A 57,671-nucleotide genomic window follows, 5' to 3' on the forward strand; every position below is an offset into this window, starting at 1 on the left:
GCCGAGCTTGATATAGAGCTGCACGGCCCTCATGCGGTCTTCGTACGAATACATGAACTATCTCCCTGTTAGTCCAAGTTTTCGTCCGCACCTCCTAAGTGCCGAAGTAAAATTCCCCATTTATGCCGATGGGGGCGCCAAGGAGAATTGCGGATTTTTCGGCGGCCGACCGCGTGGCTTTTGTGGCGGCGCGAATGCGGGCGGAGCTATGAGGGCTTTGGAGCGGACGTGCTCTGGCATGAGTTCGGCGTGCTGCCGTAGCCGGTAGCTGGATCCTTCGATCTGCACGACAACGGCATGGTGAAGCAGTCTGTCGAGCAGCGCAGTGGCGACAACAGGATCGCCGAACACATCGCCCCATTCGGCGAAGCCGCGGTTTGACGTCAGGATCATGGCGCCGCGTTCATAGCGGGCATTGACGAGCTGGAAGAACAGATTGCCGCCACCCTGGATGACAGGCAGGTAGCCGATCTCGTCGACGATCAGCAGACTCGGCCTGCAGAAGAAGCGAATGCGCTCCTGAAGCCTGCCTTCGCGTTCGGAACGGGCCAGCGAACCGATGAGGTCGGCAAGCGTGGTAAAGTAGACACTCTTTCCAGCTTTGACGGCTTCGACGCCGAGCGCCGTGGCGAGATGGCTCTTTCCGGTTCCGGGTGGGCCAAGGAAATGCACGGCCTCGTGTCGATCGACGAAGCCGAGCTGCGCCAAGGTAAAGATGCGATCGCGGTCGAGCGAAGGCTGGAAGGTAAAATCGAAGCCAGAGAGTGTCTTGATCGTTGCAAGCCTGCCCATTCGCAGCGCCGTCTTGATCCGGCTGTTCTCGCGCAGCGTCAGTTCCTCGGACAGGAGGATATCGATCGCTTCGAGGGCCGACAGCTCACCGTGTTCGAGGCGGCGCACGACGTGGTCAAGCGCTTCCAATGCGCGCGGCATCTTCAGGCCCACGAGATCATGTCGGATGCGATCGATCATGGACGGGATTGCGTCGAGGGTTGCACTCACGGGCGGCTCTCCTTCGCGAGGACCTTGCCGACGGCGTCATAGAAGGCGAGAGACCGCTGCAGCACGGTATCGCCGGCGGGTTTGACGACAATGGCTTCGCCTCGTGTTCGTGGCCGGTGTTGCGGTGTGAGTGTTCGTCGGTGGTCAGGATGAACCCGGCGTTGTTTACGGCCCTCGAGGACCGGATGAGCGGCGATCAGGGTGCCGTTCTCGAAGATGCGGACCTCGTCAGCAAGCGAATGTACCTCCACCGCCCGACTGCGGGTCGCATCAGGAACGCTGTAGGTATTGCCGCCGACGCTGACCATGCCTTCCCGCGATACGCGGCGCTCCAGCTTCAGGACGGATTTGCACGGTGCCAGCGGCAACGGTCGCAGATGCGGCCGTTCTTCGGCGAAAGCCTCGTTGACGACGCGTTGGGTGGTGGCATGCTTCCGTGGATTGGCGACGGTATCGAGCCAGTGCCGGAGCTGTGCGTTCATGTCGTCGAGATTGCGAAAGGAGCGGGCTAGGAAGAAGTCTTCGCGGATATAACGGAACGGCCGCTCGACCTTGCCCTTTGTCTTGGCACGATAAGGTTTGCACGCCTTCGGATGAAATCCATAGTGGCGGGCCAGGTCGATCAGGGCACGATTATAGATGATGCCCTCCGTCTGACCTTCACCGATGACAGCGGTCTTCATCCGATCGTACAGCACCTCCCGTGGAGCCCCACCAATCGCCTCAAACGCGGCGATGTGGCAACGTAGGACGGTCGGCAGGTTCTGATGCATGACGAAACGCGCCCAGATGAGGCGGCTGTGACCCAATACCATCGAGAATAACCAGACGATCCTTGGCGTCATCGGCTCGTCGGTGAAAACGACATGGAACTGGGCAAAATCGACCTGAGCTTGGTCGCCAGGCGGCGTCTCGAAACGAACTTCGAAGCCTTGGTTGGCCGGTGGTCGCACATCGCGGAGAAAATCTGTGACGGTGGTGTAGCCGCCGGTGTAGCCTCGATCCCGGAGTTCTCGGAGCAACCGACTGCCAGTGAGGCCGGGATAGGTCTTCACCCGCTCCCGCAGGTATGAAGCGAACGGGTCGATAACCGTCACCCGTGGCTTTCTCGGTCCATAGGCTGGGGCCTCGAGGCCTCGCTCGATATATTTGCGCACCGTCTTGCGGATCGATACCCGTTTCTCTGGAAATAGCCGACACCGTCAGCCCCTGCTGATGCAGATCCAGGATCATGATCGTCTCCCTCAGATTGATCACCAACATCCCCCTTCCGACCATCGGAAGGAGTATCGGCGATGTCGCGCCGCTGGTCTTCCGGGGCGCGCCCCGGAAGACCAGCGGCCGCAGCACCTGGGGAAGATTCAAACGGCACTATTGGGGAGTATTGCTCCGGTACTGACAGCCGTATTTGGCTTTCCAGTTGTAAAACGTCGCCTCTGAAATCCCGTGCTTACGGCAGAGATCGGCTGCCTTCGCACCAGCCTCCTGCTCCTTCAGCACCGCAATAATCTGCTCTTCCGTAAATCGCTGCTTCTTCATTCGTCCGTCCTTTAATAGGCCGGACTCTAATCCATTCTGGAGGAAATTCTCAGTGGCAGGTCAACAGGCATGGCTTGCCGACGTTCTCGCCCGCATCGCCGACACGCCGATCACCAAGCTGCAGCAATTGCTTCCGTGGAACTGGCAGCCAGACGCGCTGAACGCTCAAGCGGCGTAACCTGCGGTCTCCACCGGAGGCTTACGGATCGAACGCATCATGGCAGACGAGCCAAAATCATAAATCCCGCGGCCCTGACCGGATGGATACGACCGGATGGATACGTCCAAGCCCTCATTCGGGCTCAACATCGTCAATCACGCCGTGATCCGGAGGTGGGTGCAAAACACCGCTTACGTCGATAGATTCTCTTCGGGTTGACGGCCCAACCATGACGCCTGATCAGAACGTGAACGCGGCGATAGCCATAATTGGCATCGTCCGCACGGCGGCTTAAAATCAAAAACACCCATCAGTCGCCTCAGTCTGAACAGCGACAACGTGTTGAGGCTCCACAGCTAGGACGTCACTAACCGCTTCGTATCCGTGATTACGTTCGGCAAAATATAGTCAGATCTGTCATCGTGGCGGTAAGCTATACAAAGCTGCGTCGCCTGGGGAAGGTTACTAATTGAGTGTGAGATGATCTTCAGATGTCGGCCCACCAGGTCCGCGAATTCCCTCGTGGACCATTCGTATATATGCGTCGGATTGGTGGGGGGGCCTCCGCGGTTGGATTTCCCTCTATCCGCGAGTAACTCTAGAGCCGGTGTTGATAAAATGAAGATTCGACCTTTAGAAGCAGCGAATGCGCTCAGGAGACGGTCAGGCTCCATAAGATGCTCCAATACATCGGAGCAGATGACTAAATCCACGTTAAAAATCTCGGGTCTAAGAAAACTCCCGTCAATCCAAGCTCTCTCAGGATAAATTTGCTTCAGTTCAGATAGTGTGGGTTCAATCTCGACGCCCGTAGTTTGAAGACCTCCGAAGTTGTTAATGAGCTTAAAGCCGGACCCACAACCATAGTCAACGACACTAGTGAAGTTATTTGCTTCTGCAATACGAGCTGCGTTCTCGTAGACACCTCGCTGCCACTCATCCTTCATGCCGCGGTCGTCATAGGCAGTGGGTTCCGGTTGATGAACATAAGTGGGAGCAACTCCTTGTCGATCCCGCCATGATACCCTTGCTCTGACAGGCTCGTGACCAGCTCTCTCTGCGTACGTAAAAATAAATTCCGAATTTTCAATTCTAGATCCTTCCTCCGCATCGCGCATAGGTTGACTTCGTCGGTTCAGTTCCCGTTTGATTGCCTCGTCTGAAAGACCAATTACTTGGCCATCACTCACTAATCTACGCTCGTCAGCGGAACGGTCATGAATTTCGGGTTCAATTGGGGATAATGTCTTTTCCGCTTTTAGCCCTGTCACCGACGGAGAGAGTTTTAGACCGTTCTTCAACAAGAAAGCCCACATCCGCTCTTTCTTCATAGGCAGTGTCTTCAAAAATAGGGAAGGATCTGCTGCGTCCCACAGTGTTTTTGGATCAGTCCTTTCGTCAAAATCAGTGAGACGCATGTGGGGCATGTTGAAATAGCGCGCCAATTCTTCTGTTCTCACATCAATTGTGAGCAGCAAAACGCGTGCTCCCGCCGCGGCCGCAGCTATATTCCCATGAAAACGAGAGCCAATCGACAAGTCGACTTGCCTCATAGCGGAATTCCAGGATTTGGAATCTAAATAGTAATGGGCTCGTCTGGACAGCCAATCGAGTAGCTTCCAGGAGTCGGCATCGTTGTCCGAGTAATATCTGATTCTAAATTGTGAATCCGAATCTAGAGCTTTCGTTTGCAACAGCCTCATAATTGAAGTTTCTGCCTGCTCAACGAACAGAGCGTCATACTTGATTCCGAACCTCAGCAATTCAGCAATCGCATCTCGGTAGTGCCCATGCCAAGTGGTATGCGTTGCTATACGCAATGTGCTTTCCGTCTCGATGGCGCGAAAATTACCATCAATTAAGAAAATTGACGGACAGCCGACTACGTCAACGTTCTTTATACCGAGCTTTGACAAGACTTCTGCGGTGAAATCCCCACGGACACCGATGGATTTTGATCGTTCTGATATAAGATCAAGAAACCGTCGCGTCCCGGGGCTGAGGACGATTTCTTCTTCCCGCCGTTGGACTTGCACGCCGGCACCAATGACAACCACATTTTCCACATTCGATCGCTCTATCTCATCGACGTACCACCCCATGTCTGTCGAAGAAGAAATCCAGTTCCCCATACTTAATACCAGTGTCTTAATGTCAGCGGGTATGGGACCTATTTGCGTGAGGCGGGTTCCGAATTGTATAATGGGCGCCATCGACTCCCAAAAGTAAATATTGCCAGTATTCCCTGCCATCGCGTGGAGAATGGCTTCGACTGGCTCACCAGGCCCAAAGGAAAATTCAGGATAGAAGAAGGCGGTGTCTTTTGCCGACTGCTGCTTTTGATTCGGTAAGGTGCTATCCGCCATGTTTTTCTCCAACTACGCACAACTCAGCCTATTGCTTATTTCGTTCCAGCGCACTCGCCTTCGCAAGTTATGGCACCTCCGGCGGTCTAGGCTTGACCTATTTGGCAAAAGGCAAGAAGCGGCGCATCCGAGACAGCTTCCTAGTGGAGGTGCTACACATGCGATCCAAGTCTTCCGACAGGTGCAAGTAGTTTACCTCTGCGCCTGTCCGAAGCGAGATTGCATCTGCCACTTTTCGTAGGACGGTAAAACCCTCCCGTCCTTCGTCCTTGCCGTAGCGCTGGAAATGCTTAAAGCCTTGGATAGCAGGCTTCCTGAGCGCTATTCTGAGATCCGGGTGACGCTGGACATATGCATGTGCCTCTTCCTGAATTAAGCGAGAAAAACGGCTTTTTGCCTTCACAATTTGTCCGGCAGCCGTTTCGAGAGCTATTATAGCACCTTGAAGTTTTACGGCTCGCTCGCCACTTACCCTTGCTTTTGCGCGATCTAGTGACTCTGCAACAGCGGCCGCCCTCGCAATTGAGAGATCCTGAGAAGCCGCAAACAGGAAGGCAAAATCTATGACGAGCTCACTGACATCCGCAGTAAATTCGACGTGCCGAATGAGATCCGCAGCGCCCTCGTCGGCGGGTTTAAGTTTCCACGACGCGATCAACTCGGCAAGTACTCCGATTTCGCCTTCGAGAGATGCAGCTGGGTTGTCGCCAACTGTCCTATAGGTCGCTTCAGTTTCGTCGTCTTGCGCTAAAGCGTTCGCGGTTTTATCCATGGCGCTAACCCACATTGAAGCAGCAGGCGATCCGATAGCTGCGGCATATTCGTGAAGCGCCGACAGATGGAGAGGCAAATCATTTCGAGTAGTTTGGATTTTCTGCAGTTGTTCGCTGAAGGGGGAAATCGACATTCGCCAATTATTGTAGTTCATCTCGTCCACAATGCATTCCTGGCCTGCCGCGAGTGAAATTGCATCATGCCACTGGCTGTGGCTCAGCCGCATTTCAATAGCATCGATGACACGAGCCTTATTTGCAAAGCGAGAGGTACCCGAAATCATACTCGGCTTATTTACTTCATAAAGGTACAAAACTTCAGGAATAATTCGAATGTCTGCATTGTGTTGCGCCGCGCGAACGTATAGTTCGTAGTCTTCGTAACCGACACGTCTTTTTTCAGTGTAGCCTCCAATACTTTCAAAAAAAGAGCGTTTGATAATAGCAGTCGCGGCACCATAGACATTGGACAGATGTGCGATCGACAAGGGGCCGCCTATTGGGACATATGCCACTTTTGCAACCATGCTTTCGGGGGCAACTTCGTACTTAGATCGCTCCGCTGCATCCATGTAGTAGTTGAAGCAGTTTACAATATCTGCGTTGGTACTGGTCGCGACGTGCACGAGTTTTTGCACTGCGTCAGGAAGCAGCAAGTCATCGTCGTCGAGGAATAGCAAAAACTCAGAATTAGTTTGATTGGCTATCGTGTTTCTTGCTGCCCCGAGGTATCCGTTCTCCCGGCGGATCAATCGACCTCCCACGCGTACCAAGAGTTTCTCGATTTGATCGAGTGCATCTAGGGTTTCATTGCTTCGAGAGCCGTCATCAACTACGACGACTTCAATGTTGTCGTATGTTTGACGCAATACTGACAGGATCGCCCCGATCACCTTCCGCGGGCGTTCAAAATGAGTAATGCCCACAACCACTTTGGGATGGGTAACTGGCGAAGCGGCTATCGGGGAGGTATTGTGTTTGGACCGATGAAATTCTACCCATTGATTAATGATGGTATCGGCGCTTTCGGCGGGTCGGGGAGTTTGCACACCATTTCGCGCTAACGAAATTAACCTATCAGCGATCGCTTCCGGCTCGGCATCGACTACCGCCTCCCCATGAAACTCCTTATCGATTAATTCCTTTCCTCCACCTGCGCTCGATGTAAGAATCGGCCTTCCCACGGACATCGCCTCTACCACCGTATAGGGCGAGTTTTCCGCGGAGGACGGAATCACAACAATCGCATTATCTCGCGATGCAAGGTAAGCCATCGCTTCTTCACGATTGAGGTTAACAAGAGCGCGAAGTTTAAACTTCCATTTTAACGCTTTATCAGTCAGGTACACGCCGGATGAGATACCGTTTACCTCGCCCAGCCCGCCTAAAAAGGTGACTCGTATGCCTTCTGCGGTTAATTCTGGTTCAGCCAAATCAAGGGCATCGCAAAAGGTTACTATCCCCTTCCGCGCTTCGTGTCGTCCGAAGAAAATGACTTCTTTGACATCTACAGCTTTGCATTCAGCTTTTGGATCGACGTCGAATTGGAAATAGCTGCATACGTTCTTAATAACGTGAACACAATCATCAGGCGGTAGCTGGAAGTTATGCTCCTTCAACCAAGACACAAGATACTGACTGGGACTGACAACATGGTCTGCCATCCTAATACTTTCCCGTTCCATAAAATCGATGGAAAGCTGATCGATGTGCGTAAAAAGCGATCGATTTGCGCTAAGCGTCCAACGCAGTGGACCGTGCAACTGAACTACTAGCGTCGTCGATTGAAAAGCAACGTTTTGACGCTTTGCAGCGGTACAGAAATAGCCTAGGCCTTTATAGTCGTGAAAATGAATGAAATCATATTCCTCCGTCTGCTCTCTTAGCGCCGCAAAAACGCAGTATGAGCGATTCCTTACATTCAGCGTGTCGTAAACATAGTTGGAAGGATCTATAAATTTTAGCTTGATGCCAAGCTTCGCAAAACTCTCTGCAGCGGCTTCTTTTCGCTCTTTTGCCATTTCTTCATGAGGAAAGAAGATTATCTCGACATCAACATCTCTATCGGCGAGGCTGGCCGCAAGCTCGTAGATGGCGGCGCCAATCCCTCCGGACCGCCCGAGGTTCGACAGTTCTTCCGTTACAAATGCAACCCTAGGCATCAGCTTCACCCATTTAGAAGATGACACCTCATAAACAAGTGAGATGGATTAGGAAAGCCGCGATCGCCCTTATCCAGTTCTGAGATTTTAAGGTTGGCTCGTAAGTAAGCGTCCAGTCAGTCCATTTGTGACGGAACTTGCAGGTTCCACGGGAGGAGTTCGTCGATCCGGTTGAATGGGATGATCGGCGATGCGGTTGATGACCTCCCGCAGGTAGGCTTCCGGATCGAGGCCGTTGAGCTTTGCGGTCTCGATTGACGACAGGATTGCAGCTGCGCGTTCGCCACCCTTGTCTGATCCCGCAAACAGCCAGTTCTGCGGCCGAGCGCAATCGGCCGGATCGCGCGTTCAGCCGCATTGTTGTCGACAAAGCGCGTATCGGATCGCTTCCGCTGTCCCGGATTTTGCGGCAGGCGTTTGAGGTTGTCATCCAGCCATAGCCACAGAGCTTCGACCTTGGGAGTGCTGCTATGTTGCCGCACAGCTTTCCGCACATCTGGCGGCTCACCACGAATGGCCTTTCGACGTCGTAGAGTTCGCCGATCCGACCTAGCGCTTCCTCCGCAATCGGTGCTTTTCCTGAAGTCGCCAGATCGAAGAACTTGCGTCTTGCATCCGCCTAGTAGGCGGCTTCCAGGATGGTCGGTGAGCCGCCTGGCTTGTGTGGTTCGTAGAGGTCCCGAAAGCCTGCATAGCCTTCGGCATGCAGGACGTCGGAGAAGGTGGCCAGATGCTGCCTGGGATGCAGTCCTCTACGATCCGGACTGAAGAAGTTAGCAAACTGCAGGTGGGATCGTGTCACCATAGGGACGGCCGTCGCGAACATAGGTCCACAAGCCCCCGGTCCTGGTATTGCCCTTACCTGGCTCCAGAACCGGAACGGGCGTCTCGTCACCATGAAGTCGATGGCCAGCGAACACATGCTCGCGAAGCTTCACTAGCAGCGGCTCCAGCAATGTGCTGGCCTTGCCGATCCAGGCGGCCATGGTCGAGCGGGAAAGATCGACGCCTTCCCGCGCGTAGTAAATCTCGGATTGGCGATAGAGCGGCAGGTGATCGCACCGGCAATTGATGGCTTCCGCCTCGGCCGCCTCGATATCTTCCAGCGCCAGTTCGAGCTGTTCAGTGGCGCGGTCCATCTTCTCGGAGGACGAGCCGAACCGTGCCCGCTTGAGGACGGCTGCGCCTTCAGCTTGTCAATCAGGGTATCGCGGGATTGAAGCTTCCGAGCCTGTTCAGCCAGTTGGTCAGGCTGCGCACCGATGATGGCTCGCAACGCATCGACGTCTTCAGGCAGGATCGAAGGGCTCACTTCCATACCAAACTCTATAGCCGATTTTCCCTCAGATTACTACCTATCTATCTGTAAAGATTGACATATGCATTAGGCAACTCGTGTCGGCGCAGAGGTCCAGGCGGGAAGCCGCCAGCTTCGTCGCTCGTTTCCGTGGCGATCAGGGCGACCGGTAGAAAAGAAACCAACGGCTCAGCCTGCCCCGCCGCGAACTTCCGCGGCCAGGTGTAATCTGCTGTGGTTTGAAATCGTGCCGACGAGCGACGTCGGCAATCTTTGTATCCGGCTCAACAGCCTCTTGCAGTATCGAGAACTTATCCACGTCGGACCAGTCGCGCCGACGCTCGACGCCCGTCAAAATCTCTATTCAGCCCATAGTTCATCCCCGATGACGTCTCTAATGACGGAATTAGCGACGTAACTTCAGGTGTTCGTGGGAAATCTCCAGAGCAGCTTCACCGGACGCTTACGCTTACGCTCGTAAAATCGTATTGGGGGGCTCGATGGCATCACCAAAAACGCAATCCTGCCTCTGCTTCCTGTGACATTTGCTCAACCAGAGTCCGCGTCGCCGCTGCGGCGTTGGAGCGCCGGCATGGGTCGTCAACCAATAGCAGAATAGTCTCACGCCAAACGTCAGCATTGTACGCTATACGGATCTCTCCGCTTTCATCTTGATCGCCATAAGCTTCAGAAACAGAGAAGATTCCAGCAGCACCGAGGCGCGCAACATCGACACGCTTCGTAGGTGCACGACAATTGTTGATATGAGAAGGGCTTAAAGGAACCAGCATTATATCAATCCGGCGCGCTGCGCTCTCGTCCAGGTAGGCTTTCCAGGGAAGTTGCCGCCTAATTTGGACGCGATCCATTTCGCGCCAAAGGTGCTCGGTTTTCTTATCGGTGAAAACCTCAAAGCGAACGTCAGGCCTCAGTGTGAGAACATCTTGAATGATCGGCTGAAGAAAAAAATGCTCCTGAATGTGGATACCTGAAGCGTGGTAGCCCATCAGAATCCGTTTGGGATCCCTTTCGGTCATGCCATCTTCCTTCAAAACATCCCATAGATGTTTTGGTGGTGCCGGTGGTAGGATGCGCGCGGATGCGTACCTTAAGCTCTGCGCTAGACTAGGCGTCGAAGCCCATATGATATCGAGGCGCCCGTTGAGGCGGAAAAGAGGCAATATTCCCCTAGCGAGCAAAGATGCTTTGTAGGATAAACTAGACTCCCGGCTTGCAATGACGGCTGAAATATCGTCATCCAAGAAGAGGCCAAGACCAGCAAGCTGTTCCGCTGAGGATTCAATCCAGCTTAAAACACTTGGCGAAGCATATCTGCAAACTATCACAAAAGCCCCATTAGGGTCCAAGTTGTCGAAGTTTGGTGCGTCTATGTCAAGGATATGGTGCGGAGGCATTCCAGGCGCCATAAGCCGCGCCGTAAAATAATAGTCCATGGTCGGGTTGGGATGACGTCCACACAATATGATCGTCTTTACCTCCCGGTGCGGGTAATTCGCCGGCGTGGCCCTGAGTCGGGGCGAGGGCAGGCCACGTGCAAGGTGGAAGCGCAATTGGTCCGTATTGATCATCGATGGCTCTTGGCTCATATCACAGGAATCGATGTGTGGTATGCGAGTGAATCTTACGACATTACCGAAGTAGTCGACTCCTATCCTGCATTAGTCAAACTTCCGGCGAAGGATCACAATGCAGCCGAACACTACGCCGAAAGCCGCGAGTGCAGCAATAATACTTACTGCTATTCCCACTAATCGTCTCGGGTACTTGCTATAATCAGGAATGGTTGGTTCTGTGAAAGTATCTACATACAACAATTGAAGCGAGCTTACGAGATTAACCTTTTCTTGCTCACTGATTGCCGATCTCAGTCGCCCTTCAGCCATTTTTAGTTCTAAATCTAGCTGACTGAAGAGTTGTGAATAATCGGCAAAGTTGCCGTTTTGGTTGCGCGTTCCGGCTATCGTTTCCTTCAGGAGAGCAGCCTGATTTTCTTGCGCCTCGATGCGCCTGTTCAAATCGACAAGGTTAGGTGAGTTTGCGGCAACGCTTTGGCTTAAGGCATCCCGTCTACTCCTTAAGGCCGCGGTCTCCGTTTCCAGCGCCGTCAGGACTGTCATAATGCTCGTCGCCGCGGTTCCGATGTTGTAGACCCCCGTTTGATTTTGGGTCTCACGATATTTGTCGCGCAGGGCGGTCAAGTCACGTGTAGTTTCATCTACATCTTTCTGAACCGAGAGGCGCAAATTATTCCACATATTTGCATTGAGTTTATTGACCTGATCCTCTGTTGCTTTCACCACCCGCTTCAGCAGGTCATTGGCTTCTTGAGGCGAAAAGGCCGTTACCTCCAACTCGACAATACCGCTTCTAGGATTGACGGAAGCGGAATAGCGCCCCTCCCAATATTTGACTAATTCTTCTTGAGTGGGCGACGACTTCAACCGTGCGATCAAATCAATCTCGCTTCGCCCGAAAAGCCTTTGAAAATCCGCTTCTTTATCCAATATCTGCACTAGGGCCGGGCTCGAAAGGTAATTCAAAAGAACGGCAGTGTCCTGGACTATCTTCGCCTTTGGTTCAACGGATTCAGAGGAGTACCTATCCCGTGACAGTAGCGGCACCGATGAACGCACCACGAACCGCACCTCGGAGGTGTATTGGGGGGTGGCAATAAAAATAAAGTATACTATACTTCCAAATACTGGAAGAACAAAAGCGAAGATGCCAGCCAGGATGATGGCCGCAGAGAAGAAGCGATCCCGCTGCCGAGGCTTTAGACCTGCGAGGCGGTAGAAATTACGCCTGCTTTTATTTTCGAACGTCAATGCACGGGCATAAGAGCTTAGCGCCGCGGCCATATTTTGGCTTCGCACAGTCGCTGGTGTCGAACCGGTTTTCAAATTGTGGTTATCTTCCGCCAACTGCATTCTCCTAGAGGCGACCGCCTACCATCAGCGATTGAGACGCATGTAGGTTGCGATACCATCCTCGACATTACTGAACTGCACTATGTTACCGTCGATCAACACCATCACGACGTCGCAGTAGTCTTTGATCGTGTTCATATCATGCGAAATCATGATCACATCCGCCTTTGCGCGTCGCGCTTGGAAAGCTTCCCGGCATCTTCTTTGAAAATTTGCATCCCCGACCGCGGTGATTTCATCGACCAAATAGCAGTCGAATTGCACCGCCATGGAGAGACCGAATGCGTATTTAGCCATCATGCCGGATGAATACGTTCTCAAAGGTTCGTTAATGTAGCTACCTATTTCCGCGAAATCGGAAACGAAACGCAGCACTCGCCTGAAATCTTCGCCGTATGCGCGAGCCACGAATTTAAGGTTTTCCTTACCGCTGAGTTGATGATTCAGGCCGGAAGCAAAGCCCAAGGGCCAGGAAACGCGAACATTGCGGGTGATCCTGCCTGTGTTTGCCATTTCAGACCCAGCGATGAGCCGCATTGTTGTCGATTTGCCTGCACCGTTCACTCCCAAGAGGCCATACGATGTTCCTTTGGTGAAATGAACGCTTTGTCCGCGTAAGATATAGCGCCGGTGGGCTGCAGTTTTGTAGAACTTCGTTACGTTATCCATCCTGATCATGCTCATGTGCGATGATCCTCAACTGACATCCAGATCAGCATTCCCGTTATCCAAAGTGTAAATAGGCCCAAGGAAAAAATCAGCCATGACGAGAAGCGGGCGGGATACTCCGACTTCTCTGGTAAATTTGTTCTTGAGAAGACAGACATGAACGTCGTGCGTTTCAATGCAGTTGATCTAGCCGTATCGAGGTTCCTAACGGCTGCTTCATAAAGAGCCTGCGAGACGATACGGTTCGTTTCCAGCCGTGAGAATTCAGTGAGAGCTTGCGAAAGTTGAGATCTAGTGCTGCTTTCGCCGGCAAGGCTGTCCTGCCGTGATTTAATCTGCTCATCAAGAGCTGTAATTGACCGGTTTAGCTGACGAGCCTTCGCTGAGTTATCGGCGTTTGCAGCTTCCAGTCCCTTCAGTTGCACGACTAGTTTGAGTCTCTCCTCCGTCAGCTTCGCAATAACCTCGGTAGTCAATTTGGCGGAAGACGTAGGATCAAGTATCCCCGTCTTATTTTGATAAGATTTTAACTCGTCGAGAGCGGTCTGATACTCTTTTAGGCTGTTCTTGACCTCCGACTCCGCGCGAGCCACAAGATCCCTTTGAGCTTTATCGGAAATTCGCGCGATCATTCTATCAGCGGCGCCCAACGCGGCGTCGGAGATCTCCACGGCATCGCTTGGCGAAAAGGCGCGAACGGTGAATACGATAATTCCAGATGGCCCATCCACGTAAGTTCCTACTTGCCGCTTCCAATATTTTTGGAGCTTCTCGAATCCCGCCTCAGATGGGAGACGGGAAAGTAAATCTATTTCGATGCGCGAGAAACGCTTGTGCAAACCAATTTCCTCGTCCAATCTCCTTACGATTTCTGGCGATGTTAGATAGTTTGCGACAATATAGGAGTCCTGCGTCAGCGAATCGCCGCCAATTATCGAGCGGCCCTCTCTTTGCTCCGAGGTATCAAATCTTTCGCTTACGCCGATTGTTCGGACGATCATCCTCACTTCCGACGTGTATTGCTCACTTACGACGAGCCCGTAAAAGATGGCGGCGAGGAAACTGGGGATGGCGACGAAAAAAATAAAGGAATTTTTTTTCGAATAGAAATGCTTGGGGCGACGAAATTCATCAGCTTCTCTAAGATCCAGCTCCTTGTCACTCGGCGCAGCTTGATCGTATTGCTCTATGACCTGTCCCGAATGGTTGAACTTCGGAATCATACGAACGTACCGTCTGAATTTTCTATGCAGATCAAACCGATGCTCCACTTGTGGGGCAGATGGCACATAATTGCTTCACCGTCTCGATAAGCATCAGCGGGAGATATGACAATAGCATGGCGAACGGACTGAAGCACGATAAGATGGCGATAACCAATATGAAGAGAATCGAAAAATGCAGAGCGGTCTACTTCTCAAGCGGGCATAAGACGGGCTGAGCATTTGCGGAGCGTTTTGTAGTGACATCCGGCAATTCTGTATAGGATGAGGCATTGCTGACGAATGGACGCCGACGACGACGGTGCGTCGGGAAGGATCACTCTGCTTATCCGCAATGAAAGACCGTTATGGCACATGAACGCATCGTCATTTTGAAAAGAGATGACGCTCATCGCTATTCAAAAAGTCCAGTCCTCATTGAGATTCACGATCCGGATCTCCTCCTCGGCAGCGTCGTAACCATTTTTTTCGAGCGCGACGGAAGGGTCCCTCAAACATTGAGCAGGCAGATGCTTGTCGATGAGCACGGCAGAGGAAGCTTCTTCGGCTGGATCCCCACGGGATTGATTGGGATTTACGTAAACTCTGGACCGCTCGAGGAAGGCCGGACGCGGCGACTTCAGCTGAGGCTTCGCCGAGTCGGTCTCACAGAGATCGCATTACGGACGGTTTTGAAGTCGCCGCACACGATGATAGAGATGTTAAAACTTCTGGTGGCGGGGAACCGGCGCGGCTTCAGGTATCGGTTTGCAAGATGCTTCGATCGACTAAATGAGCCGTCCTACAGACAATGGTTGAACACGATCCCTGAATTCCCCAAAACTAGAGATTTGAGCCTCGGTTCAGTCTCGCTGCCGTCCGTGCTCATTTCCATCGTAGGCGATAAAGAATTTGCTGAGGTTAGCCGCCGGTCAGTTGCACAGCAAACCTACCCCTTTGTCCGGGAAGTATCCGTTGAGCAATTGAAGGATCCAGAGGCGAATGATTGTTTATGGGTCAAGCTTCCTTCCGGCATACTTTTACACCCCCAAGCCATTGAGCTTATGGTCCAGGCCCTCTTAGTACATAACGGGAGTGTTGCTGTGTATTGCGACGAAGATCTGATTGGATTTCGAGGTCGCCGTTGTCGGCCGTTCTTCAAACCAGCTTGGAACCCCCCGCTGGCCGAAACCGGTTGGCTTGCGCCAGATGGCGCCCTGATCCGCGTCCAAGCTCTTGCGGGAGAAATTGACTTAGAAGCGGCAGATGCCGGTCAGCTTTTGCTCTATACGGCGCGACGAGGGCAGATTGCTCATCTTCCGCGCGTGCTTCTACACCGTATCGAGCCGCGCTCAAATGTGGTGGCATCGAAGCCGAAAACTGTAAAGTCTAAGACGAACGTCACTGTAGTCATCCCCACCCGAGACCGCGCCGACTTATTGAGGGCCTGCCTTGAAGGTCTCTTTACCCGTACGCGTTACGATGATCTCGATGTAATTGTAGTCGATAATGAGAGTCGCGAAGGCGAGACGCTTGCTCTTTTTCATCACTACGAGGGATCGGATCGCATCCGTCGAATTCCGCTATCTGGCCTATTTAACTTCTCGCGCGCATGCAATCTCGGTGTCGCCGAGGCTCGTCATGAACTTGTCTTGCTTCTAAACAACGACATTGAGCCGCTGGAGCCTGGTTGGCTGAGCCAGCTAGTAGAAGAACTGGATGATGCGGACGTAGGAGCGGTCGGCGCGCTACTTCTTTATCCCGACGGATACGTCCAACATGGTGGCGTCACCTTGGGTACAGGCTCTGTCGCGCGCCACAATTTCAGCTTCGTTCATCCCCAAGCAGGTGAGGATAGTGGACTTCTTTCTCAGAGACAGGAGATGAGTGCAGTGACCGCCGCTTGCCTGATGACCCGAAGAAGCATGTGGAATAGCGTTGGTGGTATGGATGAAGATCGACTAGCCGTCGCCTTTAATGATGTAGATTATTGTCTGAAATTACGTGAAATGGGGAAGCGAATTATGTGGACCCCCCATGCGCGTCTAATACATCGGGAATCGGTTTCCCGAGGTCCAGATGATACACCTGAAAAAATCGCTCGCTTTGCGTCCGAGGAGGCTTACATGCGGAAACGCTGGGGCGACATCCTTGAAAGTGACCCATTTTATAACCCAAATCTCTCGCTCGTCACAGGAGATCGCAGTCTTGGCGTTTATCCGCGAGATCTCTCACCGCGTTTGGCCACACTATGCCCCTCAAGCCCCAAGGGAGCCGACCGTTGATAATCAACGCCTCCTGGCGTACGGCTTGCTTTCAAAGCAATATCTGCTCCACTGTTTATCAGTGCGATTACGTTCTAGGTAACGATCCCAAATGACAGTCAAAAGGTCGTGGAGACGCTCCTCATCATTAGCTTTGAGACTTGTTTATTATGTCGTCGCTGGATTTTTGCTGCGTGCCTCAGGATTGTTTGATGCGGCATGGTATCAACTCGCCTATCCTATAAAGCAAAAAAGAAACAGCATTATCCATTATCTGAAAACAGGCGCCGCGCTGGGTTATGCTCCCAGCCGGAGCTTCGATTCGCAGGCTTACCGGAACGCCTATCTAAGAGACGCGCCTGCAGCAAATCCGCTGATCCATTATTTGCTCGTCGGTCAATGGCGGGGGTTCTTGACGCAACCATCACCACCTAGCGAAGCGGACTTAATTGAGGATTCCGGGCTTTTCGATGAGGCCTGGTACTACGCCGCTTATCCCGACGTGTTGGAGTCACGGATACCCGCGCTAAAGCATTTTCTGATCTTTGGATGGCGAGAGAATCGTTCACCTGGTCCATATTTCGACTCGTCATGGTACGTAACCAGGTATCCTGAGATCATTGGACGGAATCCCTTAATTCACTTTATTACTTGTGGTAAAGAGGAAGGTCGCATTCCGATGCCGCCGAAAGTCAACCTTGACGTTGCTATGGAGGTGATTGGCGAACTCGAAGATCTCGATCCCGAATTATATGCTGCCGACTATCGCAATCGAATTGAAGTGCTGGAAATTGCGATGAGCATGCCACGGAATCGTGTAGCGTTTATTTTCGAAAGAATTATATCCACTATCCCGGCACCACCTAAATCAATCGTTTTTGCGCCATGGCTTAGCCATGGAGGCGCAGATCTAGTTGCGTGCCATGCCGCACGGGCTCAGGCAGAGTGTTACGGCTCCTCCTCTGTCCTTGTGGTACTGACTGATGGTGGGGATGAAGTTGGCATGCGCCGCTTGCCTGACAATATACCAGTCGTTTCGTTCTCCGCTATTGCTGAAGATCTGTCGGATACGGACAGGGCAGAGTTAGTTGAGTTGCTGGTGCGCAGTCTCCAACCGGCAACCATCATCAACATTAACAGCCGGGCGTGCTGGGACGCCGTCAAGCGACGCGGTCGACGGCTGGCTCATTTTACTAGACTCTACGCGATGTTGTTCTGTCCAGATTACGGACCTTCAGGGCGGCGTATTGGATATTCTGATCTTTACCTGCGTTCATGCTTGTCGTTTCTATCAGGGGTTTATTTCGATAACGCGACTCACATCACTGAGGTCATACAGCAATTTGGAATCCCGCCCGAGTTGAGGTCTCGCTTGATTACACTTAAACAGCCGGCACCTTCGTTAACTCCAGCGCGGCTTAGAGATAAGGGCGGTAACAACCGGCTCAGAGTGCTGTGGGCGGGCCGGATCGCCCGCCAGAAGAACATCGGCCTTCTGCTTGAAATATTACGCAATGCCCCTCAGTTCGATTTTCACATTTGGGGAGGGACGGCCGATGGCACTCTGAAGGCTATGTTGGAGGATGTAGCCGAATCCGAGACCAACATCTTTCTGCACGGGCAGTTCGATGGATTCGGGCAGCTGCCTCTGGATTCCTATGATGCCTTTCTTTACACTTCACTGTGGGATGGGCTTCCCAATGTGCTTTTAGAGGCAGCCGCAGCTGGCCTGCCGATTGTCGCGTCGAACAGCGGCGGCATTGCTGAACTTGTCACCCCCCAGACAGGGTGGTTGATATCGTCGTCGGATGATGCAGTCGAATATATTGCTGCCCTTCAAGAGTTGGCAGACGACCCAGCTCAAGCCTTTGAGCGCGCGAATGCGATGCAGCAAAAGCTTCTGGAAGAGCACAATTGGGCGGCCTACAAAAAAATTCTCTTCAATGAGCCACTGGGGACGGGAGGCTTTTTAAGTGCATAAACCTTCGATAACAGCAGTTTTGAATGCGCATCGGGAGGGGTTGCTAGCTTTACCATCGCTTGAAAGCCTTGATCGTAGCGTAAAGAATGCAGTGGAGGCTGGGTATCATGTCGAAACCATTGCCATACTTGATTGCTCTGACGCGTTGACGCAGGCCATTATCAGAAATAGTTGCCATGAAAATTACCGGATTATTGAGACAGATTTTGGAGACCTCGGTTTGGCACGCAACTGTGCGATTGAGGCGGCAACCGGGGATTTTGTAGGGTTTCTGGACGCCGACGATCTATGGGGAGCAGACTGGTTGACCAAAGCGGCCGCTATTGCCCAAACACGAGATGATCCAGTCATCTGGCATCCAGAAGTCAATGTATATTTTGGTGTCGCGCAACTGTTGTTCTTTCACATCGACATGGAAGATCCGAGCTTCCTTCATTCAGGTCTTGTCCTCGACAACTATTGGACTGCGCTGAGCTTTGGGGCTCGAGAACTTTATCTAGAAAACCCATATCCGGCCACTGACCTGCGAGCAGGGATCGGGTTTGAGGACTGGACCTGGAATATGAGCACCATCAGCGCCGGGGTCATTCACAAGGTTGTTCCACAAACTGGCCACGCTATTCGCCGGAAGGAAACCTCTCTTTCTCGCGATACCTTGAAAGCAGATGCAATTTCCCACCCTGGAGATTATATCAAGCGCCTAGTCGATGAGCGGCGTTCGTATTAAACTAAGATGTCCTTCCCGAGAAATGGTTGACACCTCAACCGGGGGACATGGTTTACACTATTGTCTTCGAGGTGAAGAGTGCAGGTGCCTTTGACCTGCAGAAGGTCCGCTTCGACGACTTCGCTGAGGGGTTCATCAAACGGCCCCACCGGGCGCTGAATATGGCCTGCCTGTTGATTGCCACTGAGAACTGACACGGCGTTTGGCGTGAACCCTTCTGGCCGGACCAGCGAGGCGCTTCACACTGAGCCGCTTGCCGGGCGAGTTGGGTTTCGAATTCTTTTAGCGATCTGTAGCCAAGGGCCGAGTGCAGCCGCTTAGCATTGTGAACCTCCTCGATGAATCTGGGCTAGCGCTCGGCGAGGCTTGCCCGGCATGACGCTACGACGCTTCACCGCGAGCCTATCGCCGCCTGCCGGATCTCGACTATCCATTCCGCGTGCTCTGCTTCCCGAAAAGTGGAGGAGATGGGGCGCAGGGCGCAGGCCGTCGGCATCAAACAGGTTGAAGACCGCATCTGGCTCGCGAGCTTCATGGATTACGACCTGGGATATTTCGATGACGAGACATGCAGGCTCGAACCTTTGCCGAACCCTTTCGGCCCGAAAGTGTTACCCATGTTTTAGGAATAAAACGTCACCTATGTGTCCAGAACGGACCCCGAATGCAGTGGCTGGGGCGCCTGGATTCGAACCAGGGATGACGGTACCAAAAACCGTTGCCTTACCGCTTGGCGACGCCCCAATATCATCGCTGCAATTGAAATATCGTTCAGCGAGTGCGGCTTGCTCTAGCAAAGCTTCATTCGCCGAGCAATCGTAACGCAGTGGTTTTTTGAAAATCTCCCTTCTTCATTTTGTTTTTAGGGCTGGCTCCCGGTCGTCCCGAGTCCGCTAGCAAGCGAAACTGCCCTAAGACCGAAGTTTCGATCCCACTGGGATTTGGAGCTTTCCGGGATCAGAGCATCCTCATGTACCGAAAAGTAGCCGAATGCTGCGAGGGGAGTGATCCCGTAGTGGCGGGATCATGTCTGGGGTCCCGGTATTTAGGCCCTAGTCAATTCACTCGCGTGGTGGGAGTGACTTCTAATATATGTCTCTTGTTACCAAGCCAGCCTCACGCTGCCACTCCAGCCATTCTCGCACCCGGAAACCTCGATGCGAGCTTTCGTCCGGCCGTTCCTTGCCCGCATCCCTAGCCTTCCCCTCATCGGCAATCCCGATTTAGCATAGTTTATTTCCCTGATATATCCGCAAATTTTCCCTGATGGATTTATAGGGAATGCATCGCCAAGCCGCTGAATTCTTTCCGGAATCCCGCTCGATTGGGCGGCGGACTTCGCCTAGTTATCATTTTTCCCTGTAAAACGACACTTATCAGGGAAAATGCACACCGAGACCCGTACGCCCCACACTGCCCACACCAGAGTTCGGTCCTGGTAATTACGCACTGCGTTGATAAGGCCGTCCAAGAGATGATCCATCCTCGGCCAGCTATGGCATTCGCCCCCCGACACCGACGTCACCTTTCGCAAAGCCGGCGTTCGCCTCGAAAAGGTTGGTAGGTACAGTCGGAAGGCCGGAAAGAGCGGTAGGTGCGGGAGCAGGCGGTGATGTTGCACGAGGGGGCGGATCCCGGATCGCCTGATATCTGGCCCTTGTCGAGATCAAAATCGGGAGCGGGCTCGGCCATCGCGGCGCGGATGAAGTTGCGCCAGATCCGGGCCGGCAGCGAGCCGCCCGTGACGCCTTTCATCGGCGTGTCGTCGTCGTTTCCGACCCAGACGCCGACGACAAGCGGTTCGGTGAAACCGACGAACCAGGCGTCGCGATTGTTCTGACTGGTGCCTGTCTTGCCTGCCGCGAACGTGCCGGGGTCCGCGTCGCGGCCGGTGCCGCGCTCGACGACGAGCTGCAGCAGGCCGAGCAGGTCGGACTGGTAGGGCGCAAGATCGATCGAGGGCGCGGTCTTCTCGCCCACCCGAAAGGCCTGGGATTGGCCGGCCGCCTGAAAATCCAGGATGCCCCATGGCTCGACCGGCGCCTTCCCGAGGCGAACCGATGCATAGGCGCTGGTCAGGTCCAGAAGGTTGACCTCCGATGTTCCGAGCGCCAGGGAAGGAGAGGGGGGCAGAGGCGGGTCGATGCCGAGTTCCTTGGCGGCCGCGACGACGTTGTCGAACCCCACTTCCTGCGCCAGGGCGACGGTCGCCGCATTCAGGGAACGGGCGAAGGCTTCCGCCAATGTGACCCAGCCGCGGTAGCTGCCGCCGGAATTTTCCGGCGACCAGCCGTCGATCTCGATCGGAGCGTCGAGGACACGATCGGAAAGGGTCAGTCCTTTTTTCAAGGCTGCGTAATAAACGAACAGCTTGAACGTGGAGCCCGGCTGGCGCATGGCCGTGACGGCGCGGTTGAACTGGCTCGTCTTGTAATCGTGGCCGCCGACCATGGCGACGACCGCGCCCTCGGGCGTCATCGCCACCAGCGCCGCCTGGCTGGCGCCGAGCGTCTTTCCGTCTTCATCGAGAGCCTCGGTCACAACCCTTTCGGCAAGGCGTTGCAGGCGCGACACCAGTGTGGTGCGCACCGTCGTCGAACCTGGAGAGGCGCCGGCGATCTCGCTTGCCTGCGGCGAGATCCAGTCGGCGAACCAGCTTCCCGAGCGCGGTGTCGGAGCCGTTGGACGCAGCTTGCCGAAATCGGCCTTGGCGGCCGCGGCCCTATCGGGCGTCAGCTTTCCATTGTCGACCATCGCGGCGAGCACCGTTGCCGTGCGTTGACGGGCGCCTTCGAAATTGTCGATCGGGTTGAGCTGGCTCGGCGCCTTCAGCAGCCCGGCGAGCATCGCCGATTCGGATACGTCGAGATCGCCGATGCCCTTGTTGAAATAGATGCGGGCGGCAGCGGGCATTCCGGTCGCGCCCGAGCCCAGATAGGCGGCATTCAGGTATCGGGTCAGGATTTCCCGCTTGCCGAGTTTCCATTCCAGCCAGAACGCAATGACCACTTCCTGGATCTTCCGTTTCAGCGTTCGGTCGCTTTCCAGATATTGCAGCTTGATCAGCTGCTGGGTGATCGTGCTTCCGCCCTGGACGACCGAGCCGGCCCGAAAATTGCGGATCAGGGCGCGGCCGATGCCCTGCGGATCGATGCCGTAATGGCTCATGAACCGCCTGTCCTCGATCGACAGGACGGCGTCGATGAGCGACTGCGGAAACTGGTCGTACGACGCGTACGGCCCTTGATAGGGTCCCTGCCGGACAAGTGGCGCGCCATCAGCGGTTTCGAGCACGATGACGGGCTTCAGCGAGCCCGCGGCGATCTCCCGCCACGGCACGTCCTTCAGCGCCCATATCAGAATGGTGCCGAAGACGAGGACGCAGCCGAGCGATGCGAAGGCGGCCAGGGAGAGCCAAGAACGCCGCCTGGCCGGTGGGTTCTGCCGGGAGAGGAATTGAGGGCGCCGCAGCGCTGCCAAGCCTGCGATCGCTTTTCCGGGGAGGGCGGAAAGGCGTCGTGTCGCGATCCCCGAGGCCGGGTTCGATCCGGGTTCTCCCGGTCCTGCGTATTTCCGCCGAAGTGCCGAGACGGTGTTCCTCATCCCGAGAGAGCCCGATTGCCACAAAGCTCGAAGGTCATGGCGGAGTGCGGCCAGCAGGCCGCGAATGGCTTGCCCGCTCTGCCCGAAAGGCGCGGCCGAATTCCCGTCTGGTTTCGGCTCGTCCGCGGGGTTATCGGAGGCTAAACCCTCCCGGTGACGCTCGTTCTCTTTCGAAGCGCCTTGCGGTGTTGTCTCGATGTCAGTCACCCGCGCGGGGCCGCCGGGGGCATGTTCATCCGGACTGTTGGATTTGTCCTCGGGGCTTGCCATTCACTGCGTAGCGGTTGGTTGGAGAACGGAACTAGGGCATCCTAGCGCAAAAGAAAGATGCTGTGACACCTACCGGCGATCACAAGCTGTGATGTTCTACTCCCAATGAAGTAGGCCCGGTCAAATAGATAGACGGCGGAAGCCGTGCCACTATCGGATCTCCAAGGTTGGACCCGCAAGTGGAGGAAATGCATGAAAAAACGGGTGAAAAGCGATCCGAACTGGCAGGAGCCGGTGGTCGTGGCGGTCGGGCGGCGGTCTCCGGAAATTATCCGGACACCTGCGGAGGCCCTGATCTATCTCACCAACAAATGGCCGGCGGCGCGCAACGAGCGCTACAGAACGGCGACCCAGGTCTGCTCGGCCGCCCTGCGCAGGCAGATCGACGCGGCAGCGGCGCGCGAGACGTTCCTGTCCGCCGCACTCGAGGCGGGCATGCTCCAATAGCCGGGTTTCATGCCGTCGGCCTAGCCTCGGGCGGCATGGTGTGCCTGTGCAAGGCGGCGGCATGCGCGGGTCGTGAGCGCCATCACGGTGAGGGTCGTTCCCGCGACACCGCTGGTGGGGAAGGAACTGGCGTCCGTAACGAGCAGGTTGGGAACGTCCCAGCTCTGGTTCCAGGCGTTCAGGACCGATGTTTCAGGCGACGTTCCCATCCGTACGCCCCCGGTCTCGTGAATGGCAGCGCCCATCGACATGCTTCGATGGAACATCTTTCGGAACAACAGGCGGCTGAAGATATCGGCATCGGGATAGGCGCCCCTTCCCATTTCCTTCAGTCCAAGCGGTGATCCGATGAATTCCAGATCGCCGCCGGCTTGCCTGATCATTTCGATCAGGGTTTCTTCCTGCGTGGCCAGGATCTCACGCTCGCCGGCACTCATGACACAGCGGATATGCGCAACGGGAATGTTCCAGTTGTCCGTCTTGTGACGATCCAATGTCACGCGGTTGTCGGCGTGCGCCAGCATCCGGCCGTAGCCGAAAAATGCCATGCGGGCCGGGGTATCACTCGAAACGGGCGTCCTGCCGACGGCCCCTTGATAGGCGAAGTCACCGCTTTGGCTTGCGTCCCCCGACGGTTCGAACCGCGGGATGAATATGCCGCCGGAGGCGTTGTAGAACGGGTCTGCCGGTGCCGAATCATCCTTCATCCACCCCGAGACCGGCGGAAATGACCCCATGGCCAGAGACGGCAGCTGGTCCATGAAGTAACGGCCCAATGTTCCCGAACTGTTGCCGAGACCCTGCGGATGCAGGGAGGAGGCAGAGTTCAGAAGAAGCCGGATGCTCTCGATCGGCGAGGCACAGACGACCACGTTCGAAGCACGGACCGTCTCGGTCGCTCCGGTGGCGCTGTCGGTGAATTCCGCCCCGGTCGCCAGGCCCGTGTGACTATCAGTCGTGATGCGACGCGCGACCGCATTGTAGCGGATGGTGAGATGGCCGGTGGCTTGTGCGTCACGAAGGGCACGGGGGACGCGTTCGGTTTCCGGAGCGATATAGCGCCAGGATACGACCCGCCGTTGCGGCCATCGCCCTTCGACGGCTGCCTTGAACGCTTCCTCGGCCGGGGTGAGAGTTGCCCGTTTTGAATAGATTCCATCCGGCAGCGTCGAGACGTTGTCCTTTTGGCCGTAGAGGCCGAGATAGGATTCGACCTCGGCATAAAAGGGATCGAGCTCCTCATAGGAAAGAGGCCAGTCGACGCCCTGGCCGGTTCGGGCATGCTGCCTGAAATCGTCATCGCTCCACCGCAGGAGAACGCGGCCGAAGGTATGCAGCCTCCCGCCGGCCTGCCGCCCTCTGATCCAGAGGAAGGGAGCATCCGGGGGCGTCGTGTAGGGATTGCGGCGATCGTTGATGAAGAGGTGGCTCATCCACTCCTTGAAGAAAACCGCGCGCGCCTGGACTGGCTGCCCGTTTGCTGTCGCGCGTGCCCGTTCCCAGATGTTGATGTCTTTCTGCGCCGCCTTTTTACGAGCCGGGTCGAAGTCCTTCGGACCGATCGAAGGCCCTGCCTCGAGAAGAAGGACCGACAAGCCTTGAGCGGTCAGTTCCTTGGCTGCGAAGGACCCGGCCGCGCCGGAACCGACGACCAGTGCATCATAGACGGTTTGAGACATAGCTTTCAGTATCCTGCCTGCGGCAAATGGATTTGTCCCGAGATATCAACGGGATTTCCGGGCGTTGGACGGGCCGCAACGGCCCGTTCATGCAGCGATCCGGTGTGGTGCGGGCGCTGCGCCGGCTCAATGGGAAGCGGCGGGGCGCCGCAGACCTGCCAGCCACAGCGCGCTGGCCTCGGCGCATTCGAAGGGGGGAAGCGTGGGGAAATCCACTTCGGCAACCAGCCAGCCGTCGAAATCAGGGCCAAGGGCCGCGATCATCCCGGCAAGATCGAGTTCGCCGGTCCCGGGTTCCGCCCAAAGGCCGGAAACAACGGTTTCCTGGTAGGTCTTTGCCGCAGCCTTGGCCGCGTCGCGCACGCCCAGCCGGCAGTCCTTGACATGCACGACCCGTGTGCGGTCGCGGTAATCGCTCATGAGACCGATCACGTCTGCCCCGGCCCATGACAGATGTCCGGTGTCGGGGCCGAAACCGAGCTGATCCGAGCCGATACCGTCCAGCAGGCGGCGGGTTTCGGCCTCCGTCTCGATCCAGGTTCCGATATGAGGATGGAGTGCTGCCCTGACGCCTTCCTCCTTCAGAATTGCGGAGGCCTTGTCGACAAGGTCGAAGATCATCGCAAAGCGCGCCTCGTCGAAGTCCGCCCCGACGCCGGGGCGTTGGACGCGTGGCGCATCCTTGGTCATGCGGGTGGCGATGAACATGTCGGTCAGGCCGAGCTCGGCCTGTTGCGCGGCACCGGTGCGCGCCGTTTCCAGCGTTGTCGCTAAGTCGACACCGTGTTCCGGCAGCGCCATCGACAGATAGCCCGGGGCAGGCTGCAGGCCCGCATCCTTCAGGGCGTCCTTGTAATCCTCCGTCGTCCATCCGCCCGGGACCTGGGCGTGGACGGCGTGAAATCCGGAGCGCGCGATTTCCTTCAGCAGGTCCTGCGGGGCAGGTCCTTTGGTCGGATCGAGCCAGCCGTCTTCCGTCGCGAACCACTGGATGGGATTGAGAGCGAATTTGTAGCCGCCAGAAGCAAATAGAGGATCCGTCATGAAGAATGTCCGCTTTTGGGTTTTCCGCGCCGCTCGTCCCTCCATTTCGGGCATGCCTCCACCAGCAGCCGGACAGGTGTCCGGATGATGCGAAATGCCCTTACTGCGCGTTTTGTCGATGAGACGAGTACGCCTAGAGGTACATGAGCGCCTTCATCGAATAAAATAACTTCGACTGGCCTGGGTATAACTCATTTTCATAGGGGCGGACCGGTACTATTCTAGGAGGACGCCTGTCGTGGTTCCGCCGGTCCGCTCGATCTCGCGCAGCAGTGCGGAGACCGTCGGGCGCAATTCGCCCTTGCGCCGGAATACGGCGAAGATGTTGCGTGTCAACGACACTTCCTTGAAGTCGAGGGCGACCAGCCCCATTCCGCTTCCTTCGACACTGGCCCGCGTCAGGTAGGCGAGGTGCTGCGTCCTGGCGATCATCGACGTCATGAAGGTCACGGAGGTCGTCTCCATGACGACCCGCGGTTTCGGCAGGCCCGCCGCCCGGAAAACCCCATCGAGGGTGATCCGATCCGGCTCAGGAAGCGGCGGAAGCACCCAGTTGTAGGGCACCAGATCCTCCGGGGTGAGTTTCCTGCGCCCTGCCAATGGATGGGATTTGTGGGCGACAATCTCGACTGGCTCATTCAAAACCAGCCGCCATTCGAAGTCCTCGTTGAGGATGTCGGTGGGTTTGACCGTAAAGACGATATCCAGCTTGCCGTTGAAAAGCTGGGGCAGCATGACCTCGTTCAGTCCTTCATGGATGACAAGGCTGACATCCGGACGCGCCGCCGTAAAGCGCACCAGGGCATCGGGAATAAGCTTCTTCAGCGCCGCCGGCATGCCGCCGATCCGCAGGGAACCGCGGCGCGCCCCGCGCATGGCGTCGATTTCATCCACGGCTTCGTCGGCGAGCGACAGCAGTAGTTCGCTGTAGCCGATCAGGCGTTGCCCAAACAGTGTGACCTGAATTCCCGTTGGTCCCCGGTCGAGCAGGCGCACGCCAAGCGACTGTTCCATGCTACGGATGCTTTTGCTGAGCGCAGGCTGGGTTAGACGCAGGTTTTCCGCCGCCATGCTGAAACTGCCCGTATGTACGACCGCAATGAAATGCCGGAGCTGTCGAAGATCTAGCCGATGTAGGTTTTTGTTCATGAGGGCCTTGCTGCGAAACGCGTCTACAGATGGCAGTATGACTAAAGGTTATACCTCGGGCAATGTTAGTTGTTTGACTTCGCGCCGCCGTGAACCGACTGTCGTGTCATAAAGGCCGGGTGGAACCCCGCCATGACATATCGACACCGGATCGGCATGCATGGTGATTGTTCCGCTAAAACCGGCCGCATAAGGGAACACGGTGACTGCGCTGAATATTCCGAAACCTGGAAGCTTGGCGTCATAGTCACGGAAAACGGAAACGCCGGGCCGGAGCTGCACCGGGATTTGTACACACGATCGAGCTGTAAGCATCCTGCATTTCGAGGAGATGCTGGCGGCACTCGTGCGCGCAAACGCCAAGAATCTGCGAATGACCGTATTAACTGGAGGTGAATACATCATGGTGTTGCTAAAAACTGAGAAGACGTCGCGCTTGCCGACACTGCTGTCCATGGGTTTCGTGGTGGCGATGGCGTTGGCATCCTCCGAGAGGATGGCGCATGCGCAGGCGGTGGAGCTTCCGAAGCCCCTCATCGATGCCGCGCAGGCCTATGCGTCTAAACTGACCGGCGGGCAGAAGATCGGCGGCAAGGTCTCCATTCTCGGCGTCAATGGTGGCCGGGAACTCGATATGCTCAAGGCGGCCTGGGCGCCGTTCCAGGCGGCGACCGGTATTACCGTCGACTATACGGGCACGACCGATTTCGCGGCGGTGCTGCAGACGCGCGTCCAGGCAGGCGATCCGCCGGATCTTGCCGGCTCCACCAATATCAACAACCTCATGCGTTACGCCAAGCAGGGCGCCCTGAAGGATGTCGGGGCGATGGTCGGCGAAGGTGCCATCAAGGGTAAATTCGATGCCGGGCTGGTCGATGCGGCAAGTTTGAACGGGAAGATCTACGGGGTCTGGACCGAACTCAACAACTTCATGGTCTGGTACAACGTCCATACCTATGACGGTCCGAAGGACTCGCCGACCTGGGAGCAGTTCGACGCATGGGCAGTGAAGCGCGCCAATGCCGGCAAGACGCCATGGTGTTATACCGACGAGCGAGGCGCCTCCTCGGGGGCGCTCGCCGGCAACTGGATCCAGGCCTACATCCTGAAGAATTCCGGCCAGAAAACCCTCAAAGGTCTTGCCGATGGCTCGGTTTCCTGGACTGCCCCCGAAGTGAAGGCCGCCTTCGAGGCCTTCGGCAAGGTTGCCCACGACCCCAAGATGATCCCGGGTGGCCCGGTTGCCGCCATGTCGACGCCCGCCGTCAAAGTCGGCACCGGACTTTTCTACGAACCGCCGCAGTGCTCCGTTCTGCTCTGGGGCACCTATGCCGGCAGCCTGACCACCCTGATCTATCCGAAGGTCAAGCCGATCGAGGACCTGGACTTCATGCCGGTGCCGGGCAAGCCGGAAAATGCCGCCTATGAGACCTTCGGCGGAACGCTCTACCTGGCATTCAAGGATACGCCGCAGGTCAAGGCATTCCTGTCCTATCTGGTCTCCGACGAGGCGCAGAAGCTTGTGGCTTCCGCCGGCAACTGGACCGTGGCCAGCCAGGCGGTTCAGCCGAGCGACTATTCCAACCCGGTCCTCAAGCGGGCTCGCGAGACGCTGCTCAAGCCGGGCGTGACGCTCGTTGCGCAGCCGACCCAGGTCGTCGATCCGCCGGTAATCCAGGCCTTCTGGAAGGGGATTGTGCAATATGTGCTCGAGCCTGAGAGCCTCGACAGCGTCCTGAAGTCCATCGACGCCGCGAGATAGGCCAACGATCAATTTCCGGGAGCGGCCCGAGGTCGCTCCCGGCACAAGACGGAATATGCACCATGAGTAGTCAGATCCTTCAACTTGTCCTTGGGCTTCTCGCACTGCCCGCGGTGGTCCTCGCCGTCATCCTGCCGGGCGAACTGGCGATCAGAAGGTTTCCGCAGAAGCGCCAGAGCACCCTGCGACCATGGATCTGGCTCTCGCCTGTCCTTGCTCTGGTCGGGCTTGTCATCGCCTATCCGCTTGCCGCATCGATCATTTTCAGTTTCCGCGATGCGACGGCCAGCAAGTGGGTCGGATTCAGCAATTTCGCCTGGGCATTCGGGAGCGCCATGCGGCCCGTTCTGTTCAACAACGTCCTGTGGATCGTCGTCTTTCCCGTCCTGACGGCCGTGCTTGCCCTTTCTGCCGCCATCATGCTGGACCGGGTCAAATACGAGCGCGTCGCCAGAACCTTCCTGATCCTGCCCACCGCCATGTCTTTTGTGGCCGGCGCCGTCATCTGGAAGATGATGTATACCTACGAGCCCCCGATGCAGCCCCAGACCGGTACGCTCAACGCCATCTGGACCGCGCTTACCGGGAAAATGCCGATCGCCTGGCTGATAGACCGAGGCGTCAACAACTATGCGCTGATCTTCGTCGCGGTATGGATGAGCATCGGCGTCGCCACGCTCATCCTTTCGGCGGGCGTCAAGAACATACCGCGCGAACTGGTCGAGGCGGCCCGCATAGACGGGGCGGGGGAGTGGGCGATTTTCCGTTTCGTGACGCTTCCCTCGCTGTGGCCGACGATCCTCGTGGTCCTGACCACCCAGGCGATCTTCTCCCTCAAGGTATTCGACATCGTCTACGTCATGACCAACGGCTCGTTCGGCACCGACGTGATTGCCAACCGGATGTATACGGAACTCTTCGTGAAGCAGAATCTCGGAACGGCCAGCGCCATCGCCGTCTTGCTCCTGATCCTGGCGTCCCCCGTGATCTTCATGAACATCAAGCAGATCAAGTCGGGGGGAGGAGAGTGACGATGTCCGCAATCGAAAGCCGCACCACCATGTCCGCACCGATGCAATCCACGTCCAAGCTCGGAACCCGGCTGAAACGGATAGGGCTCCACACGGCGGTGTTCCTCCTTTGCCTGGTCTGGTTCACGCCTGTCCTGTCGCTTTTCGTGACCACGTTCCGGTCGGAAAGCGACTCCTCGCAGACCGGGTGGTGGCATGCCTTCGTCGAGTGGCGGCCGGTGCTGTCCAACTATGTCGAAGCGATGTATCTGACCGGCGTCGGCCGGAGCATCGTGAACTCGATCGTCCTGACGGTTCCAACCGTTCTCGGCACGGTGCTGTTCTCCGCGATCGGCGCGTTCGCGCTGGCGCGGATGCGGTTTCGCGGGCGCATCGCGCTGTTCCTCGCGATGGTCGGTTTCCAGGTGCTTCCGCCCCAGCTGGTGCTGGTGCCGATGCTCAAATTCTTTCTCGCGCTTGGCCTTACCGGAACATTCATCCCGGTGTGGATCATAGAGATGGGACTGACGGTGCCGTTCGGGATATTCCTCCTTTACGGCTTCTTCGCCAGCATTCCGTCCGATCTTGTGGAAGCCGCCCGCATCGACGGCGCGTCCGAGCCCCGGATATTCTTCCAGATCATCCTGCCGCTTTCGGGAGCCGTTCTCGCATCGCTGGCAATCCTGCAGTTCATGATCGCCTGGAATCACCTCCTGATCCCGCTGATCTTCCTGGGGTCCGGCTCGCTCTCACCGCTGACGGTGCAGGTGGCAAGCCTGGCGCAGACCAATGCGGGTGGCCTCAACACGCTGACGGCCGCGACCTTCATCTCGGTGATCGTGCCTTTGGTCCTGATCGTCACCCTTCAGAAATATTTCGTACGCGGCGTGCTTGGCGGCGCGGTCAAAGGATAACCATCAACGGATTGCGATCCGCCGGGAGCGGAAGGCAACCGCTGCGCCCGACGACAGAGTCGGAGCGCGCAAGGAGGAATGGAAGCATGGCCAACGTAAATCTTCGGGATGTCAGAAAGATCTACAATCAGACTCAGGTCATTCACGGCGTGAACGTCGACATCGACGACGGCGAGTTCGTGGTTCTGGTCGGACCGTCGGGATGCGGAAAGTCGACACTGCTGCGGATGATCGCCGGGCTGGAGGAAATCAGCGACGGCCAGGTCCATATCGGATCGACCGTCGTCAACGACATGTCCCCGAAGGACCGGGATATCGCGATGGTTTTCCAGAGTTACGCGCTCTATCCACATATGACCGTTGCACAGAACATGGGTTTCTCCTTGCAGATGCGCGGCAGCGCCAAGGCGGAGATCCGCACCGAGGTCGAAAAAGCCGCCAAGATCCTGAACCTCGAGCCGCTGCTCGAGCGTTATCCGCGGCAATTGTCGGGCGGCCAGCGGCAGCGCGTTGCCATGGGGCGGGCGATCGTGCGCAATCCGCAGGTCTTCCTGTTCGATGAGCCGCTGTCCAATCTGGACGCCAAGCTGCGCGTCATCATGCGCGGCGAGATCAAGGCGCTGCACCAGAGGCTGGGAAGCACCATGGTCTACGTGACGCACGACCAGATCGAAGCCATGACCATGGCAGACAAGATCGTGGTGATGCGGGACGGTTTCGTCGAGCAGGTCGGCTCTCCCCTTGCTCTCTACGATCGGCCGGCCAATCTCTTCGTTGCGGGTTTCATCGGTTCGCCGGGCATGAACTTCCTGTCAGGCCGATATGCCGGCGGCGCGGTCTGGATCGGCGACGTCTCGCTTCCGGTTTCGAATCCTCCGGCCTCCGCCAGCGAAGGGCGGCAGGTGATCTACGGCATCCGCCCCGAAAACCTGGCCATTGCCGACGACGGCGGCCTGCCTCTTGTCGTCGAAGTCATCGAGCCGACAGGCGCCGAAACCCATGTCGTCGGTCACATATCCGGACAGCGGGTCATCGGTGTTTTCCGCGAGCGATTTGCGACCCGGCCCGGAGATGTTCTTCGTGTCAAGTTCGATCCCCAGAAGGTCCATCTCTTCGACCAGCAGAGCGAACAACGGATAAACTGAGGGCAGGCGCGCGAACGACAATGAACGCACACCAGATCGAATTATCTCGAGAGGCGAAGGTCTTTCAGCTGACGGAGACGTTCAGCCCGTCGATGCGGACATTCCCGCAGATGATTTCCCTTCAGGCCGAGCGCTATGGCGATCGCCCGCTGGTCAAGATCGACGGCGGGACGCTCAGCTTTTCCGCGGTGAAGGAGCTGGCGGCCGCAGCGGCCAGCACGCTTCGTGCGGCAGATGTGAAAGCCGGCGATACGGTCGCCATTATCTGCTCCAACAGGCTTGAATTTCTTCAGATCCTGCTCGGCTGCGCCTGGTGCGGTGCGATTGCCGTCCCCATCAATACGGCCTCCCGAGGGGCTCAGCTCGCGCATATTCTGAAGAACAGCGGTGCCAAGCTCGCCCTCGTCGAAGGGAATCTTCTTGGCGCGATGGCAAATCTCCAGGATGCGCCGCTGCCTGTGGAACGGATCTGGACTGTCGGGGACGTGCCGGACGATCTCGTCCTGCGCTGGCCGCACCACAAAATCCCCGAGATGATGGGCGACATGGAGGCTTACCCGAGCCGGCCTTCCGATACGATGGCGATCCTCTACACGTCCGGCACGACGGGCCTTTCGAAAGGCGTCTGCTGCCCCCACGCACAATATTTCTGGTGGGGTGTCCATACGGCGGCACTTCTCGGCATTGCGGACGACGATGTTCTGCTCACCTGCCTTCCGCTTTTCCACACCAATGCGCTGAACACATTCTTCCAGGCGCTTCTGACCGGCGCATGCCTCGTGGTCGACACGCGTTTTTCGGCATCGCGCTTCTGGACGAGCCTTGCCACGCACGGCGCAACGGTCACCTATCTGCTTGGCGCCATGGTGCCGATCCTGCTGTCGAAAGACGCGAGCGATGCCGAAAAGCAGCACAGGACGCGGATAGCGCTCGCACCCGGCGTTCCGCCCCAGTTCCATGCGCCTTTCACGGAACGCTCCGGTGTGGCGCTGCTCGACGGTTATGGCTCGACCGAGACGAACTTTGTCGTCGGCGCGCTGCTTCATGAGCAGAGGCCCGGAACGATGGGAAAGGCACGGCCGGGCTTCGAGATCGCCGTATTCGACGAGAGTGACAACCTGGTGCCGGACGGCACGCCCGGAGAACTGGTGGTGCGCGCCGCCGAGCCGTTTGCGATCGCGACCGGCTATTTCGGCATGGCCGAAAAGACCGTGGAAGCCTGGCGGAACCTCTGGTTCCATACCGGCGATCGCGTCACCAAGGATGCGGACGGCTATATTCAGTTTCTGGACCGCATGAAAGATGCCATCCGCAGGCGAGGGGAGAACATCTCCTCCTTCGAGGTGGAGCAGGTGCTGATTTCCCACCCGAGCGTCGAGAACGCGGCGGTGTTTCCGGTCCGGTCGGAACTGGCGGAAGACGAGGTGATGGCGTCGATCGTCCTCAAAGAGGGCTTCGATCTGGGCGCTGCGGAGCTGCTCGACTTCTGCCAGCCCAAGATGAGCTATTTCTCCGTGCCGCGCTTCGTGGATTTCGTCGATGCGTTGCCGCTGACGGAAAACGGCAAGGTTCAGAAATTCAAGCTGATCGAGCAAGGGGTGACGAAAACCACCTGGGACAGGGAAGCCGAAGGATACAAATTGGATCGTTAGAACGATCCGGCCTGCAATCCGATTGATAGAGCAGCGACGCCATCGTTTGAGGTGCGATTTGCCACCAGAAGATCTCAGCTTATGGGATAACCTGACCTTGTCCGTGAAGGTTGTCGAGACGCAATTGGGGCGGGCTCACAGAAGCGAATTCCATTGTACGCTCGCTCAGGTGCAGGTGATGAAGGAGCTTTTTCCCGCGCACTCTGGGCTCAGAGTGGGCGAGTTGGCGGCGCGGCTGGCGGTGATGCCAAGCAACATCTCGCAGATCGTCAAAGGACTAAGCGCCGCCGGGCTGGTGGAGCAGCATCCGATGGAAAAAGATCGGAGAATTCAGATCGTGAGCTTGACCGCGCGCGGGCGTCACGTTGCGGCAAGCGAGGTTTCTCGAAATCGGAAGGAAGTCGAGGCTTATTTCGCCTGCCTTACGGGAGACGAAAAGCGCGTGATGTCCAGCTTGCTGCGGAAAATCGCCGCCTTTCGGCAAGCCGGCATACGTTAGAGGTCGTCATTCCAACGGGCAGTGCCCCGCTTCATAGGTCGGGGCGACGCGCCGCCCGCGCTGCGGACGGGTTATTCGTTCGGGATTGCATTCCGGACCGTATTTTTCCGCAAGGCTTCGCGCCTGAGCAGCATGCCGAAGAGGTCGCGCGGCTCGTCGGGATCGGCCAGCAGGTCGAGATTTTCGTAGAGGCCGGTGCCGGCGAGCTTGTCTCTTATATAGCGGAGCGCCGAAAAGTCCTCGGTCGCGAAACCGACGCTGTCGAACAGCGTGACCTGCGCGCTGCCGGTCCGGCCCGTCGAAAGACCGGAGATCACCTGCCAGATTTCGGTAACGGGGTAATCCGCCGGCATCTGCTGGATTTCGCCTTCGACACGGGTCTGCGGCGGATATTCGACAAAGATGTCGGAGCGGGTGAGGATATCCTTGTGAAGCTCGGTCTTGCCGGGGCAATCGCCGCCGACGGCATTGATGTGAACGCCCGGTCCGACCATGTTGTCGGTGAGGATGGTGGCATTCTGCTTGTCGGCCGTGGCGGTGGTGATGACCTGGGCGCCCTCGACCGCCTCCTGGGATGACCGGCATCGGGTAATGTCAAAGCCCATGCCCGCAAGATTTTTGGCGCATCGTTCGGTCGCATTAAGGTCGATGTCGTAGAGGCGCAACTTGCCGATGCCGACCAGCGCCTTGAAGGCGATCGCCTGGAATTCGCTCTGGGCGCCATTGCCGATGATCGCCATGCAATCGGCGCCTTCAGGCGCGAGATATTTGGCGGCTACTGCCGAGGTTGCCGCGGTGCGTAGCGCCGTCAGGATGGTCATTTCGGATATGAGGAGAGGGTAGCCGCTGTCGACATCGGAGAGGACCCCGAAAGCCGTTACCGTCTGCCGGCCGGTTCTGGTATTCTTGGGGTGGCCGTTGACATATTTGAACCCGTAAAGTGAGCCGTCGGAGGTCGGCATCAGCTCGATCACGCCTTCCTGCGAGTGGGAGGCGATGCGCGGTACCTTGTCGAAGGTTGCCCAGCGGCGGAAGTCCGCCTCGATATAGCCGGCCAGTTCCTTGAGGAATGTCTCGACTCCGGTATCGAGGACGAGATCCATCATGTTCTCGACGCTGATGAACGGCACGATGTTCAGGTTGGGCAAAGCTGGCATGATCGGCTCCTTGGCAGAGATCATATCCCTTTCAGGCGCTCTGCGCCATGCGTGCCGAATCCGTCTTTCGTCGTCAGCCCTTGTCGTTCATGGCTGCGCGGAGGGTGTCGTTGATGCGATCCTGCCAGCCGGGGCCGTCCTCCTGGAAATACGCGAGCACGTCGCTGTCGAGCTTCAGCGACACCTGCTCCTTGACATTCGGCAGCGGGCGCCGCTCGACGGCGGGAGCGGGCGATGTCTTCTTGGCCGGCGCAAACAGAGCCTCTGCGGCGTCGAGCGGATTGACGGGCCGGCGCGGGGTGCGTGTCATGATCATCTCCTTAGTCGATGGGAATGCCCGTCGTCGCAGATCAGGTCTGTGTCCGCGGCTCCTTTTCGAACTATCAGTAAGCTTGGCCAAATAGCAATTGCGGCGTGGTCGGCCAGAGGAGGAGGCATCGCCGGTCGCGGTCTACGGGCGCATCGGCATCCGCGATCTCATGGTGGCTATCGGAGATCCGGTCCTGGTCGTATAACCATGCTCGATCCCGAGAACACTCCCGGGCAGTTTAGCTGACACACGCGATCCACGGATCGCCCGTAGGATCACTCCCGTTGCACCGGCCTCCGGCCGATGCAAAGTCCTGAAATCCATCCGTCTCACCCAAGGAGAACAGCCATGGACCGCACCGCAGTCGAAAGCCGCCGCAAGGCGTCGCTGAATACTCCATCAGATCTGCCCTCCAATGCCACCGCCGATATCGCCGGTGCGCTTGCGGCGCTGCTTGCGGACACGTTCGCGCTCTACCTCAAGACCAAGAATTTTCACTGGCACATGAGCGGCCCACATTTTCGAGACTACCACGTGATGCTCGACGAGCAGGGCGAGCAGATCTTTGCCATGACCGACGCGATTGCCGAACGTGCCCGCAAGGTCGGCGGCACGACCATCCGCTCCATCGGCCATATCGGCCGGCTGCAGCGTCTTCTCGACAACGACGCCGATTTCGTCACGCCGCGCGACATGCTGGCGGAGCTCAAGGACGACAACCGGCAGCTTGTCTCGTTCCTGCGCCAGGCACACGAAGTCTGCGCCGAACATAATGACGTAGCCACCACGAGCCTGCTGGAAGTCTGGATCGACGAGACGGAACGGCGCGCCTGGTTCCTGTTTGAGACGACGCGCAACGCCGAATAACCCGGTCGCAGATCACGATTCATAGATTCATGAAGGAGTCCCGGCGGCAGGGACATCGCTGCCGCCGATCGTTGCATCATCATCACATCCATCGTTCAAGACCAGTACAGGTATTTCATGATCCAGGATTTCTCTTCCATCATCGAACGTTTCGGTGTCGGCAGTCGCGGCAGCTCGGCCGTTGTGCATCAGGGCACCGGCTATTTCGCCGTGACGCCCCAGTCGCCCTATGACGGCGATCTGAGCGTCGCCGAACAGACCCGGCAGCTGCTCGCCAAGGCCGAGGCGCGTCTCGCCGAGATCGGCAGCGCCAGGCAGGGCCTGATCTTCTGCGCCATCATATTGGCGGACATGGACGGTTATGCCGAAATGAACGAGGTCTGGGACGCCTGGGTTTCGGGCATGGCCCCGCCGGCCCGGGCCTGTTTCGAGGCACGGCTTGCCAATCCCAACCTCAAGGTGGAGATGATCATGGTGTGCGCTGCCGCATCAGCCAAGGCGGAATAGAAGGCATATTAGCAAGACCATTGCGCACACTGCATGGGTGACTTGAGGCTTTGTTGCTTTTCCAGGCAGGCGAGGAGGGCTATATCACTCTCATCGAACGACGCCGGAGCCAAGAACGGTTGCTGACGTCAGACTGTCTCAGGAAAGGGACCCGATCATGAACGTAGCACGCTCTTTCAACAACTGGCGCAAGTATCGTCAGACCGTCACCGAACTCGGCCGCATGACCAGCCGCGAGCTGCAGGACCTCGGCATCGACCGCGCCGACATCCGCAATGTCGCCCGGGCAGCCATCGGTCGCTGATCGCGATATTTCTGCACTGCAGTTTCAAGACGCCCGCCATTGCCGCGGGCGTTTTCGCGTCCAGAGGTGACCGGATCGGCCGGATCTCGTCGGTGCCGTAAGCGCTCATTTTTCGGTATGCAAATTTCGTATAGCTGCACTGCAACATAATGACTATCAATTCAGCCGGATCGGCGTATAGTCATACTTATCGAAGCGATGCACCTCCTCCCGCAAAGCTTCGTGTTATCAGGCGCCTCACTCCTCCTCCCAGGGGCGTTTGTAGGAACAGCGGCACTCCTCCTCCCAGCCGCTGTTCGGTTCTTTTCGGAAAGCCTGCCGCACCTCCTCCCGCGGCAGGCTTTTTCGTTTTCGGGACCGAGGATTTTCCAGAACTCAAAGTCGCGTGCGTTTGCCCTTGCCGGGCTCGGGTGCGGACGATTCCTGCCTGAAATTCGAGGGGCGGGATGAGGTGCTGTCGCAGACCCGTCGACAGAGCGGCCGGCCAGGCGTGAGCAGCCTTCGCTTCGCGTCGCAACGCCGCCTTGCCGGCGGCCGAGAATCGCGATTCTCGCCAAAGCGCGTGAAGACGTGTCGTCCTCCGGACGTATATCGCCTGTTGACCTGTCTTCTTTGCCCTTCCAGGGGATGCTTCGTTCATCGCCGCGACCACGTCTGCCGTGGTCCGCCAGTCAGTCAATGAAGATCGTAACGATCGGTTAAAAACCGGCCCCCGTGCGGGCCTTCATTTACCCTTTGTTAACCATATCGGCGCTAAAAAACGGTCAACGATTTCTTTACGTAGATGACCAAAATGCTAACGGACGCTCGATCTATCCGCATCAAGGGCCGCTCATTTCTGGCGGTCGTCCTTGCCCCCGATCTTCCTTTCGACGACTGGCTCGTCAGGCTGGATGATCTCGCGGCTCGTTCCGCAGGTTTCTTTCTCGGCCGCCCGGTCGTGCTTGACGTGACCGATCTGCCGATCGATCGCGCTCAGCTGAAGGAGCTCATAACCGAGCTTGCCGGGCGCAACGTCAATATCATGGGCATCGAAGGCGGCCGTCCTTCGATCCTGGGGCAGGGCATGCCTCCGGCGCTCAAGGGCGGCCGGCCGGTGTCGGACGAGGCCGTCGCCAAGGAGCCGATTATCGAGCTGCGCAACAGCGAGCCGAAGCCGTCGGTGCCCGAGGCACGTCCGACCTTGCAGTCCATCGTCATTCGCGACCCGGTGCGGTCAGGACAGTCGGTGATCTTTCCCGAAGGCGACGTGACGATCATCGGGTCGGTCGCTTCCGGGGCCGAAATCATCGCCGGCGGATCGATCCATATCTACGGCACCCTGCGCGGCAGGGCCATGGCGGGGTCGCTCGGAAACGCATCGGCGCGCATCTTCTGCCGCAAGCTCGAGGCAGAGCTGCTGGCAATCGACGGCATCTACAAGATGGCGGACGACATGGCCCCCGGCCTTCGCGGACACTCGGTCCAGCTTTGGCTGGAAGGGGATTCGATCATGGCAGAGAAACTTATTTGAGCCGAAACCGGCCAGCAAACAGGAGAGCAAGATGGGGAAAGTCATCGTAGTCACTTCAGGCAAGGGCGGGGTTGGCAAGACGACCTCGACTGCCGCACTTGGAGCGGCTCTGGCACAGCGAAACGAACGGGTCGTTGTCGTCGATTTCGACGTCGGGCTGCGCAATCTCGACCTGGTGATGGGCGCCGAGCGCCGGGTCGTCTACGACCTGATCAACGTCATTCAGGGTGAAGCCAAGCTTTCGCAGGCGCTGATCCGTGACAAGCGGCTGGAGACGCTGTTCCTGCTGCCGGCGTCCCAGACGCGCGACAAGGACAACCTGACGCCGGAGGGTGTCGAACGGGTCATCACCGAGCTGAGGCGGGTGTTCGACTGGGTCATCTGCGACAGCCCGGCCGGCATCGAAAGCGGCGCAACGCTTGCCATGCGCCATGCCGACATGGCCGTGGTGGTCACCAATCCGGAAGTCTCGTCGGTTCGCGACTCGGACCGCATCATCGGCCTGCTCGACTCGAAGACGTTGAAGGCCGAGCGCGGCGAACGCATGGAAAAGCACCTGCTTCTCACGCGCTACGACGCCAACCGCGCGGAACGGGGCGACATGCTGAAGGTGGAGGACGTGCTGGAAATCCTGTCCATCCCGCTGATCGGCATCATTCCGGAAAGCATGGACGTGCTTCGCGCGTCGAACATCGGGTCGCCGGTCACCCTGGCGGATGCGCGCAGCGCCCCGGCCATGGCCTATTTCGAGGCCGCACGCCGGCTTGCCGGCGAGGTTCTGCCGATCACGGTCCCGGGGGAAAAGCGCGGGATATTCGGCAAGATCTTCGCACGGAGGGCCGCATGACGATATTCAACCTCTTCCGCAAACAGCGCTCCGCTCCAACGGCCCGCGAACGCCTGCAGGTGCTTCTCGCCCACGAACGTTCGTCGAACGGCTCTGACCTCGTATCCGTGCTTCGCGAAGAAATCCTCGCGGTGATCGCCAAGCACGTGCAGGTCGACAGCGACAAGGTGCAGGTCAAGATGGATCGCGACGAGGATGTCACGATCCTGGAGATCGATGTCGAGATCCCGCTCGACGCCGTCAGCCAGGCTGCCTGAGCCGGTCGCATTCGACCGGACCTTAAGTTTCGAAACGCGGGCACCCCGGTTGTCCGCGTTTTGCATTTTGCGCCTTCCGCCGCTGCATCTTCTAATCTTGGCGGCCGTTCGAGGATTGACAAAAAAACCTCTCCGTCCGATAGCTCAGGGATATTCCGAGGGGGGCATCTTGACGATGCTGAGATGGCGGTGAGCCGGACCCTTGAACCTGATCCGGGTCATGCCGGCGTAGGAACGGAAACAGGCGTCCTCCGACGATTTTTCTCTTCTCCGCTTCACCTGGATCTCCGTGATTGAGCTGATCTGGAGATCGACGATGACATCCATTCTTTCCGCATTCCCAAGCCCGTTTCCGGTCGTCAGATCCGGCGCTTAGCATCATGCGGGCGTCCCACGCGGTGATTGGCCTCGTCCTGCTTGTCGCTCTATGGCAGGCTGGCGTCTGGCTTTTTACTCCGCCCCGCTACATCCTGCCGTCTCCGATTGAGGTGGTCTCCGCCTTCTGGCGTCAGCCGGGGTTCCTGCTGAGAAACAGCGCAGTTACGCTGACGGAAATCGCGCTCGGCCTGGTCATCGGCGGCACCTTCGGCATCGCGACCGCCTTCGGGGTCGCGGCATTGCCGCGGCTTGGGCGCCTCGTCTGGCCGATGGTTCTCGTCCTGCAGGCCTTTCCCGTCTTCGTTCTGGCGCCGATCCTGGTTCTCTGGCTCGGTTTCGGGCTCGCCTCGAAAGTGGCGATGACGACGATCATCATCTTCTTTCCGGTCGCCTCGGCCTTTGCCGACGGCCTTCGCCGCACAGATCAGGAAATCCTCGACGCCGTATCGCTGGAGGGCGCGAGCCACTGGCAGGCGCTGGTTGCGATCCGCGTGCCGCTGGCGATCCCGAGCCTCGTCTCGGGCCTCAGGGTTGCCGCGCCTCTGGCACCGCTCGGGGCGGTCGTCGGTGAGTGGGTCGGGGCATCCGGCGGGCTCGGTTTCGTCATGGTCCAGGCGAATGCCCGCATGCAGACCGATACGGTGTTCGCCGCCATGGTCGTCCTCGCCATCCTCACTGTCGCTTTAAGGCTTCTCATCGACCGGCTGACCGCAGGCCTCGCCCCCTGGGCCAGCGAAGCCGATCCTGCATCCTCATCCTCATCCGCATCAAGGAGCTCCGCCCAGTCATGATCCGTATCCTCACAGCGTCCGTCATCGCGCTCGCCACCCTGGCCGCGCCCGCTTCCTCGCAGGCGGCCGACAAGCTCGGCGTGCTGCTCGAATGGTTCGTCAATCCGGATCACGCACCGATGGTCATCGCCAAGGAGCGCGGCCTGTTTGCCGATGCCAATCTCGACGTCGAGCTCATCCCGCCGTCCGACCCTTCCGCGGTGCCGCGCCTCGTCTCGGCGGGGCAGGCGGATATCGGCATTCATTACCAGCCCAATCTCTATCTCGATCACGAGGCCGGCCTGCCGCTGGTGCGGTTCGGCACGCTGGTCGAAACCCCGCTCAATACCGTCACGGTTCTGGCGGATGGCCCGATCAAGAGCCTCAAGGACCTGAAGGGCAAGAAGGTCGGCTTTTCCGTCACCGGCTTCGAGGATGCCATGCTGAAGCGCATGCTGGCTTCCGAAGGGCTCTCGAACGACGACGTGGAACTGATCAACGTCAATTTCTCGCTGTCGCCTTCGCTGATCGGCGGCAAGGTGGATGCGACGCTCGGCGGTTTCCGCAATTTCGAGTTGACCCAGATGAAGCTGGAAGGCCATGCGGGGCGCGCCTTTTTCCCCGAGGAGCACGGGGTTCCCGCCTATGACGAGCTGATCTTCGTCACCCGCCGTGATCTGGTCGCCGACAGCCGGCTGCCGCGCTTCCTGCATGCGGTCGAACAGGCCTCGATCTTCATCACCAACCACCCGCAGGAGGCCTGGCAGCTTTTCGTCAAGGCCTATCCGAACCTTGACGACGAGCTGAACCGCACCGCCTTCTTCGACACGCTGCCGCGTTTCGCCAAGCGTCCGGCCGCGCTCGACCAGGGCCGCTACCAGCGTTTCGCCGCCTTCATGCAGGAGACCGGGCTGATCAAGGCCGCGCCTCCGGTCGCGGACGTCGCAGTGGAAATCAGGTAGGCCAAGTCGCTGATCTTGTTGGATTTCGGTTCCGGTTCGCGTAACGTGACTTCCATATTGGAGACTTTTTCACGTTACGCGCCCCGGAGTTTGCTTGACCATCGGACTTGCCCATGCGGAACTGATCGCGGTTCTTTCCGCCGTCACAGGCGACGAACCGCGCGTCATGACAGTTCGCTCCGGCGATGCGCTGCCGTCCGGCCCTTTCGAGCTCGGCCATCGCAGCCTGCAGGCCGGGCTCCGTGAATGGGTGGGAGACCAGACGGGCCATCCGCTCGGCTATCTCGAACAGCTCTACACGTTCGCCGATCGCGACCGCACCCATGAGGATGCCGGGGAGCGGACGATTTCGATCAGCTATCTCGGCCTCGTTCGCGAACAGGCAGCCCCCGGTGCCGGAAAGCCCGGCTGGCACGGTTGGTACGAATATTTCCCCTGGGAGGATCATCGCGGCGGGAGGCCGGAGATTCTAGCCGGCATTACCGGCCGGATGCAGGATTGGGTGGCGGCCGAACCCGCCCGCCGCGAACACCGCCAGCGCCGAGTCGATTTCGCCTTTGGCCTCGATGGGGCTGCCTGGAACGAAGATCTCGCCCTGCAGCGTTATGAGTTGATGTACGAGGCGGGGCTCGTCATCGAGGCGGGCTGCTCGGCGGCCAAAAGTTTCGGTCGCTCGATGTTTGCCGATCACCGCCGCATCCTGGCGACAGGGATCGCGCGGCTGCGCGCCAAGATCAAATACCGGCCGGTCGTCTTCGAACTGATGCCGGAGAGTTTTACGCTGTCGCAATTGCAGCGCACAGTCGAGGCGCTGGCGGGGCTCACCCTGCACAAGCCGAATTTCCGCCGGCTGATCGACCAGCAGGAGCTGATCGAGGAAACCGGGGAGGCAACCAGCGAGACAGGCGGCCGGCCTGCCAAGCTCTTCCGCTACCGTCACGCGGTCCTTGAGGAGCGCGCGCTATCGGGTTCGAAACTTCCGCTTTCACGCAATTGACATAAACTCGAATCGAGAATATCTCTTTGCGCCGGATATACTCACTTCGAGTATAAAAGGAGTTACTGATGAATTCTCCGCTTTCGGTTTCCTCGCTTTACGATCGTGTCAGCCGCGTCATCCCCAAGGCCGAATGGATGAGCTACGAGGCGGATGTCGCGGCGATCCTTGAACTCAAGCGAACGCGCAACGCCGTCATCCTGGCGCATAACTATCAGACACCGGAGATCTTCCATGGCGTCGCGGATATCGTCGGCGACAGCCTGGCGCTCGCCCGCAAGGCGATCGATGTGGACGCGGATGTCATCGTGCTCGCCGGAGTGCACTTCATGGCGGAGACGGCAAAACTCCTGAACCCGGAAAAGACGGTGCTGATCCCCGACATGGGAGCGGGCTGTTCGCTGGCGGATTCGATCACGCCTGAGGATATTGCCCTGCTGCGGCAGGCGCATCCGGGTGTGCCGATCATCACCTATGTGAATACGTCTGCGGCGGTGAAGGCGGCGTCCGATATCTGCTGCACGTCCGGCAATGCCAGGCAGGTGGTGGAATCGCTCGGCGTTCCCAAAGTGCTGATGATCCCCGACGAATATCTGGCGCAGAACGTGGCGCGCGAAACCGATGTCGAGATCATCGCCTGGCATGGCCATTGCGAAGTACACGAGTTGTTCAACGCGCAGGATGTCCGCGATCTGCGCGAGGCGCATCCGGGCGTGATGGTGCTGGCGCATCCTGAATGTCCGCCGGAAGTGGTCGCCGAGGCTGATTTTGCCGGTTCGACCGCCGTCATGTCGGACTATGTCGGAGCCAAGAAGCCGGCTCGGGTCGTGCTTCTGACCGAATGCTCGATGAGCGACAATGTCGCCGTGCATCACCCGGACGTGGAATTCGTGCGGCCGTGCAATCTCTGCCCGCACATGAAGCGCATCACGCTCGGCAACATCCGCAAGGCCTTGGAGGAGAACCAGCACGAGGTGACCGTCGATCCGTCGATCGCCGCGGATGCCCGCCGCGCAGTCGAGAGGATGCTCGCCATATGACCGAGATCCTCGACCATCTCGCCGGCCACGTCGCGATTGTCGGCAGCGGTCTGGCGGGGCTGGTGACGGCGCTGACCTTGGCGCCGCAGCCCGTCGTCCTGGTCACCCGCGCGGCGCTGGGTGCGGAAACTTCGAGCGCCTGGGCGCAGGGCGGCATCGCCGCGAGCCTCGGCGCTGACGACAGCGCGGACCTGCATCTTGCCGACACGCTCGCAGCCGGCGACGGACTTTGCGACGCGGCGGTTGCAGCTTCGATCCTGAGGGAAGCCCCGAACGCCATCGCCATCCTGGAAAGGTTCGGCGTGCGTTTCGACCGGGCCGCCGACGGCTCGCTTTCGCTCGGCCTCGAAGCCGCCCATTCACGCCGCCGCATCGTTCATGTGGCGGGCGACGGCTCGGGTGCGGCGATCGTCCGGGCTCTGGTCGAGGCCGTTTCCACAACCCCGTCGATCACCGTGCTTGATGGCGTCGAGGTTCGTCGGCTTCTGATGAATGGCGATGCGGTATCCGGCCTGCTTTGCGCGACGGCCAAGGGCACTGCCATCCTGCAGGCTTCGCGCGTGGTTCTTGCGACCGGCGGCGTCGGCGGGCTTTATGATGCGACCACCAATCCCACCGGCAATTTCGGCCAGGGCGTTATGCTTGCCGCGCGCGCCGGCGCGATGCTTGCGGATATGGAATTCGTGCAGTTCCATCCGACGGCGCTCGATTCGCCGCGACGGCCGCTGGCATTGGTCAGCGAGGCCGTGCGCGGGGAAGGAGCGGTTCTCGTGAACGAGAAGGGCGAGCGTTTTCTGGCCCGCGAACCGGGTGCGGAACTTGCTCCGCGGGACATCGTGGCGCGGGCGATCAGCGCCGAGATCGCCCGGGGCGGGCGGGTCTTCCTCGATGCGCGACCGGCGCTTGGAAGCGGTTTCTCCAGGAGGTTCCCGTCGATCGACGCACTTTGCCGGGAGGCGCGTGTCGATCCCAATTCCGAGCTCATCCCGGTTCGTCCCGCCGTTCATTATCACATGGGCGGCGTGGCGACGGATGAGAACGGCCGCAGTTCCCTGTCCGGCCTCTGGGTGGTCGGGGAGGCAGCCTCGACCGGTCTCCACGGCGCCAACCGGCTGGCCAGCAACTCGCTGCTCGAAGCCGCGGTCATGGGCATGCGGGCCGCGCAGGACCTTTCCGCCGCATCCGCCCTAATAGTGCATCGGGTCGCCGACGCCGAACTGCCGGTGCCGGCGGATATTTCCGCCGTGCGGCCGATCGTGTCGCGGCATCTCGGCGTTCTGAGAAATGCCGGCGCAATCCACGGCGCGATTGCCAGCCTGTTGCCGCTCGTCGAGAGCGAAGGGGCGGCGGCCGATCCGGCGATCGTCGCATTGTTGATCGCGGTATTTGCATCGCTTCGGAAGGAATCCCGTGGCGCGCATGCGCGCACCGATTTTCCGTTGAAGCTCGCCTATGCGGAGCGGCGGCGGATGTGCTTCGCCGATGCGCTGGAAATTGCCCGCGGGACTGCCTCCCATCCCCTTGCCCGGAGTGCCTGACATGACCCTTGCCGCCCTTCCGCGACTTCTCGTCGAACCGCCCGTGCGCGCAGCCCTTCTGGAGGATCTCGGCCTTGCCGGAGACGTGACCTCGACGGCCGTCATTCCAGCCGATCATCGCTCGACCGTCGTCATGGCGGCGCGCAAGCCGGGTGTCATCGCCGGCCTCGATGCGGCGGAACTCGCCTTCCAGCTCGTCGATCCGAAAATCGTCATGACGCGTCATATCGAGGACGGCGGGGCCGTGAAGCCGGGTGACGTGATCGCGACGATCGAGGGCCCCTCGCGCGGGCTTCTGACCGGCGAACGCACCGCGCTCAACTTCCTCGGCCATCTCTCCGGCATCGCCAGCGTCACGGCCGGCATCGTTACGGCGATCGAAGGCACCAAGGCCTCGGTCGTCTGCACCCGCAAGACGACGCCGGGACTGAGGGCGCTGGAAAAATATGCGGTACGTGCCGGCGGCGGCATGAATCATCGCTTCGCGCTCTATGACGCGGTGCTGATCAAGGACAATCACGTGGCGATCGCGGGCGGCATCGCGGAAGCCATCCGCCGCGCCCGGTCGGGCGTCGGGCATATGGTGAAAATCGAGGTAGAGGTGGATACGCTCGCCCAGCTTCACGAAGCCATGCAGGTCGGCGTCGATGCGGTGCTGCTCGACAACATGACGCCGGGTGAGCTTAGCGAGGCGGTCGGCATCGTCGGTGGCCGGGCGATCACCGAAGCCTCGGGCGGGATCACGCCGGCGACCGCTGCGACTGTCGCCGCTTCGGGTGTGGACCTGCTCTCCGTGGGATGGATCACTCACAGCGCGCCGACGCTGGATATCGGACTCGATTTCCGGTCCTCAAATTAAGGGTGGCCGGCGGCGTCCTGGTGCTTCCTGAGCCGCTGAAAACAGTGCTACATCCTTGATCCGAAATGACGAACGGACAAGGAGTGCAAGATGCCGAGACTATCCAGGGACCAGATCGACGCCGTACTGGCTCTCGTCGATGCCGACATCGACAAGAGCCTCGCGCGCCTCTTCGATTTGATCCGCATTCCGAGCATCTCCACCGATCCCGATTATCGCGAGCAGTGCAAGGCTGCTGCCGAGTGGCTGAGCCGCGACCTCGCTTCGATCGGTTTCGACGCGTCCGTCCGGCCGACGACGGGGCATCCGATGGTCGTTGCGCACCAGAAGGATGCGGCCGGGCCGCATCTGCTGTTCTATGGCCATTATGACGTCCAGCCTGTCGATCCGCTGGCGCTATGGGTGAGCGACCCGTTCGAGCCGCGGCTGGAACCGCTGCCCAACGGCGATACCGCGATCGTTGCGCGCGGCGCTTCGGACGACAAGGGCCAGATGATGACCTTTGTCGAGGCCTGCCGCGCCTGGAAGGCCGTGACCGGAAAGCTGCCGGTGCAGGTCAGCATTCTTTTCGAAGGCGAGGAGGAGGCGGGCAGCCCAAGCCTTGCGCCATTCCTCGACGCGACCGCCGAAGAACTGAAGGCCGACATGGTCTATGTCTGCGACACCGACATGTGGGACCGCGAAACGCCGGCCGTCACCACCATGCTGCGCGGGCTCTACAGCACCGAGATCGAGATATCCTGCGCCGACCGGGACCTGCATTCCGGCATGTTCGGCAATGCCGCCCGCAACGCGTTGCAGGTGCTGTCGGATGTCGTCGCGAGTCTTAGGACGCCAGATGGCGGCGTCGCCGTCGAAGGGTTTTACGACGGCGTGAAGGAGCTGCCGGAGGCGATCAAGGCACAGTGGCAGCGGCTGCCGTTCGACGAGAAGGGTTTCCTTGCCGATATCGGGCTGAATATTCCGGCGGGCGAAGCGGGCCGGTCGATCCTCGAACAGGTCTGGGCGCGCCCGAGCTGCGAGATCAACGGCATGAGCGGTGGATATACGGGCGAGGGGTTCAAGACGGTCATTCCGGCCAAGGCGACCGCCAAGATCTCGTTCCGGCTGGTCGAGGGGCAAGTGCCGGAGAAGATCCGCGATGCCTTCAAGGCGCATGTCGAGGCTCGCATTCCGGCCGACTGCTCGGTGACCTTCAAGGATTTCGGCCTTGCGCCGGCGACCGTGATGCCGATCGAGAGCCCGTTCCTGACCAAGACGCTGGCGGCGCTTTCCACCGAATGGGAATGCGAGGCCGCGCTTGCCGGAACCGGGGGCTCGATCCCGATTATCGGAGAGTTCAAGCGCCGCCTCGGCTGCGATGCCCTGCTGGTCGGCTTCGCCCGTTTCGACAACCGCGTTCACAGCCCGAACGAGAAATACGACCTGTCGAGCTTCCACAAGGGGATCCGCTCCTGGGTGCGCATTCTCGCCGAGCTTGCCGACTGACCTTTTCGCCGCTCAGGCTTTTTCGAAGAGCGGCGAGATCACCATTTCAGGCACCAGCACAAGTCCCTTGTCGGTGATGCGGATTTCCGGAATGACCGACAGCGGGATGAGGTTGAAGCCCATATAGGCGATGGTGCAGCCGGCCTTTTCCCATTCGAGCTTGAGAGCCTTCACCTCGTCGGCGACGTCGTGGACGCGCTTGTCGGAGAGCAGGCCGGCGATCGGCAACGGCACCATGGCCGTGACCTTGCCGTCCATCACGACGCAGACGCCGCCCTGCGTTTCCTCGATCGCATCAAGCGCCACCTGCATGTCGGTCTCGTGGGTGCCCGCAACGATGATGTTGTGGCTGTCGTGGCCGACGGAGGAGGCGACCGCGCCCTTCTTCAGGCCGAAACCGTTCAGCAGCCCGTGCGCGACGTTGCCGGACGATTTGCCGTGCCGTTCGACGACGGTGACGAAGCAGAGGTCATGACGGTCGAAATGGGCCTGCCAGTCGTTGGCGGGTTCGAGCGTCACCGTCACGTGGCCGAGCGTGATGCCGGGCAGCTCCGTGCGGATCGTATGGGCCGTGACGGTGTCGGTCGGCAGGTCGGGCGTCAGCCTGAGGTTTTTCGGCAGTTTTACGGTGTGATAGGCGGTCTCGGGATAACGATAGGGTTTCGACAGGGCTTCATCAAGGACCGGCGTGATCTTGCGATTGTCGACCACCAGTTCGCCGCCATACCAGGTGCTGACCGGTTTCAGATCGTCGGACAGAAGCACCAGATCGGCACGGCGGCCGCCGCCCATGCCTCCGATCTCGCCTTCCATGCCGAAACGGGTCGCGCCGTGCAGCGAGCCCATCGCCCAGGCCTGTTCCGGCGTCATGCCGGCCTTGATGGCTTCGCGTGTCACCCAGTCCAGGCCGAAGGCGAGCAGGTCCTCGGCATCGCGGTCGTCGGTGCAGACGGCAACGCGCTTGTGCGAGGCGCCGAGTTCGGTGATCGTCTTGATCGCATGCGGCAGGGAATGCCACGGCGTCGTCGGCGGTCCGCCGCGCAGGAAGAGCCAGACGCCGGCCTCGAGCAGGTCGTCGGCGATGTCGCGATCGATCGCCTCGTGGGTATCGGTAACGCCCGACGCGGCATAGGCAGCGACGAATTCCCGGCCGTAGACGTGGCCCGAGACCGGCCGGCCGCGCTGCAGTGCTGCGGCCAGGATCGCATGGCTGCGTTCATCGCCCATGGCGACCGGCACGAAGTCCATCTTTTCGCCGAGTGCCACCGCCTCCGGCCATTTGTCGAACAGGGCGGCGATCTTGGCGGGCGTCAGGTCGCCACCGGCAGTTTCGAGCTCCGGCGACGTAGCCGGCACGGTGCTCGGGACGGTCAGGAAGATCGACAGCGGCGCCTGGCGTGCGTCTTCGAGCATCGCCTCGACGCCTGCCACGTCGATGACGTTGCCGATCTCGTGGCTGTCGCAGAAGATCGTCGTGGTGCCGTTGAGAAGGGCAGCCTCGGCATAGGCGCAGGCCGTCACCATCGAGGATTCGATGTGGATGTGCGGATCGACGAGGCCGGGGGCAATGATGCCGCCCTTGGCGTCATAGAGTTTTGCCGAGCCATTCCGGTAGCTGCCGGCAGGCTTCACGGCTGCGATGCGGCCGCCCGAGATCCAGACTTCGCGACCGTCGAGAATGCGTTCCGAATAGGTGGAGAGCACGCGTGCGCCCTGAATGACGAGATCCGGATCGTGGCGGGCGGAGGCGACATCCGCCAGGCGGCGGGTCATGGTCGAAAGGGGCTGGACGGAGAAGCGGGTGAGGGCGGGCATGAAAACCTCATTTCCAGGATTCGCGGAGGACAAGCGTGATTGTAGGGAAAGCCATCAGGGCAAGGAAGCGCGAATAGGAAATGAACGCAATCGGGGTGTTGCCTAAATTCGAATGCTTGCTGCGAAATATGCTTCTTTTCAGCAACGCTGAGGTTTGGGATAGTGCGCCAAAGGCAATGAGAGGCGAACGATCCGATGGCCTACATCATCACCGAACCTTGTATCGACGTTAAGGACGGCGCCTGTACCGCGGCCTGTCCCGTCGACTGCATCTATGAGGGCGGCAGGATGTTCTATATCCATCCGGACGAGTGCATCAATTGCGGTCTCTGTCTTTCCATCTGTCCGGTCGATGCCATCGCCTATGACGAGGAAGCGAGCGAGGCGCAGATGGCCTTCGTTCCGGTGAACCGGGACTATTTCGGCCCCGAGGTCACCGGTTTGGGATCTCCGGGCGGCTGGGACAAGAGCCGGACGCGAAATGTCGATCACCCGGTGGTGACAGCCATGCCCATGCGCGAGCCGGCCCATTAATTCTCTGTCCAGCTTTCATAGTAGGCGCGGGTCGCGGCAATCAGCTTGCCGCATCGTTCCCGCTCGATGGTGAGGCGAGGCAGATCGGCTCTGGCCTGCGCCAGCAGTTCCTTGCGGGCAGCGTCAAAATCGACGTTGAGAAGCTCGCCGTCCCGCATCACCGGGCGACCGGCGACATAGGTCGCCTTGGCATGGGCGGCCGACATGCGGTTCAACAGCACTTCGGCCTCGTCGAGATCGTCGAAGACGCTGTCGGCGAGCAGGGCTTCGTAGTCGATGACCGTGAAATCCTCTCCGAGCGGCGCGTTGATAACGGCGGCTCCGGTGCGGATCGCGGCTTCGAAAATGTCGGCTGCCGTAAAGCTCCGTTCGAGTTCGCGGCCGCCATGCAGGAGATAGAGGAGCCGCATTTCGCGCCAGAGATCCTGGTCGTCGTCGAAGGCGCTGCCGTCGAGCCCGATGCCGAAGCGCAGGCTACGTTTGACGGCATCCGCCAGCGGGGCGATGCCCGAGCGAAGGCGCAGGTTGGCGGACGGGTTGGAGACGAGCTGGACACCGCGTTCGGCCAGCAATTCGTATTCGTCGGGCCGCAGTTGCACGCCATGGGCAACCGCCAGCCGGGGCGAGAGGAAGCCGATCTCGTCGAGATAACGGACGATGCCCTGCGGGAAGCGCCGGTCCAGCCAGGCCCTCTGCCGCGGGCTTTCAAGCAGGTGCATGTGGATGCGGCGGTCGTTCGTGGCGGAGGCATCGGCGATCGCTTCGAGGAGCGCGTTGGAGCACCATTGCGGGCCTATCGGACCGTATTGGACATCGACAAGCGGATTGGTATTCGCGGCGGCGACTGCGTCGGCGGCGGCGAGCTGTTCCCGGAAAGGCGCGTAGCGCGGGGCGAGCGGGGAAAGGGCTTCCCAGTCCGCCGCGCTCAGGAACGGCTTCAGCCTTTCCGGTCCGCCATCATAGGCCCAGGCGTCGTGGTCGAGGAGCGGGCAGGAGAGGCCGAGCCGGATGCCGACATCCTTTGCCGCGCGGATCACCTCCAGCGCTTCTTCGACCAGGCGGGCGGCATTGAGCGAATTATGGCAGTGGATGGTCGCGGCGACGCCGGTCTTCGCGAGGCGGCCAAAGGCGACGAGGGCTTCGAGATAGGCCTCGGTGCGGGGCCGCAGCCGCATCGTCGGGATCCAGGCCTCCAGCGCGTCGTCGAGACTGCCGAAATCCAGCGTGCGGATGCCATAGCCGTGGTCATGGGCGTTCACCGGCATGGGCAGAATAAGGTCGCCCGGGCCGAGCGCGATGGCTGAAGCGAGGGTGGGAAGGGCAGCCGGAACGGCGTCGCCGCGCAGGGCTTTTTGACGGCCCGGTTGCTGCAGGAAGCGCCAGTCTTTTATCGATGTCACCGTCTGATGACCTCCGCGATCTGGTTGCTGAATTTTTCGAGATCGATGCTGAGCGCCTCGATCACCGCTTCGGTGGCATGGGTGAGCTGCCGGTTATGGGGCGCGACGATGCCGACCTCCATGTTTTGCAGGCGGGAGCCGGCGATCGGCAGGGCCACGACGTCACCGGCCTTCAATTCCTTCAGGAGGCCGAGCGGGGTGAAGAAGGCAACGCCTGCGCCCGATAGGATCAGCGGTTTGAGCATCATCTGGTTGTTGGTGGCGACGAAGGTGCGGCCGACGCGGTCGAGCGAGGCGAGCTCGACGGCGATCATCGAGCTCATCACCTCGTTGTCGAGCTGCAGCAGCAGCTTGAACTGGGCGCATTCCTGCAGCGTCACGCTTTTCTGGCGAGCGAGCGGATGGTGTTTGGCGACGATCACCATCAGCGGCATGCGTACGCCATGCACCAGCTTGATGTCGTGCGGGCGGGCGAGATCGAAGGTAATGCCGATATCGCAATCGCCTTCGGCGACGAAATGGAAGATGTTGTTGAAATTGTCGGCGCGGATGCGGAAGTCGACCGCCGGGTTCCTGTGGTGAAACGCCATGACGAATTCCGGCATGAACTGCACCGCGAGGCTGTCCAGGCAGGCGATATGGACGCGGCCGGTGCGCTTGCCCTGCAGGTCGCCGAGATCGGATTTCATGATCTCGTAATGGTGCATCGTTTCCTTGGCGTGTTTCAGCACCACCTTGCCGGCGGAGGTCAGGCGCAGGCCATCGGAAAAACGTTCGAACAGCGGGGTGCCGAGCTCGTCCTCAAGCTTGCGGATCTGGCGGCTGACGGCCGAGGTCGCCACATGCAGCTCTTCGGAGGCCTTGCGGATCGAGCCCGAGCGCGCGACTTCGACGAAATATTTCAGGATACTGGCGTGCATACTCATCCCCCAAGATCCTGAAATTCATACCATGCCAGAAGCGTGTTGCGATCCTTCGGATTCGCTTGCCACGCTCCCTTTCCTTGTCCGATGCATGTCCTTACCGCAAAACCGCCGCACAATTTTGCGCGACATGCATCAGCGGCCCTGCCAAACCGGCGCGCGCTTTTCGCGGAAGGCCGTGACGCCCTCCATGGCATCCTCGCTCTGCAGGGCCCGGATCAGCGCGGGGGTGCGCAGGCCTTGGGCTTCGGCAGGGCTGAGATGGCCGGTGCGGTTGACCGTCTGCTTGATCGCCTTCAGCGACAGCGGCGCGCAGGCGACGATGTCCTTCACCCATCTGTCGACGGCGGCATCCAGTTCGTCGAAGGGTACCGTTTCGTTGACGATGCCGAAGCCCCGCATCTCGGCGGCGGTGAACTGCCGGCCGGTCAGCATCACGGCCATGGCGAGGTTGTGGGGGATTTTCCTCTGCAGCATGACCATGCCGCCATCGAGCGGCATGCGGCCGACGCGGGCTTCCGGCAAGCCGAATTTCGCGGTCTCGGCAGCAATCACGATATCGCAGCCGAGCACCATCTCGAAGCCGCCGCCGAGCGCATAACCGTTGACGCGGGCGATGACCGGCACGTCCAGCGACTTGCGGAAGGCAAGGCCGCCAAAACCGTTGGCGCGGCTTTCGGCCCAGTATTCGAGGCCGGACTTGGTGGCACCGCCCTTGAGGTCAGCGCCGGTGCAGAACGCCTTGCTGCCGCTGCCGGTCAGGACCACGCAGGAAATGTCGTCGCGTGCCTCGATCTGCGACCAGATCGCGTCGAGTTCCTTTTCGGTCGCGGCATCGACGGCGTTCATGCGGTCCGGGCGGTCGAGCGTCACCCTTGCGACACGGTTCTCGACGGAAAATCCAACGGTCATGCCGCATCCCCGCGACGAGCATCCAGCGAACCGAGGATCTCGTCATTGTGCTCGCCGAGACGCGGCGGCGCGATACGTACCGAGACCGGAGCCGCCGACATGTCGATCGGCGATCCGATCAGGCGGATCGGGCCGGCTGCGGTTTCTCCGGCTTCGAGGATCATCTTGTTGATCACCGTCTGCGGATCCCGCAGCGCTTCGGCGAGGTTGCGCACCGGGGCGCAGAGGATATCGACTTCTTCCAGGCGCTTCAGCCAGTGGGCATTGCTGTTTTTCGCAAAATTCTCGCGGAAGATCGCCTGCAGTTCCGGGCGATGCGCCATCTGGGAATCGAAATCCTTGTAGCGCGGCTGGGCGGAAAGGTCCTCGATCTCCAGCGCGTTGCAGATGTCCTGCAACGGGTTCTGCTTGAAGGCGCCGACCATGACGATCGCGCCGTCGGTCGTGTCGAACACGCCGGTCAGCGGGAAGGCGCCCCAGTTGAGGTCCTTCTCGCGCATCATGTGCGCGGCACCTTCCTGCATCTGCATGGCAAGCATGGAATTGTAGAGGCTGACGGCAACCTGCTGGCCTTCGCCGGTCTTTTCCCGCTGCAGGATGGCAAGCAGAATGCCCTGGACCAGATGCATGCCGGCGGAATAGTCGGCAAGCGGCGTGGCATAGATCGAGGTCGGGTGGGCGCTGTCCGACTTGCGGCGCATGACGCCCGAGAGCGCCTGGGCGAGGATGTCCTGGCCACCCTTGTGCTGGTAGGGGCCGGTCAGGCCGAAGCCGGTGCCGACGGCGTAGATCAGCCGCTTGTTGATCTTCTTCAGGTCCTCGTAACCGAAGCCCATGCGCTCCATGACGCCGGGGCGGAAATTGTTGACCACCACGTCGGCGCCCGCGATCAGGGTAAGCACGGCGTCGCGCGCTTCGGTCAGCTTCAGGTCGAGCGCCAGGCTCTTTTTGTTACGGTTCAGCGAGCAGAAGACAGGGTTGTTGAGGCCGTCCGGATCCGAGCCGAGCGACCAGCGCGACAGGTCGCCGATCTTGCTCTTTTCGATCTTGATGACTTCGGCGCCGTAATCGGCAAGCGTCTGGGTGCAGCAGGGGCCGAGCATGACCTGAGTGAAGTCGATCACGCGGATGCCATCGAGGGGTAAAGAGTTCATTCGGCAGCCTCCAGGAATGTCGCATTGTCGGAAGGCACGTCGCCGGGATCGGCTCCCTGCGCCCTCATCTGTTTCTGGATCGCCCGAACATCGGCTTTCCGTACGGTGGTCCCGGCATTGAGCGCCACGACGGCAGCGACGCCCGCTGCCTCGCCCATGGCCATGCAGGGCGGGATTTCGCGGCTCGACTTCTGGGCCTGTGGTGTCGCCGAATAGTGACGTCCGGCAACGATCAGCTGGTCCACCTCACGCGGCAGCATCGAGCGGTAGGGCGTGTAATAGTCGCGGCCGCGGCAGACGGTGTCGGAGAAGTGGATGCGGTTCATGACGTCGTCCTTGGTGACGACGTATTCGCCTTCCAGCAGTCGCGTCTGGCGCACGCCGGTCTGCGGCGCGAAATCGACCACATAGGCCTTTTCGAAGCCCGGCATCTTTTCGCGGGTAAAGTCGAGCAGACGGGCGATGCGGTTGCGGCCTTCGAGCTCGGCCTTGGTCAGATCCTCGGTCTTGAGGCCGGAGAGGTTCGGCATATGCGGGCAGTTGAGCCAGACGACGCCCGGCAGCGGGGTCTTCAGCCACCAGAAGGACCAGCACCCGCCGATCAGGCGCTTGGCCTCGTGGTCGATCTTCTTGAAGGCTTCCGGCTCCTCGAACTCGAAACGTTCGGCGGCTTCCGTATCGACGCCGCCCCAGCGGGAGACGGTGGTCAGGATGAAGTTCGATTCCACATGCGAGGCGCCGGCGGAGGCCGCGACATCCAGGTCGCCGGTCGTGTCGATGACGATATCGCCGAGTATCGCTTCCATGCCCGACTTGGTCTGGCAGATGACGCCCTTGATGGTCTTGCCTTCCATGATGGCGGAGGAGAACCAGCTGTGGGTACGAAGCTTTACGCCGGCCTCGGTCAGGACATCATAGGAAGCGCGTTTAAAACCGTCCGGATCGAAGGCGGCCGAGAAGCAGATCGGGTGCGGCATGGACTGGGTGTGGAAATCGAACAGGCCCCAGCGCGCCCAGCGCCGCCAGGCCTCCGGTGTTTCGCGGATGTCGAGTTCGCGGTCGCGGCCGGTCGGGGTAACGCAGAGATCCCATTTCTTCATCCGCTCGATCATCTCCATGCAGATGCCCTGCACGGTGATTTCGAGCTGGTTGATCATGTCGTCGAGCACCAGCACCATGCCGCCGGCGGCAAGCCCGCCCACATAGGGGTAGCGTTCGAGAAGGGTCACCTTGGCGCCGTTGCGGGCTGCCGAAACCGCCGCGGAAATGCCGGCCGGTCCTCCGCCGACCACCACCACATCGGAACGGTCGACCACTGCGACGTCGCGCGCCGCCTGAAGAATTGTCTGTTGCATTGGTTCAAACTCCCAAGGAACCGGGTCCGAGGACCGAAGGATTTTAGTGCGAGCCGGCCGGCTTCCAGCGGATCATCCGTGCTTCGACCACCGAAACGATGAAGAAGAGGACGACGGCAAGGACCGCGGCGATCACGACGGTTGCGTAGAGCAGGGGCGAACGGAAATTGTAGGTCGCCTCGATGATGAGGGCGCCGAGGCCGAAGCTGGACCCGATCCATTCGGCGACGATGGCGCCCATGACGCTGCTGGTGGCGGCGATCTTCAGCGCCGCGAACAGGAACGGCATCGAACTCGGCAGCCGCACCTTCCAGAGGATTTCGGTGTTGCTGGCCGAAAGCACGCGCATCAGGTCGAGCATGGCGGGGCTTGCGGATTTCAGGCCCTGGACCATGTTGACCAGCGTCGGGAAGAAGCAGATCAGCCCGGCGATGATGATTTTCGGCGCCAGCCCGTTGCCGAAGATCAGCACCAGGATCGGGGCGAGCGCGATGATCGGGATCGCCTTGATGAAGACGGCGATCGGGTAGAAGGCCTTTTCCGCCGTCGAACTGTGGACGAACCAGATCGCCAGAAGGATGGCGACGAGGTTGCCGAAGACGAAGCCGAGGAAAGCCTCCAGAATCGTCGGCAGCATGTTGGTCCAGAGGATGCCGGCGTTTTGCTGGAAGGCATAGGCGACATCGACAGGGCTCGGGGCCATGAAGGTCGGGATCTTGAAAGCCCACACGACGAACTGCCAGAGGACGACGAGCCCGACGGCGGCCGCGATCGCCGGCATGTGTTTGGCGAGCACGCCGGCGGTGGCATCGAGAAGCGCGATCTTGCGATCTGCCGTGGTCTTGGCTGCGGAGGAAACGACGTGGCTCACAGGCATTCCTCCAGAAGGCGGCGCAGATGCGCTGTAACGCCGATGAACTCCACCGTGTCACGGACGGCAAGCGAACGCGGGAAGGGCAGGTCGACCCTCATGAACTCCTTGACGCGGCCCGGATGGGCCTGGAGCATCAGCACGTTCTGTCCGAGGAAAGCCGCTTCCGGGATGGAATGGGTGACGAACAGGATCGTCGTTCCCGTTTCCTGCCAGACACGCAGCAGTTCCTCGTTCAGCCGGTCGCGGGTGATCTCGTCGAGCGCCCCGAAGGGTTCGTCCATCAACAGGATGCGCGGCCTGGTGATCAGCGCGCGGGCGATCGCCACGCGCTGGCGCATGCCGCCGGAGAGCTCGTGAGGGAGCGCATTTTCGCGCCCCTTCAGGCCGACCATGGCCAGCAACTCATGCGGATCCGCATGATTGCCGGTCTGGGCGTGTTTTCCGACTTCCAGCGGCAGGCGGACATTGTCGAGCACGTTCCGCCAGGGGAGCAGCGTCGCATCCTGGAAGACGAAGGCGAAGTCGCGACCCTCGCGGGCCTGTTGGGGGCTTTGGCCGAACACGGAAATCGAACCGTCGCTGATATGGACGAGATCCGCGACGCATCTCAGCAGCGTCGATTTTCCGCAGCCGGAGGGGCCGAGCA

General features: G+C 59.2%; 48 protein-coding genes, 1 tRNA gene, 5 pseudogenes and 1 riboswitch (1 of these 55 running past the window's edge). Of the genes and pseudogenes, 26 read left to right on the forward strand and 28 right to left on the reverse strand.

Features of this window, described 5'->3' with window-relative positions; genetic code table 11:
- Positions 1-120 precede the first annotated feature (120 nt).
- From istB to J2X76_RS16205, 3 genes and pseudogenes are all read right to left on the reverse strand, one after another.
- The gene (gene istB / locus J2X76_RS16195; RefSeq protein ID WP_310218085.1) at positions 121-1,002 is read right to left on the reverse strand and encodes an IS21-like element ISRel3 family helper ATPase IstB; all 882 of its coding nucleotides are present in this window, start codon (positions 1,000-1,002) and stop codon (positions 121-123) included.
- Positions 999-2,259, reverse strand: a pseudogene (istA, locus tag J2X76_RS16200) (IS21 family transposase). The gene istB and the pseudogene istA overlap by 4 nt, the downstream one beginning before the upstream one ends.
- 144 nt (positions 2,260-2,403) lie before the next feature.
- A pseudogene (locus J2X76_RS16205) lies at positions 2,404-2,541 on the reverse strand (transposase); the annotation flags it as partial.
- 64 nt (positions 2,542-2,605) lie between these two features.
- Here J2X76_RS16205 and J2X76_RS16210 point away from each other — a divergent pair.
- Positions 2,606-2,719 (forward strand): annotated as a pseudogene (locus tag J2X76_RS16210) (transposase domain-containing protein); the annotation flags it as partial.
- A gap of 178 nt (positions 2,720-2,897) precedes the next feature.
- On the opposite strand, the pseudogene J2X76_RS31630 reads toward J2X76_RS16210, so the two are convergent.
- The 9 genes and pseudogenes from J2X76_RS31630 to J2X76_RS16245 form a co-directional block, all read right to left on the reverse strand.
- Positions 2,898-2,993, reverse strand: a pseudogene (locus J2X76_RS31630) (IS3 family transposase); the annotation flags it as partial.
- 64 nt (positions 2,994-3,057) lie between these two features.
- On the reverse strand, positions 3,058-5,067 hold the full coding sequence (locus tag J2X76_RS16215) for a polysaccharide pyruvyl transferase family protein (protein WP_310218088.1): 2,010 nt from the start codon (positions 5,065-5,067) through the stop codon (positions 3,058-3,060).
- A gap of 97 nt (positions 5,068-5,164) precedes the next feature.
- Positions 5,165-8,002 (reverse strand): glycosyltransferase, encoded by a 2,838-nt coding sequence (locus J2X76_RS16220; protein WP_310218089.1) that lies wholly within the window; start codon positions 8,000-8,002, stop codon positions 5,165-5,167.
- Between the two features lie 116 nt (positions 8,003-8,118).
- Positions 8,119-9,320, reverse strand: a pseudogene (tnpC, locus tag J2X76_RS16225) (IS66 family transposase).
- A 136-nt stretch (positions 9,321-9,456) separates the two neighbouring features.
- A complete protein-coding gene (locus tag J2X76_RS31635) occupies positions 9,457-9,654 on the reverse strand; it encodes a transposase (RefSeq protein ID WP_405030051.1) in 198 nt (65 codons plus the stop codon).
- A gap of 151 nt (positions 9,655-9,805) precedes the next feature.
- Positions 9,806-10,888 carry a hypothetical protein gene (locus J2X76_RS16230; protein ID WP_310218092.1) on the reverse strand — a complete coding sequence of 361 codons (1,083 nt, stop codon included), beginning with the start codon at positions 10,886-10,888 and terminating at the stop codon, positions 9,806-9,808.
- Between the two features lie 90 nt (positions 10,889-10,978).
- Positions 10,979-12,241 carry a hypothetical protein gene (locus J2X76_RS16235; RefSeq protein WP_310218094.1) on the reverse strand — a complete coding sequence of 421 codons (1,263 nt, stop codon included), beginning with the start codon at positions 12,239-12,241 and terminating at the stop codon, positions 10,979-10,981.
- Positions 12,242-12,271: 30 nt separating this feature from the next.
- Positions 12,272-12,925: an ABC transporter ATP-binding protein gene (locus J2X76_RS16240; protein WP_310218868.1), complete on the reverse strand. Its 654-nt coding sequence runs from the start codon at positions 12,923-12,925 to the stop codon at positions 12,272-12,274.
- 2 nt (positions 12,926-12,927) lie between these two features.
- Complete coding sequence (locus J2X76_RS16245; protein ID WP_310218095.1) at positions 12,928-14,139, reverse strand: hypothetical protein; 1,212 nt, start codon at positions 14,137-14,139, stop codon at positions 12,928-12,930.
- Positions 14,140-14,486: 347 nt separating this feature from the next.
- Here J2X76_RS16245 and J2X76_RS16250 point away from each other — a divergent pair, with 347 nt between their 5' ends.
- From J2X76_RS16250 to J2X76_RS16265, 4 genes are all read left to right on the forward strand, one after another.
- Complete coding sequence (locus J2X76_RS16250) at positions 14,487-16,403, forward strand: glycosyltransferase family 2 protein (RefSeq protein WP_310218096.1); 1,917 nt, start codon at positions 14,487-14,489, stop codon at positions 16,401-16,403.
- Between the two features lie 91 nt (positions 16,404-16,494).
- Positions 16,495-18,363 (forward strand): glycosyltransferase family 4 protein, encoded by a 1,869-nt coding sequence (locus J2X76_RS16255; protein ID WP_310218100.1) that lies wholly within the window; start codon positions 16,495-16,497, stop codon positions 18,361-18,363.
- Entirely contained in the window at positions 18,356-19,090 is a 735-nt protein-coding gene (locus tag J2X76_RS16260; protein WP_310218103.1) for a glycosyltransferase family A protein, read from the forward strand. The genes J2X76_RS16255 and J2X76_RS16260 overlap by 8 nt, the downstream gene beginning before the upstream one ends.
- A gap of 47 nt (positions 19,091-19,137) precedes the next feature.
- Entirely contained in the window at positions 19,138-19,284 is a 147-nt protein-coding gene (locus tag J2X76_RS16265; RefSeq protein WP_310218104.1) for a hypothetical protein, read from the forward strand.
- Between the two features lie 476 nt (positions 19,285-19,760).
- Here J2X76_RS16265 and J2X76_RS16270 read toward each other — a convergent pair.
- Positions 19,761-19,834: transfer RNA gene (locus J2X76_RS16270), tRNA-Gln, on the reverse strand.
- 777 nt (positions 19,835-20,611) lie between these two features.
- The gene (locus J2X76_RS16275; RefSeq protein ID WP_405030064.1) at positions 20,612-22,891 is read right to left on the reverse strand and encodes a PBP1A family penicillin-binding protein; all 2,280 of its coding nucleotides are present in this window, start codon (positions 22,889-22,891) and stop codon (positions 20,612-20,614) included.
- A gap of 264 nt (positions 22,892-23,155) precedes the next feature.
- Between J2X76_RS16275 and J2X76_RS16280 the strand changes: the two genes are divergently transcribed.
- Positions 23,156-23,410 carry a DUF982 domain-containing protein gene (locus J2X76_RS16280; protein ID WP_113127273.1) on the forward strand — a complete coding sequence of 85 codons (255 nt, stop codon included), beginning with the start codon at positions 23,156-23,158 and terminating at the stop codon, positions 23,408-23,410.
- Positions 23,411-23,430: 20 nt separating this feature from the next.
- On the opposite strand, the gene J2X76_RS16285 is transcribed toward J2X76_RS16280, so the two are convergent.
- From J2X76_RS16285 to J2X76_RS16300, 4 genes are all read right to left on the reverse strand, one after another.
- On the reverse strand, positions 23,431-25,089 hold the full coding sequence (locus J2X76_RS16285; protein WP_310218107.1) for a GMC family oxidoreductase: 1,659 nt from the start codon (positions 25,087-25,089) through the stop codon (positions 23,431-23,433).
- A 126-nt stretch (positions 25,090-25,215) separates the two neighbouring features.
- On the reverse strand, positions 25,216-26,133 hold the full coding sequence (locus tag J2X76_RS16290) for a sugar phosphate isomerase/epimerase (RefSeq protein WP_310218108.1): 918 nt from the start codon (positions 26,131-26,133) through the stop codon (positions 25,216-25,218).
- A gap of 216 nt (positions 26,134-26,349) precedes the next feature.
- Complete coding sequence (locus tag J2X76_RS16295; RefSeq protein WP_310218109.1) at positions 26,350-27,282, reverse strand: LysR family transcriptional regulator; 933 nt, start codon at positions 27,280-27,282, stop codon at positions 26,350-26,352.
- Between the two features lie 48 nt (positions 27,283-27,330).
- Positions 27,331-27,738, reverse strand: coding sequence for a hypothetical protein (locus tag J2X76_RS16300; protein ID WP_310218110.1), 408 nt, complete (start codon positions 27,736-27,738; stop codon positions 27,331-27,333).
- Between J2X76_RS16300 and J2X76_RS16305 the strand changes: the two genes are divergently transcribed.
- The 6 genes from J2X76_RS16305 (at position 27,719) to J2X76_RS16330 (ending at position 34,264) form a co-directional block, all read left to right on the forward strand.
- On the forward strand, positions 27,719-29,044 hold the full coding sequence (locus J2X76_RS16305) for an extracellular solute-binding protein (protein ID WP_162732183.1): 1,326 nt from the start codon (positions 27,719-27,721) through the stop codon (positions 29,042-29,044). The genes J2X76_RS16300 and J2X76_RS16305 overlap by 20 nt on opposite strands.
- Positions 29,045-29,106: 62 nt before the next feature.
- Entirely contained in the window at positions 29,107-30,075 is a 969-nt protein-coding gene (locus J2X76_RS16310; RefSeq protein ID WP_113284604.1) for a carbohydrate ABC transporter permease, read from the forward strand.
- Between the two features lie 2 nt (positions 30,076-30,077).
- Positions 30,078-30,968 carry a carbohydrate ABC transporter permease gene (locus J2X76_RS16315; protein WP_113284605.1) on the forward strand — a complete coding sequence of 297 codons (891 nt, stop codon included), beginning with the start codon at positions 30,078-30,080 and terminating at the stop codon, positions 30,966-30,968.
- An 86-nt stretch (positions 30,969-31,054) separates the two neighbouring features.
- Positions 31,055-32,113 (forward strand): ABC transporter ATP-binding protein, encoded by a 1,059-nt coding sequence (locus J2X76_RS16320; RefSeq protein ID WP_113284606.1) that lies wholly within the window; start codon positions 31,055-31,057, stop codon positions 32,111-32,113.
- A 20-nt stretch (positions 32,114-32,133) separates the two neighbouring features.
- Positions 32,134-33,765 carry an ATP-dependent acyl-CoA ligase gene (locus J2X76_RS16325; protein ID WP_310218113.1) on the forward strand — a complete coding sequence of 544 codons (1,632 nt, stop codon included), beginning with the start codon at positions 32,134-32,136 and terminating at the stop codon, positions 33,763-33,765.
- Between the two features lie 178 nt (positions 33,766-33,943).
- On the forward strand, positions 33,944-34,264 hold the full coding sequence (locus J2X76_RS16330; protein WP_405030053.1) for a MarR family winged helix-turn-helix transcriptional regulator: 321 nt from the start codon (positions 33,944-33,946) through the stop codon (positions 34,262-34,264).
- 71 nt (positions 34,265-34,335) lie between these two features.
- Here J2X76_RS16330 and J2X76_RS16335 read toward each other — a convergent pair whose 3' ends face one another.
- Together J2X76_RS16335 and J2X76_RS16340 are read right to left on the reverse strand one after the other, a co-directional pair.
- Positions 34,336-35,421: an ornithine cyclodeaminase gene (locus J2X76_RS16335; RefSeq protein ID WP_310218114.1), complete on the reverse strand. Its 1,086-nt coding sequence runs from the start codon at positions 35,419-35,421 to the stop codon at positions 34,336-34,338.
- A 73-nt stretch (positions 35,422-35,494) separates the two neighbouring features.
- The gene (locus J2X76_RS16340; protein WP_113127263.1) at positions 35,495-35,731 is read right to left on the reverse strand and encodes a BrnA antitoxin family protein; all 237 of its coding nucleotides are present in this window, start codon (positions 35,729-35,731) and stop codon (positions 35,495-35,497) included.
- Positions 35,732-36,079: 348 nt separating this feature from the next.
- Here J2X76_RS16340 and J2X76_RS16345 point away from each other — a divergent pair, with 348 nt between their 5' ends.
- The 13 genes from J2X76_RS16345 to J2X76_RS16405 all read left to right on the forward strand — a co-directional run bounded on the left by J2X76_RS16345 (position 36,080) and on the right by J2X76_RS16405 (position 48,058).
- Positions 36,080-36,598, forward strand: coding sequence for a Dps family protein (locus J2X76_RS16345; RefSeq protein ID WP_113127262.1), 519 nt, complete (start codon positions 36,080-36,082; stop codon positions 36,596-36,598).
- A 117-nt stretch (positions 36,599-36,715) separates the two neighbouring features.
- On the forward strand, positions 36,716-37,105 hold the full coding sequence (locus tag J2X76_RS16350) for a RidA family protein (protein ID WP_310218116.1): 390 nt from the start codon (positions 36,716-36,718) through the stop codon (positions 37,103-37,105).
- Positions 37,106-37,262: 157 nt separating this feature from the next.
- A complete protein-coding gene (locus J2X76_RS16355) occupies positions 37,263-37,409 on the forward strand; it encodes a DUF1127 domain-containing protein (protein WP_007759327.1) in 147 nt (48 codons plus the stop codon).
- A 784-nt stretch (positions 37,410-38,193) separates the two neighbouring features.
- Positions 38,194-38,922, forward strand: coding sequence for a septum site-determining protein MinC (gene minC / locus J2X76_RS16360; RefSeq protein WP_310218120.1), 729 nt, complete (start codon positions 38,194-38,196; stop codon positions 38,920-38,922).
- Between the two features lie 31 nt (positions 38,923-38,953).
- Positions 38,954-39,769 (forward strand): septum site-determining protein MinD, encoded by an 816-nt coding sequence (gene minD, locus J2X76_RS16365; RefSeq protein WP_113127258.1) that lies wholly within the window; start codon positions 38,954-38,956, stop codon positions 39,767-39,769.
- A complete protein-coding gene (minE, locus tag J2X76_RS16370; protein WP_113127257.1) occupies positions 39,766-40,026 on the forward strand; it encodes a cell division topological specificity factor MinE in 261 nt (86 codons plus the stop codon). The genes minD and minE overlap by 4 nt, the downstream gene beginning before the upstream one ends.
- A 148-nt stretch (positions 40,027-40,174) precedes the next feature.
- Positions 40,175-40,278, forward strand: a riboswitch (TPP riboswitch).
- Between the two features lie 128 nt (positions 40,279-40,406).
- The gene (locus tag J2X76_RS16375) at positions 40,407-41,195 is read left to right on the forward strand and encodes an ABC transporter permease (RefSeq protein ID WP_310218121.1); all 789 of its coding nucleotides are present in this window, start codon (positions 40,407-40,409) and stop codon (positions 41,193-41,195) included.
- Positions 41,192-42,136, forward strand: coding sequence for an ABC transporter substrate-binding protein (locus J2X76_RS16380; protein WP_310218123.1), 945 nt, complete (start codon positions 41,192-41,194; stop codon positions 42,134-42,136). The genes J2X76_RS16375 and J2X76_RS16380 overlap by 4 nt, the downstream gene beginning before the upstream one ends.
- Before the next feature lie 94 nt (positions 42,137-42,230).
- Positions 42,231-43,133, forward strand: coding sequence for an NrtR DNA-binding winged helix domain-containing protein (locus J2X76_RS16385; RefSeq protein ID WP_310218125.1), 903 nt, complete (start codon positions 42,231-42,233; stop codon positions 43,131-43,133).
- A 68-nt stretch (positions 43,134-43,201) separates the two neighbouring features.
- The gene (gene nadA, locus J2X76_RS16390) at positions 43,202-44,173 is read left to right on the forward strand and encodes a quinolinate synthase NadA (RefSeq protein WP_113284617.1); all 972 of its coding nucleotides are present in this window, start codon (positions 43,202-43,204) and stop codon (positions 44,171-44,173) included.
- Positions 44,170-45,711 carry an L-aspartate oxidase gene (locus tag J2X76_RS16395; RefSeq protein WP_310218126.1) on the forward strand — a complete coding sequence of 514 codons (1,542 nt, stop codon included), beginning with the start codon at positions 44,170-44,172 and terminating at the stop codon, positions 45,709-45,711. The genes nadA and J2X76_RS16395 overlap by 4 nt, the downstream gene beginning before the upstream one ends.
- Before the next feature lies 1 nt (position 45,712).
- Positions 45,713-46,570, forward strand: coding sequence for a carboxylating nicotinate-nucleotide diphosphorylase (nadC, locus tag J2X76_RS16400; RefSeq protein WP_113284619.1), 858 nt, complete (start codon positions 45,713-45,715; stop codon positions 46,568-46,570).
- Positions 46,571-46,660: 90 nt separating this feature from the next.
- Positions 46,661-48,058 carry a dipeptidase gene (locus tag J2X76_RS16405; RefSeq protein WP_113127250.1) on the forward strand — a complete coding sequence of 466 codons (1,398 nt, stop codon included), beginning with the start codon at positions 46,661-46,663 and terminating at the stop codon, positions 48,056-48,058.
- 12 nt (positions 48,059-48,070) lie between these two features.
- Here the strand turns inward: J2X76_RS16405 and J2X76_RS16410 are convergent, their stop codons facing one another.
- Positions 48,071-49,873: an adenine deaminase C-terminal domain-containing protein gene (locus J2X76_RS16410; RefSeq protein ID WP_310218128.1), complete on the reverse strand. Its 1,803-nt coding sequence runs from the start codon at positions 49,871-49,873 to the stop codon at positions 48,071-48,073.
- 195 nt (positions 49,874-50,068) lie between these two features.
- Here J2X76_RS16410 and fdxA point away from each other — a divergent pair, with 195 nt between their 5' ends.
- Complete coding sequence (fdxA, locus tag J2X76_RS16415; protein WP_113127248.1) at positions 50,069-50,407, forward strand: ferredoxin; 339 nt, start codon at positions 50,069-50,071, stop codon at positions 50,405-50,407.
- Here the strand turns inward: fdxA and J2X76_RS16420 are convergent.
- The 7 genes from J2X76_RS16420 to J2X76_RS16450 form a co-directional block, all read right to left on the reverse strand.
- Entirely contained in the window at positions 50,404-51,807 is a 1,404-nt protein-coding gene (locus tag J2X76_RS16420) for an amidohydrolase family protein (protein WP_310218130.1), read from the reverse strand. The genes fdxA and J2X76_RS16420 overlap by 4 nt on opposite strands.
- Positions 51,804-52,727: a LysR family transcriptional regulator gene (locus J2X76_RS16425; protein ID WP_113127247.1), complete on the reverse strand. Its 924-nt coding sequence runs from the start codon at positions 52,725-52,727 to the stop codon at positions 51,804-51,806. Before J2X76_RS16425 ends, J2X76_RS16420 begins: the two co-directional genes overlap by 4 nt.
- Before the next feature lie 138 nt (positions 52,728-52,865).
- On the reverse strand, positions 52,866-53,642 hold the full coding sequence (locus tag J2X76_RS16430; protein WP_310218131.1) for an enoyl-CoA hydratase-related protein: 777 nt from the start codon (positions 53,640-53,642) through the stop codon (positions 52,866-52,868).
- Positions 53,639-54,796, reverse strand: coding sequence for a CoA transferase (locus tag J2X76_RS16435; RefSeq protein WP_310218133.1), 1,158 nt, complete (start codon positions 54,794-54,796; stop codon positions 53,639-53,641). The genes J2X76_RS16430 and J2X76_RS16435 overlap by 4 nt, the downstream gene beginning before the upstream one ends.
- Positions 54,793-56,151: an FAD-dependent oxidoreductase gene (locus J2X76_RS16440; protein ID WP_310218134.1), complete on the reverse strand. Its 1,359-nt coding sequence runs from the start codon at positions 56,149-56,151 to the stop codon at positions 54,793-54,795. Before J2X76_RS16440 ends, J2X76_RS16435 begins: the two co-directional genes overlap by 4 nt.
- A 43-nt stretch (positions 56,152-56,194) precedes the next feature.
- The gene (locus J2X76_RS16445) at positions 56,195-57,022 is read right to left on the reverse strand and encodes an ABC transporter permease (RefSeq protein WP_310218136.1); all 828 of its coding nucleotides are present in this window, start codon (positions 57,020-57,022) and stop codon (positions 56,195-56,197) included.
- Positions 57,019-57,671 carry the 3' portion of an ABC transporter ATP-binding protein gene (locus J2X76_RS16450; protein ID WP_310218139.1) on the reverse strand. The gene runs 163 nt beyond the window's last position, so 653 of the gene's 816 nt are visible here — the last part of the coding sequence; its start codon lies beyond the right edge, outside the window; the stop codon is at positions 57,019-57,021. Before J2X76_RS16450 ends, J2X76_RS16445 begins: the two co-directional genes overlap by 4 nt.

This window comes from Neorhizobium sp. 2083, from assembly GCF_031455615.1.
Classification (GTDB): domain Bacteria; phylum Pseudomonadota; class Alphaproteobacteria; order Rhizobiales; family Rhizobiaceae; genus Neorhizobium.

Coding starts and splice junctions, on each gene's coding strand:
- minC (WP_310218120.1), top strand. CDS start 38,194: ATGACCAAAATGCTAACGGACGCTCGATCTATCCGCATCAAGGGCCGC.
- J2X76_RS16230 (WP_310218092.1), bottom strand. CDS start 10,888: ATGATCAATACGGACCAATTGCGCTTCCACCTTGCACGTGGCCTGCCC.
- J2X76_RS16255 (WP_310218100.1), top strand. CDS start 16,495: ATGACAGTCAAAAGGTCGTGGAGACGCTCCTCATCATTAGCTTTGAGA.
- J2X76_RS16325 (WP_310218113.1), top strand. CDS start 32,134: ATGAACGCACACCAGATCGAATTATCTCGAGAGGCGAAGGTCTTTCAG.
- J2X76_RS16440 (WP_310218134.1), bottom strand. CDS start 56,151: ATGCAACAGACAATTCTTCAGGCGGCGCGCGACGTCGCAGTGGTCGAC.
- J2X76_RS16330 (WP_405030053.1), top strand. CDS start 33,944: ATGAAGGAGCTTTTTCCCGCGCACTCTGGGCTCAGAGTGGGCGAGTTG.
- J2X76_RS16280 (WP_113127273.1), top strand. CDS start 23,156: ATGAAAAAACGGGTGAAAAGCGATCCGAACTGGCAGGAGCCGGTGGTC.
- J2X76_RS16215 (WP_310218088.1), bottom strand. CDS start 5,067: ATGGCGGATAGCACCTTACCGAATCAAAAGCAGCAGTCGGCAAAAGAC.
- J2X76_RS16435 (WP_310218133.1), bottom strand. CDS start 54,796: ATGAACTCTTTACCCCTCGATGGCATCCGCGTGATCGACTTCACTCAG.
- J2X76_RS16295 (WP_310218109.1), bottom strand. CDS start 27,282: ATGAACAAAAACCTACATCGGCTAGATCTTCGACAGCTCCGGCATTTC.
- J2X76_RS16345 (WP_113127262.1), top strand. CDS start 36,080: ATGGACCGCACCGCAGTCGAAAGCCGCCGCAAGGCGTCGCTGAATACT.
- J2X76_RS16300 (WP_310218110.1), bottom strand. CDS start 27,738: ATGGACAGCAGTGTCGGCAAGCGCGACGTCTTCTCAGTTTTTAGCAAC.
- minE (WP_113127257.1), top strand. CDS start 39,766: ATGACGATATTCAACCTCTTCCGCAAACAGCGCTCCGCTCCAACGGCC.
- J2X76_RS16315 (WP_113284605.1), top strand. CDS start 30,078: ATGTCCGCAATCGAAAGCCGCACCACCATGTCCGCACCGATGCAATCC.
- J2X76_RS16320 (WP_113284606.1), top strand. CDS start 31,055: ATGGCCAACGTAAATCTTCGGGATGTCAGAAAGATCTACAATCAGACT.
- J2X76_RS16350 (WP_310218116.1), top strand. CDS start 36,716: ATGATCCAGGATTTCTCTTCCATCATCGAACGTTTCGGTGTCGGCAGT.
- nadA (WP_113284617.1), top strand. CDS start 43,202: ATGAATTCTCCGCTTTCGGTTTCCTCGCTTTACGATCGTGTCAGCCGC.
- J2X76_RS16250 (WP_310218096.1), top strand. CDS start 14,487: ATGGCACATGAACGCATCGTCATTTTGAAAAGAGATGACGCTCATCGC.
- J2X76_RS16410 (WP_310218128.1), bottom strand. CDS start 49,873: ATGCCCGCCCTCACCCGCTTCTCCGTCCAGCCCCTTTCGACCATGACC.
- J2X76_RS16405 (WP_113127250.1), top strand. CDS start 46,661: ATGCCGAGACTATCCAGGGACCAGATCGACGCCGTACTGGCTCTCGTC.
- J2X76_RS16335 (WP_310218114.1), bottom strand. CDS start 35,421: ATGCCAGCTTTGCCCAACCTGAACATCGTGCCGTTCATCAGCGTCGAG.
- J2X76_RS16220 (WP_310218089.1), bottom strand. CDS start 8,002: ATGCCTAGGGTTGCATTTGTAACGGAAGAACTGTCGAACCTCGGGCGG.
- minD (WP_113127258.1), top strand. CDS start 38,954: ATGGGGAAAGTCATCGTAGTCACTTCAGGCAAGGGCGGGGTTGGCAAG.
- J2X76_RS16355 (WP_007759327.1), top strand. CDS start 37,263: ATGAACGTAGCACGCTCTTTCAACAACTGGCGCAAGTATCGTCAGACC.
- J2X76_RS16245 (WP_310218095.1), bottom strand. CDS start 14,139: ATGATTCCGAAGTTCAACCATTCGGGACAGGTCATAGAGCAATACGAT.
- J2X76_RS16265 (WP_310218104.1), top strand. CDS start 19,138: ATGGTTTACACTATTGTCTTCGAGGTGAAGAGTGCAGGTGCCTTTGAC.
- J2X76_RS16395 (WP_310218126.1), top strand. CDS start 44,170: ATGACCGAGATCCTCGACCATCTCGCCGGCCACGTCGCGATTGTCGGC.
- J2X76_RS16285 (WP_310218107.1), bottom strand. CDS start 25,089: ATGTCTCAAACCGTCTATGATGCACTGGTCGTCGGTTCCGGCGCGGCC.
- fdxA (WP_113127248.1), top strand. CDS start 50,069: ATGGCCTACATCATCACCGAACCTTGTATCGACGTTAAGGACGGCGCC.
- J2X76_RS16290 (WP_310218108.1), bottom strand. CDS start 26,133: ATGACGGATCCTCTATTTGCTTCTGGCGGCTACAAATTCGCTCTCAAT.
- J2X76_RS16340 (WP_113127263.1), bottom strand. CDS start 35,731: ATGACACGCACCCCGCGCCGGCCCGTCAATCCGCTCGACGCCGCAGAG.
- J2X76_RS16240 (WP_310218868.1), bottom strand. CDS start 12,925: ATGATCAGGATGGATAACGTAACGAAGTTCTACAAAACTGCAGCCCAC.
- nadC (WP_113284619.1), top strand. CDS start 45,713: ATGACCCTTGCCGCCCTTCCGCGACTTCTCGTCGAACCGCCCGTGCGC.
- J2X76_RS16375 (WP_310218121.1), top strand. CDS start 40,407: ATGCGGGCGTCCCACGCGGTGATTGGCCTCGTCCTGCTTGTCGCTCTA.
- J2X76_RS16430 (WP_310218131.1), bottom strand. CDS start 53,642: ATGACCGTTGGATTTTCCGTCGAGAACCGTGTCGCAAGGGTGACGCTC.
- J2X76_RS16425 (WP_113127247.1), bottom strand. CDS start 52,727: ATGCACGCCAGTATCCTGAAATATTTCGTCGAAGTCGCGCGCTCGGGC.
- J2X76_RS16310 (WP_113284604.1), top strand. CDS start 29,107: ATGAGTAGTCAGATCCTTCAACTTGTCCTTGGGCTTCTCGCACTGCCC.
- J2X76_RS16380 (WP_310218123.1), top strand. CDS start 41,192: ATGATCCGTATCCTCACAGCGTCCGTCATCGCGCTCGCCACCCTGGCC.